59 protein-coding genes and 1 riboswitch (2 of these 60 running past the window's edge) are annotated in these 56,313 nt (G+C 52.1%); of the genes, 18 read left to right on the forward strand and 41 right to left on the reverse strand.

The features are described from left to right. Window positions 1–405, forward strand: the 3' portion of a protein-coding gene (locus tag J4377_RS12895; protein WP_038477213.1) for a class I SAM-dependent methyltransferase. 363 nt of this gene lie to the left of the window's left edge; 405 of the gene's 768 nt are visible here — the last part of the coding sequence; its start codon lies beyond the left edge, outside the window; it ends in the stop codon at window positions 403–405. Between the two features lie 74 nt (window positions 406–479). Here J4377_RS12895 and J4377_RS12900 read toward each other — a convergent pair whose 3' ends face one another. Then, a complete protein-coding gene (locus J4377_RS12900) occupies window positions 480–1,541 on the reverse strand; it encodes an NAD(P)-dependent alcohol dehydrogenase (RefSeq protein ID WP_038477217.1) in 1,062 nt (353 codons plus the stop codon). Between the two features lie 194 nt (window positions 1,542–1,735). Here J4377_RS12900 and J4377_RS12905 point away from each other — a divergent pair, with 194 nt between their 5' ends. After that, window positions 1,736–2,632 (forward strand): AraC family transcriptional regulator, encoded by an 897-nt coding sequence (locus tag J4377_RS12905; RefSeq protein ID WP_038477221.1) that lies wholly within the window; start codon window positions 1,736–1,738, stop codon window positions 2,630–2,632. Between the two features lie 49 nt (window positions 2,633–2,681). Here the strand turns inward: J4377_RS12905 and J4377_RS12910 are convergent, their stop codons facing one another. Continuing rightward, on the reverse strand, window positions 2,682–3,107 hold the full coding sequence (locus J4377_RS12910; RefSeq protein ID WP_095603891.1) for a VOC family protein: 426 nt from the start codon (window positions 3,105–3,107) through the stop codon (window positions 2,682–2,684). 194 nt (window positions 3,108–3,301) lie between these two features. Between J4377_RS12910 and J4377_RS12915 the strand changes: the two genes are divergently transcribed. Beyond that, the gene (locus J4377_RS12915; protein ID WP_120386547.1) at window positions 3,302–4,174 is read left to right on the forward strand and encodes a LysR substrate-binding domain-containing protein; all 873 of its coding nucleotides are present in this window, start codon (window positions 3,302–3,304) and stop codon (window positions 4,172–4,174) included. 41 nt (window positions 4,175–4,215) lie between these two features. Further along, window positions 4,216–4,428, forward strand: coding sequence for a DUF3820 family protein (locus J4377_RS12920; protein WP_038477229.1), 213 nt, complete (start codon window positions 4,216–4,218; stop codon window positions 4,426–4,428). A 46-nt stretch (window positions 4,429–4,474) separates the two neighbouring features. Here J4377_RS12920 and J4377_RS12925 read toward each other — a convergent pair whose 3' ends face one another. Continuing rightward, a complete protein-coding gene (locus J4377_RS12925) occupies window positions 4,475–4,825 on the reverse strand; it encodes a hypothetical protein (protein ID WP_120386546.1) in 351 nt (116 codons plus the stop codon). A 210-nt stretch (window positions 4,826–5,035) separates the two neighbouring features. On the opposite strand from J4377_RS12925, the gene J4377_RS12930 reads away from it, so the two are divergent. Then, a complete protein-coding gene (locus J4377_RS12930; RefSeq protein ID WP_120386545.1) occupies window positions 5,036–5,803 on the forward strand; it encodes a DUF1499 domain-containing protein in 768 nt (255 codons plus the stop codon). An 85-nt stretch (window positions 5,804–5,888) separates the two neighbouring features. On the opposite strand, the gene J4377_RS12935 is transcribed toward J4377_RS12930, so the two are convergent. Beyond that, window positions 5,889–6,251, reverse strand: coding sequence for a ribbon-helix-helix domain-containing protein (locus tag J4377_RS12935; protein ID WP_038477238.1), 363 nt, complete (start codon window positions 6,249–6,251; stop codon window positions 5,889–5,891). Between the two features lie 146 nt (window positions 6,252–6,397). Then, window positions 6,398–6,967 (reverse strand): DJ-1/PfpI family protein, encoded by a 570-nt coding sequence (locus tag J4377_RS12940; protein ID WP_120386544.1) that lies wholly within the window; start codon window positions 6,965–6,967, stop codon window positions 6,398–6,400. Window positions 6,968–7,177: 210 nt separating this feature from the next. Between J4377_RS12940 and arfB the strand changes: the two genes are divergently transcribed. Together arfB and J4377_RS12950 are read left to right on the forward strand one after the other, a co-directional pair. Next, window positions 7,178–7,594, forward strand: coding sequence for an alternative ribosome rescue aminoacyl-tRNA hydrolase ArfB (gene arfB, locus J4377_RS12945; RefSeq protein ID WP_038477244.1), 417 nt, complete (start codon window positions 7,178–7,180; stop codon window positions 7,592–7,594). A gap of 103 nt (window positions 7,595–7,697) precedes the next feature. Then, a complete protein-coding gene (locus J4377_RS12950; protein WP_089039485.1) occupies window positions 7,698–7,919 on the forward strand; it encodes a DUF1289 domain-containing protein in 222 nt (73 codons plus the stop codon). Here the strand turns inward: J4377_RS12950 and J4377_RS12955 are convergent. From J4377_RS12955 to J4377_RS12980, 6 genes are all read right to left on the reverse strand, one after another. Continuing rightward, window positions 7,916–8,965 (reverse strand): proline racemase family protein, encoded by a 1,050-nt coding sequence (locus tag J4377_RS12955; protein WP_253485841.1) that lies wholly within the window; start codon window positions 8,963–8,965, stop codon window positions 7,916–7,918. The two genes, J4377_RS12950 and J4377_RS12955, sit on opposite strands and share 4 nt — an antisense overlap. An 11-nt stretch (window positions 8,966–8,976) precedes the next feature. Then, window positions 8,977–10,143: a zinc-binding dehydrogenase gene (locus J4377_RS12960; protein WP_038477250.1), complete on the reverse strand. Its 1,167-nt coding sequence runs from the start codon at window positions 10,141–10,143 to the stop codon at window positions 8,977–8,979. A gap of 133 nt (window positions 10,144–10,276) precedes the next feature. After that, window positions 10,277–10,855, reverse strand: coding sequence for an NnrU family protein (locus J4377_RS12965; RefSeq protein ID WP_095603899.1), 579 nt, complete (start codon window positions 10,853–10,855; stop codon window positions 10,277–10,279). A gap of 132 nt (window positions 10,856–10,987) precedes the next feature. After that, window positions 10,988–11,956, reverse strand: coding sequence for a magnesium/cobalt transporter CorA (gene corA / locus J4377_RS12970; RefSeq protein WP_038477255.1), 969 nt, complete (start codon window positions 11,954–11,956; stop codon window positions 10,988–10,990). A gap of 34 nt (window positions 11,957–11,990) precedes the next feature. Next, a complete protein-coding gene (locus tag J4377_RS12975; RefSeq protein ID WP_120386541.1) occupies window positions 11,991–13,379 on the reverse strand; it encodes a sodium:solute symporter in 1,389 nt (462 codons plus the stop codon). Then, a riboswitch (TPP riboswitch) is annotated at window positions 13,369–13,476 on the reverse strand. Its footprint overlaps the gene before it by 11 nt. A 99-nt stretch (window positions 13,477–13,575) precedes the next feature. Then, window positions 13,576–14,157, reverse strand: a complete 582-nt coding sequence (locus J4377_RS12980; protein ID WP_253485842.1) for a peroxidase-related enzyme — start codon at window positions 14,155–14,157, stop codon at window positions 13,576–13,578. Between the two features lie 199 nt (window positions 14,158–14,356). On the opposite strand from J4377_RS12980, the gene J4377_RS12985 reads away from it, so the two are divergent. Continuing rightward, entirely contained in the window at window positions 14,357–15,064 is a 708-nt protein-coding gene (locus J4377_RS12985; protein WP_253485843.1) for a hypothetical protein, read from the forward strand. A gap of 49 nt (window positions 15,065–15,113) precedes the next feature. Here the strand turns inward: J4377_RS12985 and J4377_RS12990 are convergent, their stop codons facing one another. From J4377_RS12990 to J4377_RS13010, 5 genes are all read right to left on the reverse strand, one after another. After that, window positions 15,114–16,613, reverse strand: a complete 1,500-nt coding sequence (locus J4377_RS12990; protein ID WP_193060479.1) for a CoA-acylating methylmalonate-semialdehyde dehydrogenase — start codon at window positions 16,611–16,613, stop codon at window positions 15,114–15,116. A gap of 213 nt (window positions 16,614–16,826) precedes the next feature. Further along, entirely contained in the window at window positions 16,827–18,092 is a 1,266-nt protein-coding gene (locus J4377_RS12995) for a TRAP transporter large permease (RefSeq protein WP_038477270.1), read from the reverse strand. Window positions 18,093–18,120: 28 nt separating this feature from the next. Continuing rightward, on the reverse strand, window positions 18,121–18,684 hold the full coding sequence (locus tag J4377_RS13000) for a TRAP transporter small permease (protein ID WP_038477273.1): 564 nt from the start codon (window positions 18,682–18,684) through the stop codon (window positions 18,121–18,123). A 1-nt stretch (window position 18,685) separates the two neighbouring features. Then, window positions 18,686–19,672 (reverse strand): TRAP transporter substrate-binding protein, encoded by a 987-nt coding sequence (locus tag J4377_RS13005; protein ID WP_038477276.1) that lies wholly within the window; start codon window positions 19,670–19,672, stop codon window positions 18,686–18,688. A gap of 127 nt (window positions 19,673–19,799) precedes the next feature. Further along, window positions 19,800–20,507, reverse strand: coding sequence for a DUF3581 family protein (locus tag J4377_RS13010; RefSeq protein WP_038477280.1), 708 nt, complete (start codon window positions 20,505–20,507; stop codon window positions 19,800–19,802). A gap of 107 nt (window positions 20,508–20,614) precedes the next feature. Here J4377_RS13010 and J4377_RS13015 point away from each other — a divergent pair, with 107 nt between their 5' ends. Next, window positions 20,615–23,578 (forward strand): hypothetical protein, encoded by a 2,964-nt coding sequence (locus tag J4377_RS13015; RefSeq protein WP_253485844.1) that lies wholly within the window; start codon window positions 20,615–20,617, stop codon window positions 23,576–23,578. Between the two features lie 74 nt (window positions 23,579–23,652). On the opposite strand, the gene J4377_RS13020 is transcribed toward J4377_RS13015, so the two are convergent. Then, window positions 23,653–24,369 carry a trimeric intracellular cation channel family protein gene (locus J4377_RS13020; RefSeq protein WP_084183582.1) on the reverse strand — a complete coding sequence of 239 codons (717 nt, stop codon included), beginning with the start codon at window positions 24,367–24,369 and terminating at the stop codon, window positions 23,653–23,655. 179 nt (window positions 24,370–24,548) lie between these two features. On the opposite strand from J4377_RS13020, the gene J4377_RS13025 reads away from it, so the two are divergent. The 3 genes from J4377_RS13025 (at window position 24,549) to J4377_RS13035 (ending at window position 28,203) form a co-directional block, all read left to right on the forward strand. Next, window positions 24,549–25,043 (forward strand): NfeD family protein, encoded by a 495-nt coding sequence (locus J4377_RS13025; protein ID WP_193060215.1) that lies wholly within the window; start codon window positions 24,549–24,551, stop codon window positions 25,041–25,043. Window positions 25,044–25,057: 14 nt separating this feature from the next. Beyond that, the gene (locus J4377_RS13030) at window positions 25,058–26,107 is read left to right on the forward strand and encodes an SPFH domain-containing protein (RefSeq protein ID WP_120387345.1); all 1,050 of its coding nucleotides are present in this window, start codon (window positions 25,058–25,060) and stop codon (window positions 26,105–26,107) included. Window positions 26,108–26,403: 296 nt separating this feature from the next. Then, window positions 26,404–28,203, forward strand: coding sequence for a GGDEF domain-containing protein (locus J4377_RS13035; RefSeq protein ID WP_253485845.1), 1,800 nt, complete (start codon window positions 26,404–26,406; stop codon window positions 28,201–28,203). 19 nt (window positions 28,204–28,222) lie between these two features. On the opposite strand, the gene J4377_RS13040 is transcribed toward J4377_RS13035, so the two are convergent. The 5 genes from J4377_RS13040 to J4377_RS13060 all read right to left on the reverse strand — a co-directional run bounded on the left by J4377_RS13040 (window position 28,223) and on the right by J4377_RS13060 (window position 32,086). Continuing rightward, complete coding sequence (locus tag J4377_RS13040; RefSeq protein ID WP_231657549.1) at window positions 28,223–29,575, reverse strand: DUF2252 domain-containing protein; 1,353 nt, start codon at window positions 29,573–29,575, stop codon at window positions 28,223–28,225. Between the two features lie 81 nt (window positions 29,576–29,656). Next, the gene (locus J4377_RS13045) at window positions 29,657–30,037 is read right to left on the reverse strand and encodes a DUF1294 domain-containing protein (protein ID WP_253485846.1); all 381 of its coding nucleotides are present in this window, start codon (window positions 30,035–30,037) and stop codon (window positions 29,657–29,659) included. A gap of 111 nt (window positions 30,038–30,148) precedes the next feature. Next, entirely contained in the window at window positions 30,149–30,853 is a 705-nt protein-coding gene (gene bluB, locus J4377_RS13050; protein ID WP_038477298.1) for a 5,6-dimethylbenzimidazole synthase, read from the reverse strand. A gap of 149 nt (window positions 30,854–31,002) precedes the next feature. After that, complete coding sequence (locus tag J4377_RS13055) at window positions 31,003–31,530, reverse strand: class I SAM-dependent methyltransferase (protein ID WP_253485847.1); 528 nt, start codon at window positions 31,528–31,530, stop codon at window positions 31,003–31,005. Window positions 31,531–31,600: 70 nt separating this feature from the next. Then, complete coding sequence (locus J4377_RS13060; protein ID WP_253485848.1) at window positions 31,601–32,086, reverse strand: MarR family winged helix-turn-helix transcriptional regulator; 486 nt, start codon at window positions 32,084–32,086, stop codon at window positions 31,601–31,603. Window positions 32,087–32,186: 100 nt separating this feature from the next. Between J4377_RS13060 and J4377_RS13065 the strand changes: the two genes are divergently transcribed. Then, entirely contained in the window at window positions 32,187–33,122 is a 936-nt protein-coding gene (locus tag J4377_RS13065; RefSeq protein WP_253485850.1) for a DMT family transporter, read from the forward strand. A gap of 43 nt (window positions 33,123–33,165) precedes the next feature. Then, entirely contained in the window at window positions 33,166–33,804 is a 639-nt protein-coding gene (locus J4377_RS13070; RefSeq protein ID WP_253485851.1) for an NAD(P)-dependent oxidoreductase, read from the forward strand. A 56-nt stretch (window positions 33,805–33,860) separates the two neighbouring features. Here the strand turns inward: J4377_RS13070 and J4377_RS13075 are convergent, their stop codons facing one another. The 9 genes from J4377_RS13075 to fabV all read right to left on the reverse strand — a co-directional run bounded on the left by J4377_RS13075 (window position 33,861) and on the right by fabV (window position 43,663). Further along, complete coding sequence (locus tag J4377_RS13075) at window positions 33,861–34,355, reverse strand: DUF523 domain-containing protein (protein ID WP_231657554.1); 495 nt, start codon at window positions 34,353–34,355, stop codon at window positions 33,861–33,863. A gap of 205 nt (window positions 34,356–34,560) precedes the next feature. Then, window positions 34,561–35,943: an N-succinylarginine dihydrolase gene (gene astB / locus J4377_RS13080; protein WP_253485852.1), complete on the reverse strand. Its 1,383-nt coding sequence runs from the start codon at window positions 35,941–35,943 to the stop codon at window positions 34,561–34,563. Further along, window positions 35,940–37,415 (reverse strand): succinylglutamate-semialdehyde dehydrogenase, encoded by a 1,476-nt coding sequence (gene astD / locus J4377_RS13085; protein ID WP_120386522.1) that lies wholly within the window; start codon window positions 37,413–37,415, stop codon window positions 35,940–35,942. The genes astB and astD overlap by 4 nt, the downstream gene beginning before the upstream one ends. A 158-nt stretch (window positions 37,416–37,573) precedes the next feature. Next, entirely contained in the window at window positions 37,574–38,605 is a 1,032-nt protein-coding gene (gene astA, locus J4377_RS13090) for an arginine N-succinyltransferase (RefSeq protein ID WP_038477330.1), read from the reverse strand. After that, window positions 38,605–39,669: an arginine N-succinyltransferase gene (locus tag J4377_RS13095; protein ID WP_038477333.1), complete on the reverse strand. Its 1,065-nt coding sequence runs from the start codon at window positions 39,667–39,669 to the stop codon at window positions 38,605–38,607. The genes astA and J4377_RS13095 overlap by 1 nt, the downstream gene beginning before the upstream one ends. 35 nt (window positions 39,670–39,704) lie before the next feature. Further along, a complete protein-coding gene (locus tag J4377_RS13100) occupies window positions 39,705–40,919 on the reverse strand; it encodes an aspartate aminotransferase family protein (protein ID WP_095603918.1) in 1,215 nt (404 codons plus the stop codon). A 100-nt stretch (window positions 40,920–41,019) separates the two neighbouring features. Beyond that, window positions 41,020–41,994, reverse strand: coding sequence for a GlxA family transcriptional regulator (locus J4377_RS13105; RefSeq protein WP_174412707.1), 975 nt, complete (start codon window positions 41,992–41,994; stop codon window positions 41,020–41,022). Window positions 41,995–42,172: 178 nt separating this feature from the next. Further along, complete coding sequence (locus J4377_RS13110; protein ID WP_038477338.1) at window positions 42,173–42,388, reverse strand: hypothetical protein; 216 nt, start codon at window positions 42,386–42,388, stop codon at window positions 42,173–42,175. A gap of 69 nt (window positions 42,389–42,457) precedes the next feature. Then, on the reverse strand, window positions 42,458–43,663 hold the full coding sequence (gene fabV, locus J4377_RS13115; RefSeq protein WP_038477340.1) for an enoyl-ACP reductase FabV: 1,206 nt from the start codon (window positions 43,661–43,663) through the stop codon (window positions 42,458–42,460). Between the two features lie 158 nt (window positions 43,664–43,821). Between fabV and J4377_RS13120 the strand changes: the two genes are divergently transcribed. Continuing rightward, entirely contained in the window at window positions 43,822–44,205 is a 384-nt protein-coding gene (locus tag J4377_RS13120) for a hypothetical protein (protein ID WP_253485853.1), read from the forward strand. Between the two features lie 16 nt (window positions 44,206–44,221). Here the strand turns inward: J4377_RS13120 and J4377_RS13125 are convergent, their stop codons facing one another. Continuing rightward, window positions 44,222–44,707: a glutathione peroxidase gene (locus tag J4377_RS13125; protein WP_231657558.1), complete on the reverse strand. Its 486-nt coding sequence runs from the start codon at window positions 44,705–44,707 to the stop codon at window positions 44,222–44,224. Between the two features lie 77 nt (window positions 44,708–44,784). Further along, on the reverse strand, window positions 44,785–45,402 hold the full coding sequence (locus tag J4377_RS13130; protein ID WP_051626348.1) for a LysE family translocator: 618 nt from the start codon (window positions 45,400–45,402) through the stop codon (window positions 44,785–44,787). A 188-nt stretch (window positions 45,403–45,590) separates the two neighbouring features. Between J4377_RS13130 and J4377_RS13135 the strand changes: the two genes are divergently transcribed. Next, window positions 45,591–46,322, forward strand: coding sequence for a YebC/PmpR family DNA-binding transcriptional regulator (locus tag J4377_RS13135; protein WP_038477348.1), 732 nt, complete (start codon window positions 45,591–45,593; stop codon window positions 46,320–46,322). Window positions 46,323–46,391: 69 nt separating this feature from the next. On the opposite strand, the gene J4377_RS13140 is transcribed toward J4377_RS13135, so the two are convergent. Both J4377_RS13140 and J4377_RS13145 read right to left on the reverse strand, forming a co-directional pair. Then, window positions 46,392–47,219: a mechanosensitive ion channel family protein gene (locus J4377_RS13140; RefSeq protein WP_038477351.1), complete on the reverse strand. Its 828-nt coding sequence runs from the start codon at window positions 47,217–47,219 to the stop codon at window positions 46,392–46,394. A gap of 8 nt (window positions 47,220–47,227) precedes the next feature. Further along, complete coding sequence (locus J4377_RS13145) at window positions 47,228–48,442, reverse strand: hypothetical protein (protein WP_253485854.1); 1,215 nt, start codon at window positions 48,440–48,442, stop codon at window positions 47,228–47,230. A 139-nt stretch (window positions 48,443–48,581) separates the two neighbouring features. Here J4377_RS13145 and J4377_RS13150 point away from each other — a divergent pair, with 139 nt between their 5' ends. Beyond that, entirely contained in the window at window positions 48,582–48,848 is a 267-nt protein-coding gene (locus tag J4377_RS13150; protein ID WP_038477356.1) for a hypothetical protein, read from the forward strand. Window positions 48,849–48,940: 92 nt separating this feature from the next. On the opposite strand, the gene J4377_RS13155 is transcribed toward J4377_RS13150, so the two are convergent. From J4377_RS13155 to ybaK, 6 genes are all read right to left on the reverse strand, one after another. Next, window positions 48,941–49,948, reverse strand: a complete 1,008-nt coding sequence (locus J4377_RS13155; RefSeq protein ID WP_198349004.1) for an NAD(P)-dependent alcohol dehydrogenase — start codon at window positions 49,946–49,948, stop codon at window positions 48,941–48,943. Between the two features lie 79 nt (window positions 49,949–50,027). Next, window positions 50,028–51,938 (reverse strand): ABC transporter ATP-binding protein, encoded by a 1,911-nt coding sequence (locus J4377_RS13160; protein ID WP_269438820.1) that lies wholly within the window; start codon window positions 51,936–51,938, stop codon window positions 50,028–50,030. 36 nt (window positions 51,939–51,974) lie between these two features. Then, entirely contained in the window at window positions 51,975–53,015 is a 1,041-nt protein-coding gene (locus tag J4377_RS13165; protein WP_120386515.1) for an AbrB family transcriptional regulator, read from the reverse strand. Window positions 53,016–53,200: 185 nt separating this feature from the next. Continuing rightward, entirely contained in the window at window positions 53,201–54,058 is an 858-nt protein-coding gene (locus J4377_RS13170) for a PA4780 family RIO1-like protein kinase (RefSeq protein ID WP_095603924.1), read from the reverse strand. Between the two features lie 50 nt (window positions 54,059–54,108). Beyond that, window positions 54,109–55,506, reverse strand: a complete 1,398-nt coding sequence (gene dbpA, locus J4377_RS13175) for an ATP-dependent RNA helicase DbpA (protein ID WP_038477372.1) — start codon at window positions 55,504–55,506, stop codon at window positions 54,109–54,111. A gap of 166 nt (window positions 55,507–55,672) precedes the next feature. Then, complete coding sequence (gene ybaK, locus J4377_RS13180; protein ID WP_253485855.1) at window positions 55,673–56,149, reverse strand: Cys-tRNA(Pro) deacylase; 477 nt, start codon at window positions 56,147–56,149, stop codon at window positions 55,673–55,675. A gap of 107 nt (window positions 56,150–56,256) precedes the next feature. Between ybaK and J4377_RS13185 the strand changes: the two genes are divergently transcribed. Continuing rightward, a protein-coding gene (locus tag J4377_RS13185; protein ID WP_038477378.1) for a DUF3008 family protein crosses the window boundary here: on the forward strand, window positions 56,257–56,313 show its 5' portion. 132 nt of this gene lie beyond the right edge of the window; 57 of the gene's 189 nt are visible here — the first part of the coding sequence; its start codon is at window positions 56,257–56,259; the stop codon falls past the right edge of the window.

A 56,313-nucleotide genomic window follows, 5' to 3' on the forward strand; every position in this document is an offset into this window, starting at 1 on the left:
AAACGCGCACTAAAACCCGGCGGACGTTTTGTTGCAGAGTTTGGGGGGCATGGCAACGTGGCCGCTATTTGTACTGCGCTTATTGCCTCGCTGCAGTTTCGCGGTATTAGCTCACGTGGCCGTCATCCTTGGTACTTTCCCACCCCGGAAGAGTACACAAACCTACTTCAAACGGCGGGCTTTCATGTCGATTCAATTGAGCTAATCCCTCGCCCCACACCACTACCCACGGGTATTGCTGGCTGGCTCGAAACCTTTGCAAGCCCGTTTTTGCACGGATTAGATGAGGACCTGCAGGTAGCCATTATTGATAATACGATTAACCTACTCTCTCACAGTCTAAGTGATGGGCAAGGCAACTGGACCGCCGACTACGTCAGACTGCGGGTCTCTGCCCACGTGTGATAGCCTCGACACCCAGTGGTTCTCACTCGGAAACCCCACCGTTAGTCAACGGTGGGGTTATTGATAACAACTCGCTACGCAGCAGTATCTTTCAGCGTTGCCATATCAATCACAAAGCGATAGCGCACGTCACCTTTCTCCATACGCTCAAAGCCCTCATTGATGTTGTTAATATCCAGCATCTCAATATCGCAAGTGATGTTCTGCTCTGCACAAAGCTTGAGCAGCTCTTCCGTTTCAGCGATACCACCAATCAGCGAACCAGCTACCACGCGACGCTTAAACACCAAATTGAATGCTTCAATAGCAGGCTCAATCGGTTCTAACAGGCCAACAATAATATGCGTACCGTCATATTTCAGAGAAGTAAGGTAGGGGTTTAGGTCGTGCTGAACAGGAACGGTATCCAGCATGAAATCGAACGTTTCTGCAACAGCCTCCATTTGCGCCTGGTCACTGGATACCACTACGTGATCCGCACCATTGCGCTTTGCTTCTGCTACCTTGGCATCCGAGCGAGTAAAGACGGTGACTTCCGCACCCAGTGCTTTGGCCAATTTCACGCCCATATGACCGAGGCCGCCCATGCCTATCACGCCTACTTTGTGACCTTTACCAACGCCATGATGTTTGAGCGGTGAATACGTCGTAATTCCCGCACAGAGAATAGGTGCCGCGGAGGCTAAATCAATGCCCTCTGGCATTTGCAGCACAAAATGCTCACTCACCACGATGGCATCTGAATAGCCGCCTTGGGTTAGCGTGCCGTCTTGGCGGTCAGGGCTGCCGTAGGTCATCGTAAACCCTTCCAGGCAGTATTGTTCCACGCCATCTTTACAAGCAGAACATGTGCGGCAAGAGTCGACCATGCAACCTACGCCGACTAAATCACCCGCCTTAAAACGTGTCACCTCATCACCAACAGCGGTTACACGGCCGACAATCTCATGGCCAGGTACCACAGGGTATTGACTCATGCCCCAGTCATCTCGGGCAAAGTGTAGGTCACTGTGACAAACACCACAGTAAAGGATTTCAATAGCAACATCATCTGGACGGGGCTCACGTCGATCAAAGGTGAATGGCGCGAGTGGTTTATCAGCAGAAAAGGCAGCATAAGATTTTGCTTGGCTCATGGAAACTCCTTAACAAGTATTCTGCAAAACGAGAAAGTGTTCCCATTATTCGCTGCTAAGCACTAGATAGCGATGAACGAAGCTACGTATTTTTTGCTCATTCCTCCGCCAGTACGCAACAAAATAACAAAAAACCTCAAAAAAACATCATAATTGTCGTTTAGCTCTAATATACACTCAGATTCGGAGTTTCTATGGTGGCCAACACCGAACTCGTCGGCAACGCACTCGCTGATTTGATCTCACCGCTAGTAACGGGGGATGGGCTAAGCGTGTCCCGGTTGCCCAGAGTGGGGCTACTTTGCCTTGGGCGACGTCAAGAACGAACCCCGTTGATGTACGAACCTAGTCTGATCATCATCGCCCAAGGCCGCAAAATAGGCTATTTAGGCGATCGTGAGATTCATTACAATCCTGGCCACTATCTCGTACAAACCCTGCCGCTACCCTTTGAGTGTGAAACTCACGGCTCGCCGGAGGCACCTTTGCTAGGTATATCGGTGAAGCTAGACCCAGCGTTACTGAGTGAGATGGTCACCGCTATGGGCGATATGAGCCATTCACACCTGGCTCCTAAGCCGATGGCGTCAGTGGCGATGAATGACGGCATGCAAGCCGCGGTGTTGCGCTTGGCAAATGCATTACACGACGAAGTCGAGTGCATTGCCATGGGCGAAGCTAGGATACGAGAGGTGGTGTTTGAAGCGTTAAAAGGCGAGCAAGGCCGCGCCTTACGCGCACTGGTTAAAGGCCACGGTCACTATTCACGTATTGTGCAGGTACTATCGCAGTTGCATGCCCATTTTGCTGAGGACTTTACTGTCGACCAGTTAGCCCAGCAGGCCAATATGAGCATATCGACGTTTCACCAGCACTTTAAGCAGATTACACGTTCGTCACCCGCACAGTATTTAAAAAGACTGCGCCTACTTAAGGCGCAGCAACTGTTGTTGCAAGATAGCCACAATGTGAACCAAGCGGCACAAGCGGTCGGTTATCGCAGCGTGCCTCAATTTAGCAGAGACTATAAGCGCTACTTTGGCGCATCACCGCTGCAGCATAGGCGCCAGGAACAGGCCCTACGTGCTTAACCATACCCACTACCTCCTCCACCTCGCTTGGATATTTTTCAGGACAGGTTTACTTGGCAAAAATTTGGCCCTGATCTTTAAACGCTTTAAATTCCAAGGCATTACCACAGGGGTCGAGTAAGAACATAGTGGCTTGCTCCCCTACTTCGCCTTTAAAGCGAACGTATGGCTCAATCACGAAATCGGTATTCCGCGCTTTTAAGCGCTCGGCTAAGGCTTCCCACTCATCCCATTCTAAAATCACGCCAAAGTGCGGCACCGGTACATTATGGCCATCGACCGGGTTAGTGTGCGCACTCTGCTGGCCGGGTGTTTTCGGATGTTCGTGAATCACCAACTGATGACCGAAAAAGTTAAAGTCGACCCAGTGATCGCTAGAGCGCCCTTCTTCCAGGCCAAAAACGTCGTTATAGAATGCTCTGGCTAGGGCGACATCGTAAACAGGGATGGCGAGATGAAAAGGGGAAAGACTCATGGTTATCTCCTGTTGCAGCGCTTTCGTTCGTTGCGTTATTTGCAATGGCCAGCCGCATTACACGGCCACTGTGTAGCCATCCTAGATCGCGCTATGCAAAAATAAAATCAATTGTTTTTTGACCCATTCACAAATATTTTTTATGAGTTTTCTTATGACAGTTCTTATGACAGTTCTTATGACAGAAACAACGAATGATACGAGAACTTAAAACGCTAGTAGCCGTGGCACAGCACGGTACTTTTGCGGCGGCAGGTCTCCAGGTTGGCCTCACCCAAGCCGCGGTAAGTGCTCAAATGAAGCGTCTGGAAGAGGCCCTGGGCATTGCGCTATTTGAACGCAGCGGTCGAACTGCGGTGCTTACTCAGCGGGGCGAAGAGACGTTACTTCAGGCCCAAACACTACTAGGGTTATATGCCACGCTAGGCGCTTCACCGTCAGGCCAAGGGCTTGGCAGCCGTGTCATTATTGGTGCTATTGCCTCTATTCAGCGTACTGTATTGCCAGACATTGTAGCGCGCTTTCATCAGCAATTTTCTGGGTGTCGCACCCGTATCGTGCCAGGTCTTTCCATGGACTTAATGAACCAGGTAGATGCGGGCGAGCTGGATATGGCTGTTATTATTCGGCCGCCTTTTTCACTGCATAGCGATCTACGCTGGACGCCCATTGCCCACGAGCCGTTTCGCTTGCTTGTCCCGCAGGAGTTACCTGGTGATTGCTGGCGGGAGCTGCTAACCCACTCCCCTTTTGTTCGCTACGACCGCGCTTCTTTCGGTGGACGCCAAGTAGACCGCTTTTTAAGGGACAACCACTGCCAAGTTCGCGACCTGTGTGAGCTGGACGAGCTTGAAGCCATTGTGAAGCTGGTGGGTAACGCCGTGGGCGTTGCTTTAGTACCGCAGCCAATAGCGCTAAAACGCTGGCCCCAAACAGTTCGAGCCATCTCGTTAGAAGAGCATACGTTTCATCGAGATATTGGGTTAGTGCATCGCGCTGTTGGCCATCTAAGCGAACCTGCCCGTGCGTTTGCCCAGCTTCTAGCTGAATCATCACAGCAACTCTAAACTGCCAACGTGCAGCTGCCATTGATAAGGAGATATAGCCCATGAACCCCGAAGACCTTGAGAAGCTGGTAACGCGTACCATGCCCTTTGGCAAATACGAAGGCTGGCTTATTGCCGATTTGCCTGGTCCCTATTTGAACTGGTTTGCTCGGGAAGGGTTTCCAAAAGGAGAAATTGGTCAACTCCTGCATTTAATGCATGAAATTGACCACAATGGTTTGAGCGACTTGCTCAACCCGCTACGCAAAAACTGAATTTTCTCAAAACTGATTTCTCCTCAAAACTGATTTCTTTTCAAAACTAAGAACGACACCATTCGTTAATGGCTTGCTCACGTTCGGCATAGTAAAACGCTTCTTGCTGGGATGGCGCTGCAGGAAAACGTCCTAATTCCACGGCAAGCTCAAAAAAGCCTGCCGCTGGAAGCCCTTTGCCACTCCGGCTAATCACAAGCGTTGCAATAAAAGGCTTTCCTGCGGCGGCGTCTTCTTTCATTAGCTGTTCAAGTGCTTGTGCGATACGTTGAATAGTCTTAGGTGGCGAAAGGCCTAGCGCATTCGCCGCTTGCTGATAGGTTATCGGTAAAGCACTGCTCGGGGTCGTCGCCAGTAACTCTCGCAAGGGTGGTGCTAATGCAGTCGCTAATGTCATGCTTGCTCTAATCTCTCAAATTGTAAAAGGCTCAAGTTGTAAAAACTCATGTCGTAAAAACTGACGTCCATTTGCGTTACAGCGAATACTTGCGTTACTGCTAACAGCAGCATAGTAGGGTGTCTTAGACAACTCGTCTAACGAAGACAGATGGTCTAGCGCAACCTATGCTAAGTAAGTCAACATCGTATTCAAAATGAGGGAAGATCTATGGCAAAGGAGCGCTCAGCACGTTCGCGTAGAGGAGGAGTTTGGCCAACGCTGCTGGCCTGGCTCAGTGTCATTGCACTGATAGCATCAGCCCTGCTAATGGCTGGAGCAGGGCCAGCCTATCGCTGGGAGTTGATTAGCCTGGGCGACGCCTTCAGCCTGATGCGCAATGGTGTCTATGCAGCAACCGCAGCCGTGGCAATCAGCATCTTGCTACTGCTCATCAGCGCCTTTACCCGCCGCATGGGCGCTGGCGTAGCGGCTATCTTCGTCATTGTTGCAACCGCTGCCTTATTATATTTGCCTTGGCAACAATGGCAGCGTGCACAGCAGGCACCGGCCATTCATGACATAACCACCGACACCCAAAACCCACCGGACTTTGTCGCGTTAAGAGACGCCCGAGAGGCGGCGCCTAATGCAGTTGATTACCCTGGAGAAGCCACCGCGCGTCAGCAACAAATGGCTTATCCTAATGTGCAGCCTTTACAAGTAACTGCGCCTAAAGCGACCGTTCTAGCAGCAGCTCAGGCAGAAGTAGAAGCGTCCGGCTGGCAGATCGCCGCGATAACAGAGAGTACTATCGAAGCGACCGCCACAACCCGCTGGTTTGGCTTTGAAGATGACGTCATCATTCGTCTTACTGAGCAACAAAACGACGTGCAGGTGGACATGCGCTCAGCCTCCCGGCTGGGAACCAGCGATGTCGGCACCAACGCACTGCGTATCGAAACCTTCCTGGATAATCTAGGTAAGCGACTAGAATAACGGTCTTATCTGATGCGGCTTTCAGCTATTGACCGCTTTAACGATAGAGAGCCAGTTTCAGTGCACTTCTTTCAACACATTTCTTTCAGTGCATTTGGTTAGTACGCGCGGCAGCTTCTCTGCTCAGAATTTGCTGCGCATCTAGCGAGCCAATCGCCACCTCTACATTTTTCGGAATATCACCGCTAAGCTGAAGCGCCTGGTAGCGCAGCGCGCAGACACGCAAAAATGAGGTGAAATTGCCAAGATCGTGGCCAGCATCAATCGACTCATGATAAAGCCGCGTAATCAGTTGAGCCGTGTTCATCCCATCCCGTTGAGCCATCTCTTCCAGAAGGTGCCAGAAGTAGTTTTCCATACGAACACTAGTCACCATGCCATCAATGCGCAGCGAGTGTGTGGCGCTGCGCCATAGCTCGGGGTCGGCATCAATAAACAGCTTGCACATCGTTATGCTCTCTCTGCTATCAAGCTCTCTGCTACAAGCTCTGCTATAGAGTAAATTGCCTGCTCTTCAGCATAGCGGCTAACAGAAAACGCGCCCAACCGCGTTGAACTCAATATAGCTGGGCGCGAAGGGGTAGCCTATCAGTGCTACTTATCCAATAGCGCCATAAACTGGGCAAGCCAAGCAGGGTGAGCGGGCCATGCAGGTGCAGTTACCAAGTTGCCATCCGTCACTGCTTCCGTGACTTCCAGGTTTGCGAAGTGGCCACCGGCAAGTTCCACTTCTGGCTGGCAAGCCGGATAAGCAGAACACTGCTTGCCTTCAAGCACCTTAGCGGCAGCCAGTAGCTGGGCGCCATGACAGATAGCAGCGACCGGCTTCTGGGTTTCAAAAAAGTGCTTCACCATCGCCAGTACGTCCTGGTTTAAGCGCAGGTATTCCGGTGCACGGCCACCAGGAACCACCAAGGCGTCGTAGTCTGCGGGGTTAACTTTGGCAAAATCGGCATTCAGAGCGAAACGATGGCCGGGCTTTTCAGTGTACGTTTGGTCACCTTCAAAATCGTGAATAGCCGTTGCCACGGTATCACCGGCTACTTTATCGGGACACACCGCGTCGACTTGATGGCCAACCGCCATTAGCGCCTGGAAAGGCACCATCGTTTCGTAATCTTCAGTGAAATCACCGGTAATCATTAAAATTCGTTTGTTGCTCATCTCACTTCTCCTTGTCGTTATTGGTCGAGGCACAGAGCACACGAATGGTGTGTTAGGTGAGAGTAGCAAGCGCGGCTACGCAGCGGGTAGTAAGCCGCTACTACATGTAAATTCGGCGACGACGAAAGATAATAGGTCGCCCGCCTCTAATCGGCTCTTTTGGGTGAAGTATGCTAGCCTTACGAGCCACACGCGACATAAAGGAACTGAATGCTCACTATCTCAAATAACGTGACGATAGCGGACTGGGAAATCGATATTAGTCAGATCAGAGCTCAAGGCTCGGGTGGCCAAAACGTCAATAAAGTTGCCTCTGCGGTGCATTTACGTTTCGATATTCAAAGCTCTACACTACCGCCGATTTATAAAGAGCGTTTAATGGCACTGTCTGATCAGCGTATTAGTAAAGAGGGCGTGGTGATTATCAAAGCGCAAAGCTATCGCACCCTGGAATTGAACAAAGAGGATGCCCTTGCACGCTTAAAAGCATTGATTCAAAGTGCTGGCAAGCAGCAGAAAACGCGGCGGCCAACGAAGCCCACCAAAGGCTCACAGCGACGCCGTGTGGACCACAAAACGCGTAAAGGCAAAACGAAGTCGCTGCGTGGTAAAGTGCCACTCTCATAAGACGTGAACTGAATTTATGGCATGCACTGACCATAAGAAGTGAACAGAGTAAGTAATTCTCGCCTAGCGACGTTTTCTCACCACTGCATTGAGCTTAGCCATCATGTCCAGCGACTCATCCACTACACTCTGCGCTGCTCGTCCGCTGTCGCCCTGCATTCAGGTATGCAACATTGATCCAGCCTCTTCATTGTGCCAAGGCTGCGGTCGGACGCTAGATGAAATTGCCTGTTGGGGAAGTATGACCGAGGCCGAGAAGACCCCGGTATGGGAGCGACTTGAGCAAACAGGCTATGTCGACGCATTACGCAGAGAAGAGCGCTAGCCCTCTGCTGTATGCCGATCACTCAGAATGTGATGCAGTTCGCCACACGTCACCATTGGATCATCGCAGTTAATCACGATGTTTGATTCTGCCAATACATAGCTACGGCCAGTCGTGGTGTTCTCCACCACTTGATAAGCGCCTTCTTGATGCGTGCCGGTGAAGGTACCAATAAACCCCGTTTCACGTAGTGATACGGTTTCTAACTTATCACCGATTGTCAGCCGACCTTCATAATTCATCAGCGCCAACCGCGCAGAGGTGCCCGTGCCGGTGGTGCTACGACAAATAACACCAGGATGTACATACGTTGTTGAACGCGAGCGAATATAGCCTTCAGCTACTTTCTCTTCCGGCCCCATAAAATGTAAAAACGGCAATGGCCCTACATCTCCCAGGGTGTAGTGGGAAAAGCCGCGCTGCGCTTGGATCGCCTCAACAATTTTATAAGCACAAGCGGCAAGCGCCTGCTCCTCACTGCGTACTAGCTTGAAGCCTAACTCTTCAGCATCTACCAAGGCATAAAAGCCACCGCTGTAAGCGACTGAGTAGGTAATTGCTCCAAGTTCCGGAACTTGAATCGTGTCGCGATAGGTGTCGATATAGCTTGGCAGGCCTTCACAGGTAACAGACTCCACTACCCCATTGCTCACCTTTGCTTCAATTTGCACCAAGCCTGCGGGTGCCTCCAGTTTAAAGCGTTGAATCCCCTCTTGCTTGGGGACAAGACCGCTTTCCAACACAGCAGTGGCTGTACACAGCGTGTTAGAACCCGAATAAATCGGGTAGCCCATGACTTCCATAATGATATAGCCCGCGACGGCGTCCGGATGCGAGGAAGGCACCAATAGGTCTACCGACATCTCCGGAATACCATACGGCTCTCCTAGCAGCAGCCGCCGCAAACCATCGGCATCATCACGCAGAAATTCCATTTGTTGGCGTACCGTGGCACCAGGAAGCACGTCGATACCTCCGGTAACAATACGGCTAACATCACCACCGGCATGAGTATCCATCAGTTGAATCGTATGCAGATTCTTCATTAACATTGCTCCTAGGCGGTGGTGAGGGCAAACGGTGCACCATGGGTTTCCCACTGCGCATCAGGAACAATAACTATTTTTCCCAGGTAGTTACTGCCACGGTTTACAAAGTAACGCTCAGCGTTATGTAGATCTGATAGTTTAAAGGCCGCATGCAGTACTGGTTTTAGCGCCCCACTACGAATCCACTCGATCAGTTGTTCAGCCTCTTCGCGAGTGCCATGGGAAACACCAAAAATCTGCACTTGGTACAAGTAGACGCGAGTCCACATAATCTCGCTGATATTGCCACCACTTGCACCTGCAATGGAAAGCCGCGGATAACTGCTACGGCCTTGCATATCAACAATCATGGTATCGATAAACAGATCGGTCATCTGGCCACCGACCAAGTCCATCACTGCATCAATCGGCTTACCATCGGTGGTCGCCAATACACGCTCAACAAATGTCGATAAATCACCCCGATCGATGACTACTTCTGCACCCAACGCCAGAAGCGCATCGGCTTTATCCGGCTGGCTGACAGCGTAAGGAATAGCGCCCACGATCCGACAAAGCTGAATTAACGCCGTTCCAACACCGCCACTGGCGCCTGTCACTAGCACACGTTCACCCGCGCTAATGTTGGCAGACGTCATCATGTGATAAGCCGTCTGATACGAGCACATCCCCATCGCAGCAAGCTCTGCATCGTGCAGTTCAGGGTTGGGAACATGATGAAACTGATCGGCTGGTACTACGACAAAGTCAGCATAGCCACCATCAGCCCCGTGGCCATAATAATCTGGCGTCAGATTGATATCGCGACGCTCATCAGCATAAATATTAAAATCGAGCAGGCCTCGTTCTCCAACACGAGCAGCATCCACGCCCTCGCCTACTGCCACCACGCGTCCAGCAATATCAGCCCCTTGAATACGAGGAAACGTCAGTGTGGGCGAGCCTCCCATCGCAAACGATGTGACCTCCTCTTTCCCTTTCGTAGGGTAAAGTCCTTCACGCGCTTTTCGGTCAGTATTATTTTTGGCCGTTGCCGTTACCTGAACCAGCACTTGCCCCGCCCCTGGTTTAGGGGTAATAACATCCTGCCGATACTGCAATTTATCTACATCACCATGGCCTGTTAACAACATGGCAGACATCGTTTTCGGTACTTGAGGTACAGCTTCGGCCATAAATTTCTCCCCTGTGAAACGTTGGATGAACCTAGCTGACAATAACAAACTTTTGCTATTACTAAAGAGTTAAAAACAAAAACGGCGTCAACGGATATAAACCATTGACGCCGTTAATGTTTATTAATAGTTACTAGCTAAAAACAGGCACACCAATAACTAATGTATGCAGATAAAGTGCGAATAAAACATACGCTATCAAGCCAATAACGACGGTGGCTATTGTTGCGGGAGCCGAGGTTGGCACTGGGTTAACGGGCTGCAGGCGATCACGCTTTTTGGCTGCCTTAAAGGCCAGAATAGCCCACACCAAAAATGCTGCGAAAAAGATGATATCGCCAAGTCGTCCATTAGCCAATAAGTGTGAAAATGCCCAAATTTTTACGGCCAACATCATCGGATGACCAAGCTTCGCTTTGATAGCATTACGCGGCACATAGGCTGCCACCAGCATAATAAAGGCAGGCACCATCAGTAGTGCTACCGCATGGCGTAAGCCCATGGGGGGAAACCAAACGTAGATAGGGTCTAGGCGCATTTGGCCAAAACCGTAAATAGCAATTGCCAGTCCAATCACAGACACTACGGAGTACGCTATCTTCCAGGTGTTTTCGCCGTGTTTAACAATCTGTCGCTGACGCCAGTCTTCAGCAAAGATACGCACAGAATGGCTGCCAAGAAAAATCAGCAGGCCAATAATCATGATGGTCATAAAAGTGGCTCTCAGGTTATTTGCAGGTCATTGGTCGACTGCGAGGATGCCACACTAGCGCTCAAATCACATGGCGAACTATCAACTTTTCGCCGATGGCGACCATCTGGCTCAGTTTAAAACCAGCTCGGTTTAAAACCAGTTTTTGCGTTTAAATAGCCAGATTAAACTACCACCGATACCCAGCATGGCTCCCCAAACAAAAAAGTACCCATACTGATAGCGCAGCTCTGGCATATACTCAAAGTTCATGCCGTAAATACCGGCAATAAACGTCAGCGGCACAAATATGGCAGTAATCACCGTTAATACCCGCATGGTGATATTTAGCTGGTGAGAGGAAATCGAGATGTAACCATCAATGAGATCACCGCAAATGTCGTAATACATTTGTGTCAGTGTATATAGGCGCTCAAAGCGCTCCTCTACATCCGTGATGGCATGCAGCGTTTCACTTTCTCCGCGAGGCAGATGGGCATAGTCATAGGCTGTAAGCTCTTGGGTAATGCCTTTGTGGTAGCTAAAAACACGGCGCATCTTTACTAATCGTGAACGATAGGCGGTGATTTTCCGCATCAGCACATCGTTACCATCTTCCAAAAGCTCATCTTCTATATCGCTTAGCTCGCTCTCAAACTCCAGTAAGCTATCGATATAGAAGCCTGCCGAAGTGTACATAATTTTCAGTGCGACACGCTCGGGAGATAGCGCCAGCAGCGTTTTCCCGTGCTCATTAAAGAGTCGTTCAATACTAAGCGCCTCACCGGCGTGCAGCGTGATTAGAAAACGCTCTCCAATAAAGAGGCACACCTGCTGAGGCACAAAGTTTAGCTGAGCATCAAACGACGAAATACCTCGGTAAATAATCAGGGTATGGTGCTCAAACTCTTCAATTTTCGGCGGATGGCGCTCTTTGTGGGCATCTTGAATTGCCATTGGATGACAATCAAAACGCTCCAATAGCTGGCGTTCGCGCTCCTCAGGCTCACCTTTCATGTCTATCCATAGGTGGCTGCCGGGCATTGCTTGCCAGTCATCGATTAGGCGTTCATCGCCTTCGCGCACATCGCCTTCTGACGTCGTTAGTAGGCTGCGAATCATGATCGTCCCTGTTAAGTTGGCTCACGGCTTAACGTTACGGCCTAACGCTTCGTCGATTAGGCAGATATGCCATTGTAACGCTGACGACAATAGACGCCAGCAACGCCCCTAGAAAAGGCCCCAACGTTGGGATACTGCCTGGAAAGGTAGCCGCCATGATGCCAGCTGCGATGCTTCCCTGGCTTAGCCATCCCGGTAGTATTGCCCCTACTAACCCAGCCATGCCGCCACCAATCGCCGCCATTGGCGTCATACGTTGCCATAGGCCGAGCAGCACAGGCACCACGATGGCAGCGCAAAGTAGGTCTGCTATCAAAAAGAGTCGCAGCACTGACAGTCCTTGCAGGGCAATAAATACCACCGGCACCATCATTGCGACCGTTATCCAACGTGCGGTCGTTAAAGATGCTGCATGTTGTTCACCGCCACGCCCAACTATCAGAGACGCTATACCGTTTTGCAGCGTATCGACACTTGAGGTCACTAGCGTGACTGCCAACACCAATGCAGGTAATGCCACCCAGGCAGGCGCATCTGTTAACAGCGCAAAGAAAGGAATAGGTGGTTCTCCCAAAGCAACACCGCTCATGGCGGCCATGATGCCGACACCGCCGATCACCATCACAACCAGTACGGTCAGACCGCCGCCTAGCCAAGCGCCACGACCTAAGCTCTGGTCATCCTGGGCAGCCCATACACGCTGCCAATAGCCCTGGTGAAAAAGATTGGCGGCGGTCACCGCAATCACGAGCGTCAGGGCAACACTGAGCGCACTTGCAATAGGAATAGAGGGCATGACTGCGTCATTCGGCATGGTTGGTAGCCGCCAAATCGCAACGCTACCTACGGCTAATAACAGGGCTAGTAAAAGCCATGCCTGCCAGCGATCCGTTGCGAGACTTGCGCGCAACCCACCAATCACCGTATACACCAAGGTAGTGAGCGCAACGCCAATAATCACTAGTGCAGGTGGTACATCGGAAAGCAGCGCGGTAATAGCACCTATCGCCGTCAGTTCCGCTGCTAAAAAACAGCCCATGTAGGCTACGGATACCAGTAGCACCCAATGACGCACCCCCTTGCCGTAACAAGCGTGGGCGAATTCGGCGATGCTTCTGCCTTCTGGCAATGCACGACGAATTTTTGGTCCGTACAACCCCAACACGATAAACGGCAGCGCAGAGCCAATGGCATAGCCTGCCAACGCTAAAGGACCAACAAAGGCACCAATTTCAGGCGGCGCAAACAGAATCCAGGCGCCCATTCCCGAGGCTAAAAAGGAGAATCCAAGTGTGGAAGCGGTTTGCGAGTTTCGTGCTGTGACATAGTCATCAAGCGACCCCTGCACATGACGTGCACGCAGGCCCAGAAAAGCAAAACAGAATAGCGCCGCACCAAGTACGGCTGACGTTAGGTAAGGCATGTCGCACTTCCTCCGCCGGTATGAACCGGATCAGGTTCCAGGGTCTGCGCAGTGCGCATTCTCAGCCCAACAGCTGCGGGCTCCCCTGGCGACAGTGAATGGAGACGCTATCCTCGGCGAAAGCGGCTCGTTAGTAAAGGCTGGGCGTTAGTAAAATTTATCCGCGAGTCACGCCTAGATGTGCGTCTTTATCCTACTAACGCGGTAGGCGTCCCATCAAATAAAACTCCTCATTGGGGGGCGTACCCGTCATGGTCACTAACCGATTCGACATGCCGAAAAAAGCAGCAATGGCGCCAATATCCCAACAGTCCTCTAGCGTAAAACCTACTTTCTCTAATGTTGTTTGCCACGCGGCAGAGAACTCCCCAACCTCAATCCCGCAGTGCAATGCAAAGTCCAGCATTACTCGATGGCGTTCGCTTAGCCCTGCCGCCAGATGATTGATAGCGACATTGTCAGCGACTAAAGGGTTTTTACTATAAATTCTCAATAGCGCGCCATGGGCAACAACACAATAGAGGCAACGATTGCGAGCACTGGTAGCCACAACAATCATCTCTTTCTCAGCTTTAGTCAGCGTGTCGGATTCACGCTCCATCAAAGCATCGTGATAAGCAAAAAAAGCGCGGAACTCCTCAGGGCGATGCGCCAGCATTAAGAATACATTGGGCACAAATCCCGCCTTGCTTTGCACTTTTAATATTGCATCACGAATATCGTCAGGCAGTTCATCCAGCGTTTCTGGTACACGGAAACGGCTAAGTCGATTAGTCATCGTTACACCTCACTTCCTGATTGAGCTTTAAATTTTTGTTTTGATTAAACAATTATGTTGTTGGATAACGCGATTCGGTAACAAAACACTAAACAAAGTGACTTTCAATCGCGGCTAACGCTGTCCATACTCTCAACTATTCAATGACCTATAAGCCGTGCAGTAAATACATCAAACGGCAATTAACAGGGACACCAAAATGCATTATTCCGAAGCCAAAGAGCATACGCCTGGGCGCTTGCATACTCTTTTTGCCGACCCTTATTGCGCATTTAAAAACGACACCGATGAGCGTCAGCTTCATATCCGGGTAATGCTGCACACCCTTCTTGCCCTGCCTATGCATCACGCGCGTGCCACCCTCCGAGTTATCCATGGCTGGGAAAACGGCGGCTTCGAGCCAAGTGATCTAAAGCACAAGGACTTCCCGCTTGCCTCTTTAGATGATTTCCACCGAGTGGTTAACGAGGTCTCCTCGAACCCTCAAGAACACGAGACGTCGTTAAGCGCTAGCACGTCGCTCCTCTCAGCACCACTAGCTAGCGTATTCGCCAGCGCAGAAGCCGATGGCATCATCGTTTCTGACAAGCTGCGCAGCACACCTGCCCGCTGGCCTGCTTTGAAAGGCGGTTTAGCCATTTATACGCTCTTCAAAATGTATCATCGCTTAGTTTATGGCGAAGATGATAACTACCGCTGCTCTCAGTGCGAAACACCCGATGGCTTGCGTGAGCTGCATGAATTTCATCTCGAAGAAGGTGAATTTGCGCTGCTAGTTCCTCACATAGTTCCTCACAACGCAAAAACGCCAACTGCCGCTCCCACCATTCTCGTTATGCACGCCAGTCAGCTTGGCCCTATCGGCCAGCTCCTAAAAAGAAGTCTGCCGTTATTTCAGGATACTTGATCCGAAACGTTAAAAGCCCCGCTTATCGCGGGGCTTTTTCATGGTGCAATTAACTCAACGAAATAGTGCTATTAATACCGCTAGATACATTTTCTGGCTCAAACCAGCGGGCAGTGACCGTTTTGGTCTGCGTCCAGAAGGTAATTGCCTGCTTGCCATTCGGCCCCAAGTCGCCAAGCTTGGAAGCTCGCGAACCCGTAAAACTGAAGTACGCGACGGGTACAGGGATCGGCACGTTGATACCAATCTGGCCTACGTCGATATCGGTTTCAAAGCGCCGTGCTACCCAGCCTGAGTTGGTAAAGATCGACGTACCGTTGCCGTTAGGGTTAGCGTTGATAAACGCAATGGCGTCATCCAGCGTTTCCACACTGACCACACACAGCACTGGACCAAAAATCTCTTCCCGGTACACCGTCATATCAGCGGTCACATCGGCAAACAGAGTTGGGCCAACAAAGTTGCCGTTTGGATAGCCATCTACCGTGCAACCACGGCCGTCCACCAGCAGCTTAGCCCCCTCTTTCTCACCCGCTGAAATAAGGCGTTCAACGCGCTCTTTCGCTTGTGGTGAGACAAGCGGCCCTAGGTCTGCATCGCGCTGAGTGCCAGGGCCAACTTTCATGCTGCGCGCGCCTTCCTCAATATCTTTCAGCCACTCTCGCGCTTCACCGACTAGCACGACAACCGAGTTAGCCATGCAGCGCTGGCCAGCAGCACCAAACGCCGAGCCGAGTAGGCTATCAATCGCCTGACTGCGGTTGGCATCCGGCATAACAACGCAGTGGTTTTTAGCCCCCATCATCGACTGCATACGCTTTCCAGCGGCGGCGGCACGGTTGTAAAGCAAGGAGCCCACATGGGTCGAGCCAATAAACGAAAGTGCTTTAATATCCTGATGGTCGGCGATTTGGTTGGCAACATCAGGACCGCCGTGAACCACGTTTAGAACGCCGGCTGGGACACCCGCCTCATGGGCAAGTTCAACCAGTCGCATGGTGGAACTGGGGTCTTGCTCAGACGGCTTCAGGACAAAGGTATTTCCCGTTGCGATGGCAAGCGGAAACATAAAACAGGGCAGCATAATCGGGAAGTTGAAGGCGGTAATACCTGCGCCAACGCCCAACGGCTGGTGCATAGTGTAAACATCGACTTCATTCGCGGCATTTTCCGCCAGTTCACCCAGCTGCAGCGACGTAATTGAACAAGCGTGCTCAACGACTTCTAAACCGCGCCCTACTTCACCTTCAGCGTCAGGCAGGGTTTTACCGTGCTCTTCGGTAATTAGCGCGGCTAATTCAGCAGTATTTTCGCGTATCAGTGCCTGAAGTTTCAGCATGATGCGCATGCGCTTGCCAAGCGGCACTTTACGCCACCCTTTAAAAGCTGTTTTAGCGCTGGCAATCGCGCGTTCCACCTCTTCGGCGGTACAAAATGGTACGCGGGCAACCACTTCCTGAGTAGCCGGATTTACCACATCACGCCAATCCTGGCTTTGTGACATGACTGGCTGGCCATCGATATACATAGGGATTTCACGAACGGACATGACTTCCTTCCTCAACGTTGTGTTTGTTATGAGACGCAAAGATGAACTCTAGGGTATATCAGTAAGTTGACGTAAACGTCAATTAGCCACTTGATAAAGAGTTAGCCAACTCAGCGCTGAGTAAGCAGCCTAGGACTGATGTTCCGCCATTAAAAGGCATCATAAACGCCGTGGAGAACATCAGTTTAGAGATTGGAATGGATGTGATGCCGATTAACGCTGGATAAGCCCGTTGGTTAACCACGGCAACCAGGCGAGAAGAACAAGGGTCACTAACGTTGCTAGCAAAAACGGCAGCAGCGAGCGAAATATTTTAAGCGGCGGCGCACCCGTCATTGAGGAAGCGATAAACAGCCCTGCCCCTACGGGAGGCGTTAACAACCCCATCACCAGGGTTAAACACACCACCACACCAAACTGATAGGGGCTAATAGCGAACTGGCTTTGGGCAATGGGCATTAAAATCGGCACCACTAAGATTAGCGCCGCAATGCCATCAATCACCATTCCCACTAACAGCAGTGCGCCAATCACCAGTAGCAAGAACACGAAGGGGTCGCTGGTCAACGCGGCAATCCATGCGGCGGCCATCTGCGGAAGCTGCTCATAAATCACCACCCAGCCAAACACACCAGCGGCGGCAATCAGCATGATGACCAACCCCGCATTAATCGCCGTGCGCGTTAGCACCTGGGGTAGCTGGCTTAAACGCAGGTCACCGTATACAAAGCGGCCCATGATTAAAGCCGCTAGGGAGGCCAGCGCAGCCGACTCGGTTGGCGTGGCAACTCCCCATAGGATGCCACCAATAATGATCACTGGAATGAACAGTGCTGGTAGCCCCCAAAGCAGGTCATGAAGCGCCTGAGAGCGAGTAGGCCACTGGCCTTTAGGGTATTGCTGAACCAAGCCTACCAAGGCAATCACTATAAAAAAGCTGGTTCCCAGGAGCAGCCCCGGCAGCAACCCAGCAATAAACATTTCCGCAATAGGCACTTGAGCCATGACGCCAAACAACACAAACAGCATGGAAGGTGGAATAATCGGCGACAGTAGCCCACCCGCGGCGGTAATCGCTGCGCTGTAGGATTTGTCGTAACCTTCCTGCTCCATTGCTGGCACCATCGCACGGGACATAATGGCAATTTGCGAGGCTGCTGAACCAATAATCGCCGCCATCATCATGTTGGCCACTAAATTGATATAGGCGAGACCACCGCGAAACCCTCCCACTAAAATACGCGCTAAAGCGATTAAACGGCGGGTTAAACCGCCTTCATTCATTAATTCGCCCGCCAACATAAATAACGGAATCGCCAGCAACCCATAGCTTTCAATGGCGCTAAACAGCTGTTGTGGATACGAATCAAATAACACCGTATTACCTGACATCTGGATATACCACATGGCAGTCAATGCCAGTACTAGCGCAATGGGCACAGCGCCGAGCAACAGCAGCAAGAAAACAGCAATCGTCATAAACGGACCGTCAATAGGGTAAGCAGGATTAGCGTAGCGTTTTGGCAGTGGGTGCTTGGGTCGGGGTTCGCCACTGTTTGAGTGACTGGATAAGATTTGTCCAGCCATGCAGGCTAAGGGAAAATGCAAACCACGGCACAATTAACCACGCCCAGAATTTTTTAACGCCAAGAGTGGAGGTGTTTTCAGCGTAAATAAAATTGAATGTTTGCCCTTGAAAAGCACGGGTATCAAACCCCGCTTGCACCAGTGCAAGTGGCTGATACCAACGCCAACAGAGCCACGCTAACAGCAGAGCAAATAACAGCACCATGGCATCTACCCAGATACCTATCAGTTTCCGGCCGGTTTGCGGTAGCAGATCACTCAGCAACGTGACCGCTATCCCCTGGCGGCGTTTAAACACCGTGGCGGCTATCAAAAAGGTCATCCAGATCATGGCATAAATTGCCAGCTCGCTAATCCAGTAAAGCGGACTACCTAGCGCGCGAAACGCAATATTGGTGAGAATCAGACAGGTAACCGCCGCTGCTAAAGCAGCGGCGGCAATCTCTTCACAGCGTGCAAGCCCTGATGAAAAACGTTGCAGCATATTACTCGTCACGTAAGCGGTCAGCTTCGGCGCGTAACGTTTCTAACATAGGTGCCTTAGGCGCCCAGATGTTTTCCCACTGTGCAATGGCGTCAGAGAAAAACTCAGCATCCGCTTCAACGATGTTGATATCCAAGGCGCGAATTTCCTCTTCCTGAGCGGCATCCTTCTCTTCAAAACCCACCAGCACGTTCTCTAGATGCTCAGCCATCGCAGTATCAATCAGCTCACGATCTTCTTCAGAAAGATCGCGCCATACTCTCCCAGACACGACGCCCACCATAGGGAACATCATATGGTTAGAAATCAGCAGGTTTTCTGCCTGCTCGTAGAATTTCAAAATCAAAATAGAGTCGAAATCCATATCAATGGCATCGACCTGACCGTTAGCCAGCGCGTCATATACTTCTAATAGCGGCATGGGTGCAGGGGCAGCACCAGTAGCCGTATAGAAATCACGAATCGGCTCGAAAGGGGTAATACGTAAACGCTGCCCCTGCAGATCGTCGGCGCTTTCAATAGGGTCACGACTGAGCACTTGGCGCATGCCTACCATGCCGTAGCCAACGCCAATTAAGCCGACTTCTTGTGGCATTAATTCGAGTAGTTCCCCAGCCGCGTCAGAACGCAACAGCCGTGCCGCGTGATTAACGTCATCGACCAAGTAAGGTGCGTATAGTGCGCCAAAATCGGGAATACGGTTGGAAATTTCGGCAATCGTCAAGAAAGCCATATCTAACGCGCCGGTTTGCAGCTGCTGAACCATTTGCGCTTCATTGCCAAGCTGCTGAGCTGGAAAAACACTAACGCTATGCTCGCCATCAGAGCGCTCGTTAAGTGTTTGGGCAAAGGCTTCCGCCTCGGTAGACCATAGATGCTGTGCAGGCGTGATAAGGCCGAGACGAAAATCCCGCGCTTGAGCACTCATGGCTGAAACGGCGAGCGTGGCTGTTGCGCAGGCAAGCGTAAGCGTTTTGATGCGATTCATGCAAAGCCTCTTGTATCCAGCGGAAGCGCCTAGAACGCTTCGCGTGTTTTTTTAATTGATAGGCTTTGAGAATACCTTAGCGTTAGCGTTAATGGCACCCGCCATTACGCTAACGCAACGGAGCTACTTACGCCGCTTCGTAAGCCGCTTTTAAGCGGTAGAACTCATCAACAATCGCTGCCATTTCAGTCGCGTCATACTCACATAAGCCGCTGACCACTAATTTCTTCGAGCCTACTCCAACCGCTTCTCCTGCAGACTCAATCGAGAACTCAAGCAAAGCATCAGCACGCTTACCCTGAACCTCTAACGATGAACTCGTCAGGGCTAAGTTTGGCGAGAAACCGTCTAAGCGCTCTAAGGAAAAACCCATGCTGTCGTAAATAACCAAGGGGCGCTTGGGGTTAAACATTACCCCGTGCTGCTCCATCAAAGGCTTTAAATAGTGAGGAAAGTTCTTCCCTGAGAACGCCACATAGCAGCGGGCAAACGCCTCAATAGCCGCTTCATCGTGAGTAATCTCCCCCCCACGAGTCACCTGCAGGTAGCATTTGCCTCCTTCATCGCAGACAAGTAGATCACCATTCGCTTCTTCACTAAACTTGAGTGGTGTATCAGCTCCCACCATATTGGTGAAGCGAAATTCCATTTGTCGCGACAACCCAAACTTCACCAGCACCAGCGTAAATAGCAGGTCTCCAGGTACGCAAAAACGGCGCGCATCTGGATTGTGAATCGGGTTGTAATCGCCGGCCACGCCCTTAGCGAAACGGCTGGCCTGCTCAGCAGAGATCACAACATACTCTCCGCGTTGCGCGTAAAAATCCTTGAACATGGCTTTGCTGCCTGCCTAGCGTTGAAATCGAAAACCCATTACGGCCCCACGACGCGCATAATGCCATAAAACACGCGCCGACAGGAGTCATCTGCAAGGAAGCCCGTATGCCGAACAAGTACCTTAGGTCAAAACGTCTACCCCGCATCCTACTACTCACGCTATTAAGCGCTTTGATAGCTGCATTGGTATGGGTATTTGGCAGCTCTTGGCTGCTGAATAGCCAATGGCTACCCAAACGGCTGTCTCAAATTGAGGGGGTCGAAGTACGCTGGACGAATGCAAACAGCCTTCACCCAGGGCGCTGGGAAGTAGAGAACCTCTACTTAGCACGGGAAGACGACAGCTTGCCGATATCCGTTGAAGCCCAACGTGCAACGCTTTCGCTGTCGTTACTAGCACTTCTGCGCGGCGAACTACACATACAGACACTCGATGCCAACGGGCTTCGCCGCTTGACAGTAGGCGATATTGCTCTCGAGGCACAAGGCCAGCTGCAGGTGGCGGATACCCAGCTAAGTCGCGCTGCGTTAGCCGTTCCAAGTGTGTCGTTGGATATCAGCCAAGGTCACCTAATACGCCTTAGCGACCAAGCCTCGTTAGTACAAAATATCCAGTTGCGCGCAGATGCCTCTCTGGACAGTGTTACTACCGCGCAAATTCCCCGCGCAGAGCTCACCGCTGAACTGCTCAGCGCCCTCTCCGCACAACTGACCCTCGCGGCGCAGGCAGATGCTTGGGATGTATTTATGCCCTATTTAGAAGCGCTGCCCTGGCTGACACTTGATGGTCACGGCAACTTAGCGGGTGAACTTAATCTAAGCGATGGCAAGCTACAGCATGGCAGCGAGCTAACCTTAAATGCCCCCGAATTACGCTTAGCAGTGAACGAACAGCGCCTGCAACCCCGCGAAACAGACGACCTGCGCTGGTTGGTTGCAGAAACACCGCTTCCGCTCCACACCGCCGTTGGTGAAGGCGCCGTGCGCTTGGCGGTAGAAGACAACATGCTCAACTTTTCAACGCAACTCATCAATGTCGTCTTGGCGGATACCCACCCTTATGCCACTAATACGCAACTTCACCTAGCGACCAGTATGCCCAATCAACGCTTAGACCAGTTAGATCTGCCCACTGGCGCCTTGTTGGAACTACAAGGCGACGTCACTCGCCTGGACATGCTTGATCGCTATCTGGCACACACTTTTGATGGCCAAGGGGTTCGGCTTGAAGGTAACGGCCAAATTGAAGCCAGCGTGACGCTACGTGACGCCAAGCCTCATGACGCCTTCTTAGCGATTCAAGCACCAACACTTGCGGCTAATTTAGTTGATTTCACGGCTCAAGGAAGTGGCTCGTTGGCCGCACAACTGTCCAGCGAAGAGACGATAGACGCGACACTCACCTTCACTGACGCCACCCTTAGCCACCATCAGCGAACGTTGATGGCGGACGCGGCCATTACGTTGAATGCGCTTAGCCCACTGAACCCCGCGCTAGCGCGAGAAAACGCCACTGCCCGCCTAACCTGGCAGTCCGCGCGCTTACCTGACATTAGCGTGTTACAAACTTATCTTAAAGCCGCCCTGCCCGACCCGGCTCCATTACAATTGCTTAGCGGCCAAGCGACTAGCCGTGGACAGCTCGACTTCACCGCCGATCAAATGCGCGGTGAGATCTTTTTAACAGGAGAGCAACTAGCAACCCGCTGGCAACACACTGAACAGAACGGCGTACTGGAAAGCGACGCACAGCTTAGGTTAGCCATTCGCCGAGCGGCTCTTGATGGCACAAGGCTTGATATCAGCGGATCACGTCTGCGCTGGCAAGTGGCGGATACGCAGTCTACCAATGAGCGTTTAGAGAGTATTTTAGTGCTCAATGACGGCCGTTTTCAGCGCATCGACAGTAACGGTGATGAAGATAAACCGCTCAGTGGTGAGTTTTCACTCGAAGGTAGCATTCAGCAGCTGGGATTCTTAAATACCTTTTTACCCGACGCCCATGGCTTGGCAATTGCGGGTAACGGCCAACTGTTCGCTCAAGGGGCTTTTCGTAATGACCATTTACTTGCCCCCACCCGCCTACGAGTGAATGCCAATCAGCTTGAGGTGGCATTTTTAGATTACGTCGCCACTGGGCGTGGCGAATTGACTGCCCAGCTCGACACGTCTGAGCAGGCCCAGCTTTCACTAGGCATTCCACACTTTGCGCTTATGCGCCAGGACGATGACCGCCCCCATTTGGAAGGCCGCCACTTTGCCCTCACAACCGAAACTGAACGTTTCAGTGACGTGCTGGATTCGCCAGAGCCAGATTTCTTCACTACTCGCATCGCACTGCCTATTACGGAGGTGCCCGACTTCACTCGCTATAACCGTTACCTACCTGAAAATGCTGGGGTTACCTTATTGGGCGGCCAAGCTAGCCTAACCAGCGAATGGCTGCTGGATGGGCTTACCGCCCAGGGCGACATGACACTGCGTGCGTTTGGTGCCGAGCTAGCGCTACTTGATCAACAGCTTAAGGGCGATGTTGAATTACATCTGCAACTCACCGAAGGTGATTTAGAAACACGGCGCTTCAATGCCAATGACTCATTTCTGCGCCTGGAAAACGTCTTTCGGCAAAGCTCGGAAGGTGCACAAGATGCTGGCTGGTGGGTACAACTCACGATGGAAGAAGCACAGCTTGAGTGGGACGACCCTATTCGTCTAACCAGCCAACTGCGTCTTGGCATGCGCGACACCGGGCTACTGGCCCGGCTCTTTCTCGCCCGCGCCAGACAAAGTGATTGGCTGGGGCGGTTATTAAACGTGCATGACATTAACGGTAGCGCGCAGCTTCAGATCAACGGCGAACGCATACGCCTACATGATCTCACGCTTAGCGGCGGCCCCCTTTTACTGCTTTCCGATGTCACCTTAGCTGAAAAAAGCGCCAATGGTGCGCTCTATGCACACCTTGGCGCTCTAGGGATAGGTGTAGAGCTGATCGACAGCGAACCCACGTTAAAGGTACTGCAACCAAGACGCTGGTTTGATCGCTGGCGAGAAGCAAATGCGTTTTGAAAGACAAAGAAAAAGAAGGAAGCAGAGGCAAACACGCCTTCCTTTCGCGGCATCACCAAAGGAAGGCCACCCGGCTAACGTTTTTTACGCTCTCGCCGGATCATCCGTACCCGCTCTTTAGCTTTCTGAGGGGTTGATAGCGGTGCCGAAGCCTCATCTTGCGTTTTCGGTGGTAGCGTAACCCAGGCAAATACCGGTAGCGCCAGATGCCAGTGAATCGCCGCTAGGCGCAACCCAAGTGTCACCGTTAATGCAGCTGCAATCGCAAAGGTTAGCGGCGCCTCTAACGCATCGAACACCACATACACCATGCCACCCGCCAAGGCTGCCGTTGCGTAGATCTCTTCACGGAGCACCATGGGCACCCGCTGGGCTAGCACATCACGAATCATACCACCCGCTACTCCTGTCATCATGCCCATTAACACCGCCACAACGCCTGATGTGCCCAGTAGCAGTGCTTTATGGGTGCCTATGACAGTAAATAGCGCCAGCCCAAACGCATCCGCAACGGGCAAAAAGCCCCGAGAGAGGCGATGAATATAGTGAAATCCCACCAAAGACACGCCCACTGTGGCTAATATCACCCACAAATAGGTCGGATCCGTCACCCAGAATACTGGGCGAACGCCAAGTACCAAATCCCTGAGTGTGCCGCCGCCAATGCCGGTCACCGCCGCCAGCACCAGCATACCGAAAGGATCCATTCGCGAACGACAGGCTAAAATCACACCTGACAAGGCAAATACGATGACACCCGCCATATCCAACCAGTAAATCACACCCGACACGCGACTCTCCTTGGAGACATGCTTAATGAGGCGAGCAGGATAGCACTCCTGTGAATACTCGGGTCATAGCAAAGAAGATGAGATCACTAATCAGTGGCTGTCATGCAGTACGCAGGCCAATATACGCTGAGTAGGTTAGGCTAGTGGACAGCTTCATCCATAAACAGCAAGGAGCACACATGGACTGGAACCCTGCTTATACTTGGCTGGTGATTGCTCTGCTGCTAAGTCTCGCAGAATTGACGTCTGGCGCAATGTTACTGCTTGCGCTGGGAATTGCTGCGGCGCTGACCGCTGCGGTAACTGCACTAGGGTTATCGCTGCCGTGGCAGTTACTTAGTATGGGGATTTTCGCGGGTGTCTTAGTGCCTTTAGGCGTTATGGTTATTCGTCCGCGCTTTTCGCCAAAAGGTGTGGCCTACGGCACGACCGGCACGGGCGTTGAAAAAGGTAATCATTACAAAACACTGGTTCGCGACTTTGACAACGCCACTGGCATTAAAGTGAACGGTGATTTCTACCGTTTGCGTGTCATTGAGAGCGGTGATACCAACTTGCCGCCAGGAACTCGAGTCATCTTTAAGCGCTTTGAAGGTACGACGGCCTTAGTGACGCTGACACCTCCAGATAACGCTAGCCCCCAGGATGCAATTTCCCCACGCAAGGAGCCATAAGCATGAATAACCTCATGGATTTATCAATTAGCCCAGGCCTGCTTATCAGCCTGATTATTGTCGTTATTGGCGTGCTCATCATCTCGAAAGGATTGGTCATTGTTCGCCAGTCAGAAGTGATGGTGATTGAGCGATTAGGTTCGTTTCATCGCGTACTTGAAAGCGGCATCAACATCATTATTCCGTTTATTGAGCAGCCACGCGCGATCACAATGCTGCGCTATCGCAAAATGGGCGAAGACTACACAGCCATTACCAGCGATGAAATCCGCATTGACCGCCGTGAAACGGTCATGGACTTCCCGGGCCAGCCAGTCGTCACCACGGATAACGTCACCGTGAGGATCAACGGCGCGCTTTACTATCAAATTATCGACCCTAAACGAGCTGTCTATGAAGTAGAGAATATGAGCCAAGCAGTCGAGGTTTTGGCTAAAACCACGCTTCGCTCAGTGGTCGGTAAGATGGAGCTAGATAAACTGTTTGAGTCTCGTGCCGAAGTTAACAATGAAATCCAGGCAGCGATGGAAGAGCCCGCTTCCAAATGGGGTGTCAAAATCTCCCGGGTAGAGGTGCAGGATATCGCCATGCCAGAAGAGGTAGAGTCTGCGATGCGCCTGCAGATGGCTGCTGAACGTAAACGCCGCGCCACAGTGACAGAAGCAGAAGGTGAAAAGTCTGCAGCCATTGCAATGGCTCAAGGACAGCGTGAGTCGGCCATTCTTAACGCCCAGGGGGATAAAGAGTCGGCGATTTTACGCGCTCAAGGTGAGCAGGAATCCATCAAACTCGTGCTTAGTGCCATCGGCGATAGCGAAGAGAACAAGCGCACCGTAGTTGGCTATCTACTTGGCCAAAGCTATATCAAAGGGCTGCCCAACATGGCGAAAGATGGTGAGCGGGTATTCGTGCCTTACGAGTCCTCTGCTCTACTGGGCTCAATGGGTATGTTCCGCGAAATGGCAGGATCACCTGAAGATACTGTCACCAACCATCTCAAAAATCGCAACAGCAGCGAGAGCGGCTTCCGCAGCGGCATCGTAGGCGGCGCCGCATCCACTTAAAAAGTATGCTTTTAATAATACTGCGCTAGTTACTATTTCTACCAATTACTTCTATCAGCTATTTCTATCAGCGACGCAAAACCTGCCCAGGCTGGGCCAGCAGAGGCCCAGCTCACTTCGCCACTCCCTAGAAACATTTATTAACGTTGACGAAACAACCATCGCCTTAGGCATATTTTTAGTTAAACTGGGAAGAATCTTTGCTGTTTGCCTCATGTGCGCCTCAATCAACTCGTAAGCTTTGATTGAAGTACTTACAAGAAGAAGGATCATAATCAGAGGATTAGACGTTCATCATGCTGCCTCGTTGGCTTGCCATACGTCATTACACTCAGCTGCTCCTAATACTGACCACGCTTGTGATGCTTCCAAGCGGGCTTTTCGCTGCTTCCCCGCCACAACCACTGCAAAGTTGGGAATATCGCTGGGGCGATTCTCCGCAGGATTCAAATAACCGCCTTCTATGGCTGCACAGCAACGCAAGCGAGTGGCAGGCGATTGATTCTCCACTTAACCCGCCTGGCCGCGAGGGGCACGAACATCTCTGGTTACGCACGACGCTACCCGCCGGAGACTGGAACGATCCAGTTCTCTTCATCACTAGCATGAATCTTATCGGACAGGTTTATCTAGGTGACAAACTTATTTACCAATACGGCGAGTTTGACGCCCAGGGTAAGGGGAGCTTTGCAGGTTGGCCCTGGCATATGATCGACTTACCCGACGATGCTGCCGGGCAATTGCTCACTTTTCGCTTCTACTCTTACTACACCAGCATTGGTCTATGGGGCCAAATACAAGTGATGGAACGTAGTGATGTACTAAATCAGGTTATTCACGACTCCGCTCAGGATCTTGGCGTGAGTGCGCTGGTGTTGGTGCTGGCAATTCTGGCAACTATTTTCGCGTTGATAGGGCCACAACGCCAAGGCTTTGGTGCCATTGCGCTGTTTGCCTATGCTTCAGGGTTGATGTTGCTTGCTGAAACTCCTGCTCGCCAGCTAATTTCAGATGACGCTCTGGGTTGGGACATGTTGCGAGCGGGCAGCTACTATACACTGCCAGTGGCATTGGGCTTATTACTCAGCAACTGGCTGGAAGGCACGGCCAAACGCTGGATCACACGGCTATGGGTTACCCATCTGCTATACCTCGTTTTCGCTATGGGTTTAGTTTTGTTGGGCGTGATCAGTCTTTCGCTTACTTTTCCCATCTTTGACGTCATGCTAGCCATCTCGCTCCCTGTCATGTTGGTGCTAGCACTCATGCGCTTTCAATGGCTGAATGTGGAGCAGCGACTACTAGTAGTGAGTTTTACTTTCTTCGCCCCACTGCTGTTAGCCGACATGGCCGTCGCCCATGGTTTTGTAGCCTGGCGCAGCGTTCCTTTAAGCTATGGAACATTAGCTTTCACTGTCGCCAACGCTGCTATTTTTCTGTGGCACTATCGCCATACTCAACAACAACTTGCCCTTGCAAATGAAACTCTTGAGCAACAAGTAGCGTCCCGTACCGCTGATCTTGACCGACTCGTTCAGGAGTTAGATAGCCTATCCCGCAAAGATCCATTGACGGGTCTGCATAATCGTCGCCACTTCGACTCAGCATTTGAGCACCAGTGCCAGCGAGTACGACAGCCTACCAGCCAACTCTCTGTACTGATGCTGGATGTGGACTATTTCAAACAGATCAACGACGATTTTGGTCATGATGCAGGAGACGCCGTTCTGGTGGATATTGCACAGTTGCTGCGACAACATCTACGTGATCTCGACGTCATCTGTCGTTTTGGTGGGGAGGAATTTGTTGCCTTGCTGCCTGCCACATCGCGAACTGTTGCCGAATCCAGAGCAAAAGCACTGCTAATATCCATCTCGAAAGCGGCATTTGCTCATCAGGGTATACCGCTTCGGCAGATCACGCTTTCCTGCGGTATCGCCACTTACCCTGATCACACCCAAGACCCCAAGACATTGCTACGACTTGCCGACGAGGCACTTTATCAAGCAAAACACAGCGGGCGAAACCGCTGTGTTGTTTGGGAAGACTCTCTTGAAGATAAAGGCTTTTTATTCAGTAAACAGCAAACACTATGAACGTTAACGGCGTGGATTGTTAAGCAGAATCTGTCTTCAAAAAGTGCTCCACAAACACCTTATAGTCTTGAGATACACAGTCGGCATAGGCAATTGCCAGGGTCGTCACTACCTCAATAAACTGCGCTTCGCGACCTTCTAAACGTTGGCATACCGCGTTAGCAAATGGTGCTGACTGACCACGGTGAAGCGCCTGAGCACCGCGCACATGTTCACGTGCGAGAATTTCACCCCATTGGCGCGCTAATTTACGGTAAGACTTTCCCCCTGAAAGCTTATGAGTAGGCACATCTTTTTTAAACGGAGAGCGCTCCCGCACCGAAAAAACTTTTCCATTCATGGTCAGCCAACCCAAGTAGGCATCGGGGTGTTCGGCAATGGCATGAAATGCCGCTGCATGGCGAATGCCTTCATTAGGAAATAACTTTCGCCACGCCTGTTGCTGGGCTTTATTCATTAAGCCATAAGCTTCCGGTGCTACTTGTTCTTTAACATCTAATATAACGTCGTCGTGTTCATGATCCGCGCCACCCTCAATCAAAACATAATAACGCTCTACGCCTAACGACCCCGTTCCCGCATCAAGGCGGCGAACGGTGTCTTTGACACGAAAATGTTTTGGGTCACTCTCTTTGATCGGGTGCTGTAACGTCTGTTGATATTCTTGCTCAATCAAACGACGCAGCTGGCTGGCGACATCTGCTGGTAAGTTCGCAAGCTTCCCAGAACGTTCAGCGAACATGCGCCCTTTCTGACTATCGAGGGTTGTCCATTTTTCCAGCATACGCGCCCGACTCTGCTTATCTGCGACGTTGCCCATGAAGGCCTTCAATGGTCCCTTGGCGCTATCCAGAGTCACCGCTTCAATGGGTTGCTCGTTTGTCAGCTTATCTTTTTCATAAGCTTCTTGGTTATAAACAGCTAGCGTATGGATATACCCCTCTAACAGCTTTTTCAGCGCTTTATTCGTCGCTTTAGAACTTAACGCGGCGTTTTCACGGCTATCCAGTACCACGCTGATCGCCAACCGCCATACATCGTATTGATAGTCACCTATCAACGCGTCATCGAAGTCATCCATACCGTAGCGCACTTGGTCATCGTGATGACCATAAGCGCCGAAGTTATAAACGTGCGCATCGCCCTGAAGCCACGTTTGGGTATTAGGCCATCCACCGAATAGCGCAAAGCGCCAGTCGTGCCAAACGTCTTGCCAATACAAGTGATTAGTTCCACGAAAGAATCGGTAGGGAGACACGGCCATTTTGGCGTACTTTGCTTGGCGGTGCGCTGCATTGAGCGGCGCATTCACCTGCTGAATTGCCTCAATCACTTGTTGTGGGCGGTTATGCCCGGTTAATGCATGGCTCATCGCGGTGCCTTTATCGGTGCGTAAAAAGCAGTCTGCTATTAGCGTAGGCGATAAACGTTAACAGAATAAGTCATTAGCAGATTATGCCCATGTCCAGCTAACTAGCACCGCCAGATTGACCAAAACAGTCATCCAGAATATACGCCTGAAGGCGCGCTTTTGTGTTTTGTGGCGAAGCCATTGCTGTGCAACCATTGCCCCAGGCCAGCCGCCCAATAGTGACAACACATGCAAGGTATTTTCGGAAATCCGCTGCGCGTTTTTTTGTGCGGCGGATTTATCTACCACATAAGTAAGACATGTCACCACGCTGACCGCTAGGTAGATGAACAGCAACCACATAGGTAGCTTTCCGCTGACGACCACGGCGGCCAGTAGCGCAAAAAATGTCAGCGTTATGACCAGTGACCGCCCCACTGTGCCTTTCACGTGCCGAGGTGCGCTAGCCTTTCGATTCAACATGAGTGTTTTGCTCCTTTCCTTGAGCCTCGATTATTCTGTTGATGAGCCCCCATCACAACGACAGCAAATCAACGCAGACACTCACGAACGCCCCACCGCTCAAAAGCTCGGCTATTCGTGTTCTTGCAAAGCAGCTAAAAGCGGGCTTTCTGCCAACGAACCGCCCCAGCCATCGCTGTGCACCAACTCATTTAATGAAAGCCGGGAGCGCCACCCTTTTGCCTCCAGCTCGGGCTGATCTAAAAACGTGCTGACGTAGCCAAGGCAAAGATAAGCCAACGGATAAACATGTTCAGGCAACTTCAACGCCGTGCCTAGCTGATCTTGGTCAAGAATACTTACCCAGCCAACACCAATGCCCTCTGCCCGCGCTGCCAGCCAGAGGTTTTGCACGGCTAAACACGTACTAAATAGGTCGGTATCCACAATGCTATTGCGCCCTAGCACATGGGGGCCTCCCCGGCTGCGGTCACAAGTAATGCAGAGGTTAATCGGACTTTCTAATATGCCTTGGAGCTTCAATCCTTTGTAGCGCTCCTTGCGTTCTCCCTCAAACCGCTCAGCGGCTTTTTGGTTTTCTCGCTCGAACATCGCCACTATCGCCGCTCTAACCTCGCGGCTTTCGATCACAATGAAATCCCAGGGCTGCATAAAGCCTACCGAGGGAGCATGGTGGGCTGCCTTTAAAAGCTTGGCCAGAATTTCCGGGGCAATCGGGTCGGGCAAGAACTGTGAACGCACATCGCGCCGTTCATAAATGGCGCGGTATAACCCGCGCTTCTCAGCATCTGAAAAGTGGTGACTCGGGGTACTCATTGGGTGTAAGGCCTTTGATAATACAAATATAGGTGCAGCCTACCCCAGAACTTCGCTGCGTTCATGAATAGAGCAATACAGAGTTAGATTCCAAGCAGCGGTGAGTCGTATGATCTGGAATACACGCTCTATCAACTGCCATATACCTGCTAACGCCCCAGCCCGCCAACATCACCGGCCAGGGCGAACGCATCCTTAAAAAGCGCTTGGATGTCAGAATAGGTGTGTATCGATAAATCTCCTCGCCCCATTTTTGCCCAGCTGTCATCAGGCCCCATGAAATGGCCACAAAATACACCGCCCTTCAGTAGTGAACGCGTAAGGTTTTGCCAAGCGCTGGCAAATAGCCCAGGGTCACAAAAAAACAGGCTTGAGCATGCATTAATGAGCGCAGTTCTGGGATACACAAACTGTTCAAAGCAGGACACGTTAGGAAATAGAGTTTGATGAATATAACGCCCTCCATCCTCCTCCAGACGCGCTATCGCTGCATCGCTTTTATCATAGGCATGCACTGTATAGCCGTGTTCTACCATGAATAGTGCATCGCGCCCTGCTCCGCAGCCTGCATCAACGGCGACCATAGGCAAGGTAGTGTCCACAACACCAAGCGCCCGCTTTAATGGCGGATAAACCGCAACGCTGAGTGACTTTTCGAGATATATCTGCTCGCTCATTCCAACACCTCAACGCTTTAACAAATGGGCGCAGCATATATCGATGTGTAAGCGGTTATGGCACACATCACTACTGATCCAATCCCGCTAGGAACTGCTTCAGCAGAGCATCTAATTGCGCCAGTTGTTCTTCACTCAGGCCACTCACCAGTTGCGCCTGCGCTTCCACATGAGCGGTAACCGCCTCATCAATCAATTCAAATCCACGCTGTGAAAGAGAGATCAAAAAACCGCGCCCATCCTCTGGGTTTTTGACCCGCTCAATCAAACCAGCCTTTTCCAACAGGTTGATACGGTGAGTCATGGTGCCAGAGGTCACCATCGTGGAAGCCATTAACCCCCCTGGCGATAACGCAAAAGGGGGGCCTTCTCGACGCAGGGTCGCCAAAACGTCAAAACTTGCACCGTTCAGCCCGTACTTTGTCCAGGTCTTTTCCAGTTCACGGGTTAAGCAGTAGCTCAGTCGCTTAATCCGCCCAAGGGTGGCCATCGGTGCAACATTAAGGTCAGGTCTTTCCTGTCGCCACTGATTAAGAATTCTATCCACATGATCCATAGAAATACTGCGCTCCTAATTATCATTCAGCCCACTTATCTTGACGTCAAGAGAACCTGTATATATCTTGATATCAAGATATTAATTGAGAGCATATCTAATGGCATTATCAAACACAATTGCAACACACCCACCAAAGAGGGTCTGGCTTGCACCACTGATTTACCTACTGTCAGGCGGCGCCCTACTCGGCCTGTCAACAAACCTGGCTAAATTTGCCGGGGAAATGCAGCTATCTGCACTCGCATTTCTGTTTTGGTCAATCACTGGGGCAGCGTTAATTCTGTTGGCCGTCTCAGCACTGCGTGGTCATTTACCGCCTATTAGCTTGCGTTCGGTTGAGTACTACTCCGTATCTGCACTGCTTGGCGTGGCTGGCTCTAACTTGATCTTTTTCTCCGCTATCCCACATGTGGGTGCTGGGTTCGTTGCCTTGATCATTACGCTACCGCCGCTGCTCACCTACATTGGTGCGCTGTTATTGAAAATAGAAAAATTTCAATTTATTCGAGCGGCTGGTGTTATGTCTGCGCTGTTGGGTGCCATCACCTTAGCAGCCAATAAGCTATCGTCACCTGATGCCAATCACCTCTGGATTCTGACTGCCCTGGCTGGCCCAGTACTCTTAGCCACCGGCAACATCTACCGGACTCTGCGCTGGCCTGCAGGTGTGTCGAGCGGTGCTCTGGCCCCCGGCATGCTGATTGCCGCCGTTGTAATCCTGCTAGGAATAGGCTTCTTACCAGGCTTTTCGTTGCGTGTTCCAACTCAACACCACTTGCCCATCATGCTGATTGCACTCCAAGCGCTAGTATTCGCTGGCCAGTTCTTTCTACTGTTCCTGCTACAGAAAAGCGGTGGCCCCGTATTCCTGAGCTTATTGGGTTCCGTCGGCGCTGTCGTGGGGGTGCCTGTTGCTATCTTCCTGCAGGGAGAAGCCGCCCCGGAGGGCTTACTCCTAGGCATTGTCTTAATTGGCACAGGTATTTTCCTGCTCAATATTGGCAAAGCCAAACAGCTTTCTCGTACTAACTGAATATCTACTCAATCAAGACCCACTAAACCAAGGAATAACTATCATGAAAATCGCTATACTCGGTGCCGCAGGCGACGTCGGAACACGCATGTTGAGTGAGGCGTTAGCGCGGGGACATCACGTCACAGGCGTAGTAAGAGCTGAAAGTCAGCGTCATAAGCTGCCTGCTGAGGCAAACTGCTGTGTTGCCGATATATCAGACCCGCGCCAGCTAGCGCAGGTGGTCGAAGGCCAGGATTTATTGATCAGCGCTGTTCGCCCACCAGAGGGGCAGGAAGCGCTGCTGGTGACACTCACGGATGTGGTTCTCAACAGCGCCCTCGCCGAACAACGTGTGCTATTAGTGGGCGGAGCCGCTCGATTGCTAATTCCCGGACGCAACGGAGAAACGGTGTTAACCGCCCCCGACTTTTTACCGGCAACGGCACTAGAAATTGCCAAGGCTTGCCAAGCACAGTATCAACGGTGCCTTGCCGAAACTCGCACAGCATGGACCTACTTCTCTCCTGCCGCCATGCTCGTCCCTGGAAAACGGACAGGCACCTTTCGTCTTGGCTCGGACACTCTTGTCATGGATAAGAACGGGGAATCGCGTATTTCAATGGAGGATTTTGCAGTGGCGATGCTTGATGAAGCAGAAACGCCAACACATATTCAACAGGCATTTACCGTAGGATATTAAGCCGATAAGACGCGGTACACCGAGTGCTAGGGAGCCTCTGGTTAGCTCTCGACGCTTTAATCATCATGTTTAGCGAGAAGCGCTTGATTGGCTTCCGCTATTTCATACTGATTAAACACCCGTATACCATGCTGGCGGAGCAGTGCGGCGGTTACTCCCATGCCTGGCACTTTTTTACCGGAAAAACTGCCATCATAGATAGCGGAACTTCCGCATGATGGGCTAGATTCAGCGAGTACCGCGACGTTTATATTAAATTTAAGGCATAAATCTAGAGCAACGGAAGCCCCCGCCAAAAACTCGGCAGTGACATTGGCTCCCTCTTTTTCAATCACATCGGCTTCGCCATTTATTACGCTTTGACCACTGCCTTCAAAAATCTCTGCAGGCTGTCTGGGAATACTCATCCCCGCCTCAACCTCAGGGCAGACAGAAACGATTCGCCTTTCAGAATGCCACTGCTCAATAATCTGGTCAGCCACGGGAAGAGCTCCACCATCATAGCGAACCTTTTTCCCTAAGAGGCAGGCACTCATTAATACTTTTTTCAAAATATCGATCTCTAGTTTTGGTGGTTAGTCGTTAGAGCACTTAGCGAATACTACCACTCCCCTCCTAACCACTCTCCCTGAGCCGAGAACATTGCAGGTGCGCCATAGGCTTACCACGCAATAAAAAACCTGCAAGACCAATAAGTTGTAGTAATATACGATTAACGCCAAGGCTGTGCCTTGGCGTTTTTGCTGGGTGTACTTCTTACCCCAACTGAAACGGGTAAACTGATCCCACTTTTAGCAATTGCGTCAGCTCATCTAACGCCGTGAGCACTTCTGTAGCGAGCTTAGGGTCGGCTAGATCATCTGCCGCAAGGCGATCACGGTAGTGACGGTTGACCCAAGCAGTCAGATCACCGTACAGCGCATCATTCATTAATACGCGGCCGGTCAACGCTGCCCGTTCGGCTTCGGATAGGGCAACCCGCAGGCGCAAGCAAGCGGGGCCACCGCCGTTGCGCATGCTCTGTTTAACATCTTTAACGACCACATCACTAATCGGATTATTGCCCGCCAGAATAAAGTCCTGGATCGTGCGCCAAACCGCGTCACGCTCTTGGCATTCGCTGGGCACGACCAGCGTCATGGTGCCATCCGGATTGGAAAGGAGCTGGGAGTTAAACAGGTACGACGCTACCGCATCTTCCATACTCACCGCATCTAGCGACACCCGCACAGGAATCAGTGGTGTGGACATTTTGCTACGCAGCTCATCTAAGGTGCGCGCTTCATCCAAAAAGGCCATTTCGTGATAGAGCAATACGGGGCCATTACCCACGGCAATGACATCGTTGTGGAAGACACCCGCATCGATAGCATCCGGATGCTGCTGAGCAAACACCGTTTGTGCATTCGTTAGCCCGTGCTGGCGGGCCACTGCTTGACTGGCTTCCAGGGTTTGCCGAGCAGGGAAGCGTTTTGGCTCACGTTCGCCGCTACGCACGTCACCAAATGCTTGACGACCATACACAAAAAGGTGAACGCCTGGTTCGCCATGTTCCCCGCATAGCCGGGTGTGATTGGCCGCGCCTTCATCAGAAAAAGCAGGCGTTGCTGGCAGTACCGGGTGATGAGCAAAGTGCTGCTCATCATGGAAAATAGCCTGCAGCACACGGCCGGTGGTTTGCGGCTCGAGGTAGCGATGAAAACTGGACTGCAGGTTAGCCGGCGTAAAATGCACTCGGCGGTCAGGCGCATCAACACTCGGGGTAACGGTGCCTGCGTTGGCCGTCCACATACTGGAAGCTGAGCAGACCGCCCTCAGCAGTTGGGGTGCCTCTTTGGCGGCACGGTTCAGCACGTCGCTATTGCTACCGCTGAAGCCTAAATCCCGTAATGCGCCCACATCAGGGCGCTGTTGAGGGGGTAATACGCCCTGAGCGTAGCCAGCATCCATCAGTGACTTCATTTTCAGAAGCCCTTGCAGTGCGCCCTCTTTAGGGTTGGACACCAGGCCACCATGACTCATCGACGCCACGTTGCCATGAGCCAGCCCTGAGTAGTTGTGGGTGGGCCCGACCAAGCCGTCAAAATTGACTTCTCTGACACTGTTACTAACCACATTGTTATTAACCACGTCGCTCATAGGTTGACTCCTGGCGGCAGCGTTTCCGGCATTTCCAAGCTATCGGCCTCCATTGACGCCACTGGGTAAGCGCAGTAGTCCGCCGCATAGTAAGCGCTGGGGCGGTGGTTACCGCTGTCACCTACGCCACCAAAGGGAGCGTCGCCAGAAGCCCCAGTGGTTTGGCGGTTCCAGTTCACGATGCCCGCACGAATGCGCAGCAGGAAGTCGTCCCAGTCAGCTTTATCACCACCGATGAGTCCTGCAGACAAGCCGTAGCGTGTATCGTTGGCAAGGGCTAACGCTTCATCCCAATCGCTGTAACGATGGATTTTCAGCAGTGGGCCGAAATGTTCTTCATCGGGCACGTCCAACCCTGTGACATCAATCAGCGCCGGGCTTAACAGGCTGGTGTTCTCTTTAAGGCGCTGCATCCGGTTAATCACCGTACCGCCCAGGGCTTCCAACTCGTCTTGCGCCTTAAGCAAGCCATCGGCAGCCGCCACGCTGACCAAGCCGCCATAGAACGGCGCCGCCGGTGCTTCTTCAAATTGCCCTGCCACGTGTAGCTTGGCGATAGCGTCGGAAAGCGCGTCGATCAGGCGATCGCCAACGCCCCCTTGCGGCACCATCAAACGGCGGGCGCAGGTGCAGCGCTGACCACCGGATAAAAACGCCGACTGCAGAATAGTCAGTACAGCAGCACGCTCGTCATCGACATCTTTCACCACCAGCGGGTTGTTGCCGCCCAATTCCAGCGCCAGGATTTTATCCAACTGCCCGGCGAACTGCTGCTGCAACATGCCACCCACTTTAGCGCTGCCAGTAAACAGCAGGCCGTCAATGCCGGGGTGCGCTGCCAAGGCTTGGCCTACAGCGACACCACCCTGCACTAAGTTAATCACCCCTGCAGGCAGCCCCGCTTCCACCCAGCACTGCAGGGTTAAATCGGCGGTCAGCGGGGTTTGGTCGCTAGGCTTAAACACCACGGTATTACCGGCGAGCAACGCGGGTACCATATGGCCATTGGGCAGGTGGCCAGGGAAATTGTAGGGGCCAAAGACCACCATGACACCGTGGGGGCGATGGCGCAGTACGGCTTTCGCACTCCCCACTTCTTTTTCCCGCTCACCAGTGCGCTCATGATAAGCCTTGATAGACAACGCCACCTTTCCGACCATCGCGCCAGCTTCAGTGCGTGCTTCCCAAAGCGGCTTGCCGGTCTCAGAGGCAATCGCTACCGCTAACTCTTCACGACGGGCGGTAAGTACATCAACAAAACGCTCAACAAGTGCTTGGCGCTCAGCAAACGTAGTGCGCGCCCATTCAGGAAAAGCCACACGCGCGGCATCAATAGCGGCGCCAACCTGTGCGTTTGAGGCCGAAGCACCTTGCCAAAGCAGTGTTCCTGAAACCGGGTCGTGCTTTGTGAAGGTATCGGCATCGCCCGTTACCCAGGCGCCGTTAATCAGTTGCTGCTGTTGGGCGTGCATGTTTATCTCCTTCCCGTATGCGTGCTTGTTGTGCGAGCTTGTTATGTATATTTATTCTGAAAGACTGTTTAAAACCGTTCTTGAAAAGCTGTTCTCGAAAAGCTGTTCTTGAAAGGCTATTTTTGAAAAACGGTTCTTGAAAAACGGTTCTTGAAAAACTAGGTTTCCAATAAGCGTACGTGGTCACCCGTCGTCACACCCAGGCGGTCCGCTTCTTGCGGGTTAAGCACGATGGTGTTTTCCTCGCTGGGTCCTCGGCCTATCCAACTGGCGGTGAAGTTAAGCATCTCAGTAGAGGCTGCCAGCCAGCGGCTGACGCTTTCGTCGGGAGCGTTTTGAGAAACTTCCACTTGGCAGAGCTGCGAATTGCGAATCGCTCGCACGTCGTCAATATAGGCTTCCACCGTGGGGCCACCATCGAAAATATCGATATAGCCTTCCCAGCGCAGTCCCTCTTTCTTAAGCATTTCAAGGGCTGGCCGAGTATGGCGGTGCACTTGGCCAATACAGGCACGTGCCTCTTCAGACATAAAGGTGGTGTAGATCGGGAACTTAGGCATCAGCTCACCGATAAAGCTTTTCTGGCCTAGCCCGGTTAACCGATCAGCCTCACTAAAGTCCATGGGAAAAAAGTGTTTACCCAGGCTTTCCCAAAAGGGGCTGGTGTTATTCTCATCAAACACACCGCGCATTTCCGCCAGCACTTTTTGCGGAAAACGGTCACGAAACTGAGCAATAAACAGCCAGCGAGCTTTGGAAAGCAGCGCGCCATTACGTAGGTGCTTATTTGCTTCGCCGCGATATTCAGGGCGTAAGAACAGCGAGCATACTTCCGCATCGCCGGTATGATCAGAGCTTAAAAATAGCGTGTCGATTGTACGGTGTAAGTCTAACTGCACCGAGGAGTGCGCCAATGTACCTAACCGGTAATTATAAAACGGCACTTCACGACCTACCTGGCCTTCAATAGCACAGCAGCCCGCTAATTCTCCGCTCTGTTCATCTTCCAGTACAAAGAAATAGAGTCGATCATCGGCTGGCGTGCGCTCTTCAAAGGCACGGGCAGCGGCTTCAATTTTTCCAGCCAAAAACTCACGGTTATCCGGCAGTGAGGTAAAGCCAACGCCTGCCTGTTGCGCAAGCGCCTGGAGCCCATCCAAATCGTCTCGGGCAATGGGTCGAATGCGCATTACATTTCTCCTTCATCAAGCGCATCTACCGCGCCTGGCAGGCTTAACGGCGCTACCAGCACCGCGCGCCCCTCTTCAACAGCCAACCGTTTAGCGTGCTGTGGTGAAAGCATTAATTGCCCAGTAGGCGAAAGCGCATAACGCGCCACAATACAGCGGAAATCACCTAAGGTTTGGTTGGCAATCATCGCTGGCTCTGCATCGGGCAGTGCGTGTTCAGGGCGTACCCTGACAGGATGCCAGGCAGCACGACGGAAGGTTTCCAATCGCTCACGCTCGGCTTTTACAATCGGCCCTGCGTCGAAAATATCGACATGGCGAGAGCGCACAAAGCCTTCTGCCAGCATTTCTGCTAGTGCATCTTCATGGGCGGGATGCTCTCGGCCAATGGCAGCGCGTGCCTGAGGCGTTAGCAGCGGTAGATAAAGCGGAAATTGCGGCATCACTTCAGCAATAAAGCTTTTCGAGCGAACGCCTGCAATGTGATTCATTTCTTGGAAGCTGCGCGCAAAAAAGTGGCGACCGACGCTTTCCCAAAAAGGCGATTCGTTTTTACCATCCAGATAGCCCGGAAAGGCGACCGCCAGAATGCGTGAAAAACGCTCGGGGTATTGAGCAATGAACATTAGTCGCGCACGGCGTAACAGGCTTTCAGCACTGGTGCCTTTGTAGCGCGGATTAAGCGATAGCGCGCAGAGCAGTGTGGCATCAGAGGCTTCATGAGAAAGCGCCAAAGTTTGCACTTCCCGGCGCACATTCAGCTGTTGAGAAGCATGAATCAGCGTTTCCTGCCGGTAAGTGTAATAGGCTTCTGCTGCACCGGCTTGGGCACGGATAGTTGCTGTGCCTAGCACTTCCTCGCGGTCATCATCCGCCAGTACGAACATGTAGTGCTCGTTACCAGGGAACTCTATTTCACTATTAAAGGCTTCCTGGGAGCGCACGATGCGCTCCTCAAGCCGATCACGGTTGGCGGGCAGGTTGGTGAGCCGCGGCACCGCGTGCTCAGCCAACTGCTCCAGGGCTGGAAGATCAGCCATTGTTACCGGTCGAATTACCAGCATCCTTAACGCCCCCTCTTGTGTGGCTTCTTGCCTACTCATGCGCTGGCAACTAGCCGCTCAATAGCACGCTCTAAACGCGCCATACCCTCAGCAATATCTTCTTCCGGAATGACTAAAGATGGCGCCATACGCAGTACGTTGGGACCTGCAATCAGGGCCATCACGCCCTCTTCAATAGCCAGCGGCAGAATGTCTTTAGCGCGGCCTTCGAAGGCATCCGACATTTGTGCGCCCATCAGCATTCCCATACCGCGAATTTCTTTAAATACACCATATTTGCGGTTGATGGTTTCTAAATGCTCGCGAAACAGGTCGTGACGATGCTTAACGCCGTTAAGTACTTCAGGAGTATCAATGAATTCCACAGCCGCCAGAGCAACCGCAGATGCCAACGCATTGCCACCATAGGTAGAGCCATGAGTGCCAATTGCCAGAGATTTCGCAATCGCATCCGTGGTTAAGGTGGCACCAATCGGGAAGCCGCCGCCCAATGACTTGGCACTGGTGAGAATATCCGGAGTGATACCGAAATTTTTGTAGGCGTAAAGTTCACCGCTGCGGCCAACGCCCGTTTGTACTTCGTCAAAAATCAGTAGCGCGTTGTGTTCGTCACACAGATCACGCAGGCCCTGAAGGAACTCTTGGGTAGCGGGAACAATGCCGCCTTCGCCCTGCATCGGCTCAACCATAATGGCACAGGTATCGTCGCCCACTAGCTTGCGTACGCTTTCCAGGTCATTGAAGTTGGCATGCAGAATGCCGCCTGGCACTGGGCCAAAGCCTTGAGAATACTTGGGTTGACCACCCACACTCACGGTGAAGAAAGTGCGGCCATGGAAAGACTGATAAAACGAGATAATTTTATCTTTCTGCTCGCCATGGTGGTCTACCGCCCAACGGCGAGCTAGCTTCAGCGCCGCTTCGTTAGCTTCGCCACCGGATGAGCACAAGAACACTTTATCGGCAAAAGTACGCTCAGTGAGTGTTTTGGCAAGCGCCAGTGCTGGCTCGTTGGTAAATACGTTAGACAGGTGCCAAAGCTTTTCGCCCTGCTCTTTAAGCGCATTCACTAGCACCGGGTGACAGTGGCCAAGCGAGTTCACTGCAATACCACCAGCAAAGTCGATATATTCACGCCCCTGCTGATCCCACAAGCGGCTGCCTTTGCCACGCACTGGAATAATCTGTTGTGGCGAGTAGTTTGGCGCCATGTAGTTATCGAAATCCTGACGGCTTGGGGTGTAGCTCATGGGACGATACCTCCGGTGGAGTAAAGGATTGATTCAGTATACGGGGGGCAATAGACGCCGTGCTTTCAGTATTGGGACGGTAAATTATGAAAAGCCGCGCTTATCCAAGCCGTTCTTCCCGCGGTGTAATGCCAAAGTGATTACGATAGGCAGTAGAAAAGTGCGCACCAGAAGAGAATCCGGTCATCAGCGCGATATCACCTACCGGCCGATCACTCTCTCTTAATTGCTTACGCGCATCTTGTAGGCGCAAGTCCAAGTAATAGCGGCTAGGCACTGCCTGCAGATACTTTTTGAACAGTCGCTCTAGCTGGCGTCGAGAAATACCCAAATGCTCGGCCAGCTCTAGCGTAGAAAGCGGCTCTTCAATATTAGCTTCCATCAACGTGACGGCATCTACCAGGCTTTGTGGCGCATGGCCAAGGCGATTACGCAGTGGTACATGCTGGCGTTCATCGGCTAAGCGAATGCGATCACAAACGAACTGCTCTGAAACCTGCTCGGCAAGGCGCTGGCCGTGATGCTTGCCAATCAGCGTTAGCATCATATCCATTGCCGCAGTGCCACCGGCACAAGTTATCCGATCGCGGTCAATTTCAAACAGTTGCTGAGAAAGCGTGACCTGAGGATAAGCCTGTGCAAACGCATCGAAGCGCTGCCAGGGCAATGTGGCGCGGTAGCCTTCTAATAGCCCGCAACGGGCAAGCACTTCCGTGCCTCCCGCAAGGCCACCAATAGCCACACCTCTGCCCTGATGACTGCGCAGCCACTCATTTAGCTTGGCGGGCAGTGCATAGGGTAGTGGTGTAGGGGCACATACCAACAGCATATCAAGCGGACCAAGCGGCGCGCCTAAGACATGTTGAGCGAGTAAGGAAAGTTGTGCGCCACTGCGCACAGGCTCATCGGTTAAGCTTAACGTAACGGTGTGGTAAAGCATCTGCCCGCTTAGCTGATTGGCCATCTGCAGCGGCTCGATAGCGCTCGCATGGGCCAACAGCGAAAAACCAGGCAGCAACACAAAGGCCACCCGCCGACGTTCACTGGCGGATGACATCAACGTACTTGAGGACATAACAAGTTGCTTTGCTGCATAGAAATCGCCGCCAACTTAGATAAATTGCTAGAGAAAAAGCCATCTTACCCAATTGCGCAAGTGAAGGCAGCGCTATGGCTCTTAAAACTAAAATAGGAGGCATAAATACAAAATTGCCGGGCACTAGGCCCGGCAACAGAAGGAGTATGTGTCTTGGTTAACCGCCGCTATTGCCAAGCCCCAGGATGACAATGCCCGCAACGATAATGCCCATCACGATAATGACTAAAGGAAGCACCTTATGTAGCCCGTTAGGGGACTTTTTCGCTTCTGGCTGCCGTTGCGGCTGAGATGTTTCATAGTCCTCAGGCAGACGTTCATTCATTACGTGCTCTATCTCTTCTTCCCGGGTTTTGCTTTCCTTGGTATCCATACAACACCTCTCGCTTTCCGGTTAGATGATCAACAGCGCGGCGATTAACTCTCCTCGTCACGCTTAGCGCTATAGTGTAACGACATCAAAGTGAACATCAGGGTTCACATCTGCGTCGTAATCTACGTCATCACGCTCGAAGCCAAACAGCTTCAAAAATTCGTGCTTATATCCAGCATAGTCGGTAATTTCGAATAGGTTCTCTGTCGTGACGGCTGGCCATAGGTCCTGGCAGGCTTTTTGTACGTCGTCACGCAGCTCCCAGTCATCAAGACGTAGGCGGCCTTGGTCGTCAGTAGCCATATCGTCATGCTGACCAGAATAGAGACGCTCACCAAACAAACGGTTTAATTGGTCAATCGTACCTTCATGCAGGCCCTGCTCTTTCATGATGCGGTAGACCATGGCGATATACAGCGGCATGACTGGAATCGCGGCACTCGCCTGGGTAACGACCGACTTAAGTACGGCAACATTGGCACCACCGCCTGTCTCTTTCAGCTTGGCATCAATCGCAGCCGCGGCGCGATCAAGATCTTCTTTCGCTTTACCCAACGCACCGTGCCAGTAAATCGGCCAGGTAATTTCAGTACCGATATAGCTAAACGCTACGCTACGCGCGCCTTTCGCCAGCACACCCGCGTCGTCCAGGGCGCTCATCCATAGCTCCCAGTCCTCACCGCCCATTACTGTGATGGTATCGTCGATCTCTTGCTGAGTGGCAGGCTCGACTTCTGCCTCGATGATGGCGTCTTTATTCGTATCAATCGCGGTAGCGCGATACGTTTCACCAATCGGCTTCAGGCTCGAGCGCTTTACTTCCCCAGTATCTGGCAACTTGCGCACTGGTGAAGCTAGGGAGTACACCACCAGGTCAACTTCACCCATGTCCTGTTTGATCAACTCGATGGCTTTTTCACGCGCTTCGTTAGAGAACGCATCACCATTGATTGATTTACTGTACAGGCCTTCTTGCTTGGCAAACTTGTCAAATGCGGCACTGTTGTACCAACCAGCCGTACCGGTTTTTTTCTCACTACTAGGCTTTTCAAAGAAAACACCTAGGGTATCAGCGCCATAACCAAAGGCAGCCGTGATACGCGCTGCCAAGCCGTAGCCGCTAGAAGCACCAATCACCAACACCTTTTTTGGGCCTTGGCTTCTATCTAAACCACGCGCACGGGTCGCTTCGATCTGTTCCAGAACGTTTTGCTCGCAGCCTTTAGGGTGAGTGGTGGTGCAGATAAAGCCACGCACTTTTGGTTTAATGATCACATTGGACCCCTTTATCAGATTGATGTCGCTATCAGCATGGCAGTGCCATTACCGTGTGGGGGTATTCTAGCGGTCTAGACGCGCCCTGTCCGCTCTTGAGCTTCTTCGCCATTCACGGCAGGATAGCGACCAGACAACTCCTTGCCGACGAGACCCTGATGAACGCACAGCAGCTAGTCGATGAACGCGGCGACCTATGGCTTGCTCTTGCGCCGCTATGGCTGGACCGTGAGCCGAGCGAGCGTGACTACGCCCATATGATTGAGATGATCGAACAGCATGATATGTCGCTGAAAGAGCTAGAGTGGATGTTCCGCTTGGAGCTTGCTCCAGTGATGGCGAGGCACCAGCTGTCTATTGCCAGTGAATGGCGAAAATTCGATGACTATGCGCTGATGAAGCAGTTGGTAAGCCACAACTTGCGCCTGAAAGGCTGGCGGCGCAAAAGTTGGGCGCTGTTTTCTGGATTAACCACGATGATGGTTCGTCATCGCTGGGTAGAGTTAATGCAGCGACTAATGGTTAACCGTGGCGAGCTCTAACCGTTTAGCTTGCTCTTTACTCTTTATCAAGGGCGGCTTCCAGCGCAAGCCGCAGTGACAGACCATGATCCTTGGGAGCAAACCGCGCGATCACCCTGCCATCGCGTCCCACCAAGAACTTGGTAAAATTCCACTTGATCGCTTTGGTGCCTAACACGCCCGGTGCTTGTTGTTTAAGCACCACAAACAGTGGGTGGGCGTTTGGACCATTCACTGACACTTTTTCCATTAGTGGAAAGCTGACGCCAAACTGCTGTTCGCCGAAGATACAGAAAGCCTCTGCACTCTCCGGCGACTGCTTACCAAACTGGTTACAGGGGAAGCCAAGCACCGTAAAGCCACGGTCTCGGTAGCGCTGGTACAAACTTTCCAGCTCTTTTAACTGCGGGGTAAAGCCACACTTACTGGCCACATTAACGACCAACAACACTTGCCCGCGCAGCGCCCGCAAGTTAAATGGCTTGCCTTGATGGGTATAACAATCCTGCTCATAAATCATCATCGCAAGGCCCCCTAAATGACTCCACCAGCATAGGCTTTACCATGCCACGGCATTGGCAGTTACACCAGTGCGGCTTATCAACTAATCGGCCCTGCAACAACGCGCAGCGCCAGTGCAATAAGCAGCACCCCAGTGATTCGATTGATCCAGTGGGCATGGCGCTGGAGCCAAGGCAATACACGAGAGTGTGAAAGCCCTACTGCTACTAAAACATACCAGCCCCCATCAATAATAATCGCAGTTGCGACGATAATTGCCTTGGCAAGGACACTCATTTCAGGCGTCACGAACTGACTTAATAGCGCCACAAAAAAAATGATCAACTTGGGATTACCCAGCGCCACCAGCACCCCTTCCTTGGCAGCTTGTCGCGGCGTCGTCACTGCGGCATCGGGGGATAGCGCTCCACCTCTGCCCGCCCGTAGTGCTTTTATTCCAAGCCAGGCTAAATAGGCCGCCCCACACCATGTCACTAGTTGAAATAAATCTGGATGGCGCACAATAAGCGCACCTAAGCCCCATACGGTGAGCAACGCATAGAACCCAACGCCCAGCGCATGAAAGATCGCAGCCGTCATGCCGGGTAAGCGACCACCTCCTAACGTATGGCGCAGTACCAGTGCCAGGCTAGGTCCTGGTGACATCGCCCCCATGGCACAGATAGCGGCCAGCGATAGCCAGAGTGACAACGGCATTTTTCTCTCCTTGAAAGACAACAATGTAGGTTGGCTGAGTATACGACAGTCGCACAAGCGTTTAGCGAATAAATCCATCCCCTTAAATAACGCTGTTAGCATGGTACGCTGTTGGGTAAAATTTTCCCCTTTTTGAAAACGATGACGCCTGCTATGCAGGCGGTTCATGGCTAATAAAGGACTTCAATATGGGTAGGGCGTTTCAAAACCGTAAGGAATCCATGGCCAAAACGGCCGCTGCGAAAACCAAGGTTTACAGCAAGTATGGACGTGAAATTTACGTCTGCGCTAAAGCAGGCGGCACAGATCCAAACGGTAACCTTGCGCTACGCGGTTTAATGGAGCGTGCTAAGAAAGATCAGGTGCCGTCTCACGTTATCGATAAAGCTTTGGATAAAGCGAGCGGCGCAGGCGGCGAAGACTTTTCACCAGCGCGCTATGAAGGCTTTGGTCCCGGTAACGTGATGGTGATCGTCGACTGTTTGACCGACAACCCCAACCGCACCTTTGGTGATGTGCGCGGCTGCTTTACCAAAACGAAAAGCAAAATTGGCACTCCCGGTAGCGTTAGTCACATGTTTGATCACTGCGCGATTTTTTCGTTTGCGGGCAGTGATGAAGAAGCTGTGCTTGAAGCCCTCATGGAAGCCGATGTCGACGTTACCGACATTGAGCAGGAAGAGGAACGTATCACGGTGTTTGCGCCGCATACCGATTACGCTAAAGCCAAACAAGCGCTGTTGGATGCTTTCGGTGAAATTGATTTCGAAGTAGACGAAATCCAATTCTTACCACAAACCCCCACGCCCATCGACGGCGATGACGTGGTGATGTTTGAGAAACTGCTGGGCATGCTCGAAGAGCTGGACGATGTTCAGAATGTCTTCCACAGTGCCGAACTACCGGAAGCAACTGCTTAAACCGTCATTCGGTTAGCCCCCTTGTGGTCGTCGGCACCTATATCGTCGGCGACCACAGGTCGCCTGTCATTAACTAGCGGCGCCCTGTGAGTCCAAGGCTGCATCAGGCGGTAACAACGCCGGAGTAACGCCCGCTGCGCTTAGCACTTGTTTACCGCGCACGGTCAAATCGGTGATAAATAAAAACTGCTGCCGAGGATCCACCGGATAAGCGCGAATACGGTAATGCGTGCCCCAAGGTTTCTCCTCCGCTACGACAATAATCGGCTTATCAAACTTAAGGTAAGCACTGGTTAACGCGACGTCTCGTAATGCTTTACGCACCCAGCCAGCTTCGTGCTCCGGGTGAAGATAAAAACTTGCCACGCACTGAAGACTAACGTCGCCATTGTTAGCGTTATAAATAGCGGAATCCCAAAGTTTAAGATGAGGCACCGCCACCAAATCATCGTCGGGCGTTACTATTTCTACTGTGCGCATACCAACGTGCTTTACTTCGCCGTAAGTCCCTTCAATGTTGACCCAATCCCCTGGCCGATAGGGCAATTCAACGGCAGATACTACTCCGGCAATCAAGCTACTTACGTAATCTTTTAGGGCAAAGCCAATCGCTAGGCCAATGGCCCCCAGCAGCGTTACCATATTGCGCAATGAAGGCTCAATAACGATAGGTACAGCCACAGCCAGTGCGGTAATTAAAATCAATAACCGGGTGAGTGGCACCAGCGCAAATACTCTAAAACGTACTTGGCCATGCAAGCGATTGGCTAACCAGTTCAATCCTCTCTGGCTGACAATAATCAATAGCACCGTACTCGCTAGAATGACTCCTAAGGTAATCAGCGCTTGACTATCAATATCATTAAACAGCTTGGCGTACTGCTCTTGATCGTCCATATAAGCTCCTAAAGCGGGTCAACTAGATAGTTTCGCGATTCCAGCAGTTGCCGCACGCTTGCGTAGCTTAATGGGGCGACTTGCCAACGCCCTTGATGGCAACGGAGAATTCCCTGGCGAGCAAGTGCTAACCGTGCGTTTAGCGCTTCATGACTTGAGAATGGCAGCACATCCCCTAACGCTTGATCCTCTAGTCCCCCATGAATGAGCAGTGTATGCAGCAACAGCGTTGCCACATCCCCCGTATCCGACGCTAATTCCGCTTCCGCCAACGCATCCAATAGCCATAGCTCTTTTGAAGACTCTTTTGACGGCTCTTTTGGCTGCCCTTCAGACTGCTCTTGTGAACGGCCACTATCCCCATTTCCCGCCGATTCGCGCAGTCGCTCTCGCCAGTAGTGCCAAGCAATACCTAAATGCCCTCGACAGTGGGCTGCTAGGCGTTGCAACTCTTTATAGGAGCGCTCACCGCCAGCGCTATCTTTACTAACGCCAGAAAGAATCGGCTGTCCCGTACGGGAGCTATACACCGTCGGGCGGACGCCACCATCATCCGCCAACTGAGCAAAATAGTGTGCCAGTTGCTCGCCTTCTAGCGCTTGCAGGGTAACCACAGGTACGCCTTCCAAACCCACCGCATGCTGCAGATAGGCATACGTCCAGCTATCACAACCAATCACGCCCTGCCCCAAACGACCGCTTAACGCCCGCTCTAACAATTCACGGACGCCTTGCAGTCCTTGGGTATGGCGTAAAAAATGCCGCTCTAAGGCGGGGATTACCCACTTATGTTGGGAACCACAGCGCTCGACCCACTTTAGGCAACCCTCTGTGAGCTCGTTGAGGGTGGGTGCAGATATGCAATTAACGCCCTGCTGCTGCGCCCAATGGCTAACGACAGCTTCGTGACCACCATGAGGTGGTGAAATAAACAGCACGACTGGCGCATCAACATACCCTTCCGTTACTTGGCTGAGAGCACGAGCCGCCGACGTCCAATCAATAGCGGGCACCCAGTGCGAAAGTGCGACTTCAGATAACTTACGCAGCTCACTCTCTTCTTTTGCTTGGCGTTCCGAGGCTTCTCTACCTACTATCCATGTAGTTGCTGCTCGCCAACTACGCCGCCACTGGCTGGCTTGGGTCTGCTCTGGTGTTTGAAACGACTCAAGTGCCACCATTTCCCATGGCGAAAAAGCAGTCTTCGTTGAGCGCTGCGTCATATGCCGCCTCGAACATAAATAAGTGGATTAAGGTTAGCATGCCTCATATTGTCATTGAGGGGTTAGCCGAACTTATCGACTAGAATAAAGTCGTTATACAGTAGCTAACTAATATGAGAGCAAAGCGCAGGAGGCGACAATGAGCGTAGTGAACGTCACTATGGCAGAACTGCATGAGAAGCTTTCAAAGTGCATTGCAGGCGAGCGGGTGCTGATCGACCACGAGGGAAATCGATTTAGCGCACGTATTCAACACGTAGGCTTCACGGGGTTAAAGGTCATTCCTGAAACGCAGATCAAAAACAGCACGGGTGACCCAGGCGATATCGACGGAGTAACCGTTCCTTATGATGATATTTGGGAACTTGAAGTCAAAGGCGTCGTGTATAGCCGCTTAGAAACGTGACCTTTTTTGCACACCCACTACTCAGTGGGCGTGCAATGGTAACATTCCAAAACTAAAAAAGTTAACTAAATCAAGTGATAAGCGCCGCCTAGCTAGAAAGTCAGACAAATCTTGCCGAAGTGTTTCCCGGACTCCTGGTGCCGGAAGGCATCGGCAATGTCGCTCAGTGCAAACTCACGGTCAATAATCGGCTTCAAATTAGCCGCTTCGATAGCACGAATCATCTCGATTTGATGACGACGACTACCCACAATAAGACCTTGCAGCTTAGCTTGCTTAGCCATCAGCTTGGCGGTTGGTATTTCACCTTCCCGACCGGTTAGCACACCAATCAGCGCGATATGCCCACCAACTTTCACCGCATCAATCGATTGCGGCAGTGTGCCAGGGCCACCTACTTCAACAACATGATCGACGCCTTCACCATTCGTTAACGCCTTAACGGCCTTGCCCCAGTCAGGCGTTTCTTTATAGTTAATGGTGTGTTCAGCGCCCAGTTCGCGCAGGCGGGTCAGTTTTTCATTAGAAGACGATGTAGCAATTACCCGCGCGCCCATCATCTTGGCAAACTGTAGCGCAAAAATGGAAACACCCCCAGTGCCCAACACCAGCACGGTGTCTCCTGCTTTTAACCCACCATCAACGACTAATGCCCGCCAAGCGGTCAAGCCTGCGGTCGTTAGCGTCGCAGACTCCGCATGACTATAACCTTGCGGCTGATGGGTGAACGAGGTAGCGGCGGCCACTACTTGCTCGCGAGCATAGCCATCAATGCCATCCCCTGGCGTGGTGGTGAAGTCGCCTACTCGCGCGGTCCCTTCCAGCCAATCAGGGAAAAACGTCGACACAACTGCATCACCGACTGCGAACTCGCTAACGCCTTCCCCAACCGCTTCGACCACACCGGCACCATCCGACATGGGAATACGGCCATCTGCGGTGGGAATCATCCCCACCACCACGGCATAGTCATGAAAGTTAAGTGAGCTGGCGCGCAGCCGTACTTTAATTTCACCGGGACCAGGCTCACCTGGCGCCGTTAGTTCAACCACGTCCAGTTTAGCTAAACCGCCGGGCTCTCGAAGCTGAATGGCTTGCATCACTACCTCCTATTGAACACATGTCGTTTAAAACGCCTAGTACTTAAAAGAGTACTAAAAAGCCTAGTAAACGACTGGTCTAATATGAAATGAGGGCACTGGGGTCAGTATCAAGGCCAAGATCAAGATCGTGCCCTAAAAAGCCCCCGGACTGGCGCTGCCACAGGCTGGCGTAAATGCCGTTCTGTGCCAGCAACTCCTGGTGTGTGCCGCTTTCCACTATACGACCTTCATCGACCACAATTAACCGATCAAGCATCGCAATGGTAGAGAGTCGGTGCGCAATGGCGATCACCGTTTTGCCTTCCATCAGCGAATCGAGCTGCTCTTGAATCGCGGCTTCCACTTCGGAATCCAACGCTGAGGTGGCCTCGTCCAACACCAGAATCGGGGCGTTTTTAAGCAACACGCGAGCAATGGCAATACGCTGGCGCTGTCCACCGGAGAGTTTAACGCCGCGCTCGCCGACATGGGCGTCTAAACCGCGCCGCCCTTTAGGGTCAACCAACTCGTTAATAAACGTATCTGCATGGGCGCGACACACCGCTTGCCACACATCATCATCGTTGGCATGAGGGCTACCGTAGCGAATATTATCTCGCAGCGAACGGTGCAGCAGCGAGGTATCCTGAGTCACCATGCCAATCTGATGACGCAATGAAGTCTGGGTGACGTCAGCAATATTCTGTCCATCAATCAGGATACGCCCGCCCTGTAAGTCATAAAAGCGCAGCAACAGATTGGCCAGGGTGGATTTACCCGCTCCGGATCGGCCAATCAAGCCAATTTTTTCGCCAGGTTTAATCGTCAGGCTCAGCCCGTCAAAGACGTTTTTACTTTCACCTTTAGCCTGGGCGTACTGAAAACGCAGCGCATCAAACACAATTTCGCCATAGGGCACCGCAAGCGCTTTGGCATTCGACGCATCTTTGATCGTGGGCTCCTGGGCGATGGTATTCATACCATCCTGCACCGTACCAATATTTTCAAACAGGCCGGCCACTTCCCATAAAATCCAATCCGACATAAAGCGGATACGCATGACCAGGGCTATCGCAATCGCTAACACGCCCAGAGAAATAGCGTCAAAATACCAAGCGCTAATCGCCATACCCGCCGTTCCCACCAGTAGCAGCGTATTGAGCAGCGTCAGGCAAACACTCATGATGGTGACTAGCCGCATTTGACGATGCACCGTGTCCATAAAACCTTGCATCGCATCCTTGGCGTAGCCCTGTTCACGTTCGGTATCAGCAAACAGCTTAATCGTTTGGATATTGCTGTAACTATCAACCACGCGCCCCGTCATCTGGGCACGAGCATCGGCCTGAGCCATCGAAACGTCGCGCAGGCGCGGGACAAAAAAGCGCATAATGCCTAAATAACCGATCAACCAAAGCCCCAGCGGCAGCAACAGCCACGGGTCTGCACGGCCTAATAAAATTGCCGCCCCGGTGAAGTACACAATGGCGTAAACCATTAGATCCATAACTTTGGTGACAGTCTCACGGATAGCCAACGCTGTTTGCATGACTTTTTGCGACACTCGCCCTGCAAACTCATCCTGATAAAAGGCCAAGCTTTGGCTAAGCATATGGCGGTGAGAAAGCCAGCGGCCGATCATCGGGTAGTTACCGAAGATGCTTTGGTGGGTCACCAGAGACTGCGCCAGTACCAGTAGCGGCAGGCCGATAATCACTAACAAGCCCACGCCTGCCAGCCAAAGCCCGTGATCCGACCAGAAATTCGCGCGTTCTACGTTACCCAGCCAATCGACCAAGTCGCCCATATAACTAAAAAACACCACCTCCGCCGCGGAAACCAAGGCAGTCGCGACCGACATCAGTAATAGCCACGGCCATACAGGGCGCGAAAAATGCCAAATAAACGGCAGCAGACCTTTTGGTGGCGTGGCAACCTCACCTTCGGGATAGGGGTTCACCCGCCTTTCAAAGTAACGGAACAGCGGCGCTAGCGTACGTGACAACATAGAAAGTCCTTTCGTTACCTTAATAGACAGATGTAGTTAAGAAGATTGGCGACGCAATAGCCAACGAGCCCAAAAAGGGGCCAAGATCATCAGTGTGACCATACGCAGTAAGTGGTGAAATGCTACAAACACAGGATCGATATTAAGCGCGACAGCAAGAATAGCCATTTCACCGATGCCACCGGGAGCCAGCGCTAATAGGGCTACGTCACGGCGCACGCCCAACAGCTGATGGATAAGTTCAGCAAACAGTGCTAACACCACCAGTGCAAGCAGCGTCGCCACCCCCGACTGCCATAAATAACGCCCGAGCAGGCGTCGTGTCATGCCTTGAAAACGCGAGCCAATCGCGCTGCCTAGCACCCATAACATGAGGTTCATTCCCCAACTAGGCAACGTAAGGCTTGCCAGCCCAAACCCAGATAGCAAGGCCGCCATAATAAGCGGCGCAAGTAACGCCGAACTTGGAATGCGCAGCCACCGGCCCACGGGTAATAAGAAAGGAATCGTGAGCAGCATCCAGCCGTGCTCAAGGATAGCCTGGGCTGGCCCAATGTCACCAGCACCGCCTTCAAATGCCCAAAACAGGGGAGGAAGAAATAGGATGACGAGAATAATTCGTAGCGACTGGGCAATGGCGATGCGTTGCGGGTCACCGCCACATTGATCGCCGAGCATGATCATTGCCGTCATTGCCCCTGGCGATGCACCAAACCAAGCACTGACCGGGTCGAAGCCACAGCGACGATACCACGCCGCAGCAACAGCGGTGGATGCCGCAACACCTGCCAGCAAGAGTGCTGCTGAGATTGGCCAGTCCAGTACTCGATGGGCAAGTTGAGGGGTTACTTGGCTGCCCAGCACCAATCCCATAACCGCTAAAAACACGTTGCGCAGCGGCTCCGGTACGCCAACGTTAATTCCTTTTGCCGATACCAGCAGGTTGGCGATCAGTGGGCCTAGCATCCAGGCAAGCGGTAAACCGGTGAGATGAAAAACGACGCCGCCCACAGCGCCTACGGCAAGCGATGTTACAAGTCCCTTTGCACTTTCTGCGCTGACACGGATGCCTTTCACGCTCTTCTCCACCCTAACCTTTAACGTTAAAACGCAATTGTTAACCTGCTAAGCGTAAACGTTAGCTTACCACTGCTAAGGGCTTTAGGGTGTTAAGAGCTAGGTGTAAAGAGCCTCTTGTTAAGTACTGATTGTTAAACGCTAGGCGTTAAGTACCCGATGTTAGGCGCTAAGTACCTCTATTTTTAATCTTCGTCATCATCACCGCGCATGCGCGCCTGACGATCAGCCTCTTCCTCAATGGCATCATCAATTACTTCCAATAGCTCATCGACATTGGCTATGTGGCTATCAAGTTCAAAATGGCCAGTCAGCTTGCTATCAGGATGTAGCTTACCTGCTTCATACAAGGCCCACATTTCTTTACCGTAGTGGGTAGTCAGTAGTTCGGGGGCGAAACGACCGAAGTAGGCGCGCATATTATCAACATCGCGCTCTAGCATTGCCGCCGCGCTATTGTTACCCGCCGCATCCACCGCCTGGGGCAAATCGATAATCACCGGCCCTTCGGCGTCAACCAGCACGTTGAATTCAGATAAGTCGCCATGGATCAAACCTGCGCAAAGCATTCGCACTACGTCTTGAATCACTTTGGCGTGATAGCGCAGCGCTTGCTCCTCGGTTAGGGTCACTTCGTCCAAACGTGGCGCTACGTTTCCCTCGGCATCGCTGATCATTTCCATGAGCAGTACGCCATCAACAAAACCATGTGGCTCAGGCACACGTACATCAGCGGCAGCAAGACGATATAGCGCATCGACTTCCGCATTCAGCCACGCCTGCTCCTGCTCTTTTTGACCGTAGCGGGTCTTTTTGGCCATGGCGCGCGAACGACGACTATTGCGCTCTTTGCGCCCTTCCTGGTATTGCACGGCCTGTTTAAAGCTGCGCTGTTTAGCTTCTTTAAAGACCTTGGCGCAACGTACTTCTTCACCGCAGCGCACGACATACACCTGCGCCTCTTTACCACTCATTAACTGCACCAGCACCTCGTCGATCATTCCATCATCGACCAGAGGCTGTAATCGCTTAGGGATTTTCATGGTTAGCTGCGTCGGCTCCTCTTTACTATCTGTGCACAATCATTAATCGATCAATAGCGAATACGGCGAACGCGGAAAGCGCGCCCTTTAAGTTTGTCACGTTCAAGTTTAGCCTGGGCTTTTTGAACAGCCCCATGCTCCACTGCCACATAGGCACTGCGGGCCAGCACTTTAATCTTGCCTACCTGATCACCACGCAGGCCACCTTCGCTGGTTAGTGCCCCCAGGATATCCCCCGGGCGCAGCTTGTCTTTCTTACCACCCGCTAACTGTAGTGTTGCCATAGGCGGTTCAAATGGCACTGAATGCTTGGGTTTGGGCAAGGGTTCAGTGGTAATCGGTTGTTCTAGCAAACCTTCCAACCGCTCCAGCCGATAGTGCTCTTTAGGTGTTACCAGCGTACAGGCAATGCCGCTAGCCCCTGCGCGCCCGGTTCGCCCTACTCGATGCACGTGAACATCAAGCTCACGGGCAATCTGATAATTAAACACCGCATCTAATTGAGCAATATCTAAACCGCGCGCAGCAACATCCGTTGCTACTAGAATAGACGCACTTTGGTTAGCAAACAGAATTAGGCGACGATCACGATCTTTCTGCTCTAAGTCGCCGTTGAGCGCCACGGCACTAAAACCAGCATCCACCAGTTGCTCAGCCACCGCCTGAGTTTCGCGTTTAGTGTTGCAGAACACCACGCTGGTCGCTGGCCGATAAACCAGTAGCAGCTGTTGAAGGGCCGCGAAACGCGCCTCTTCATTAGCAACGTCATAGAAGTGTTGATCAATAGTAGTGGCATCGTGAACCTCGGCCACTTTGACCATCACTGGCTCACGCATAATGCCGCGAGTCATAGCAGTCAGGCCACCTGAAGCCTGATCGTCTGGGAATGTCGCACTAAACAGCAGCGTTTGTCGATCAGCTGGGGTCTCATCAATGATCGCATCAATGGTGTCTTGAAAACCCATATCGAGCATACGATCGGCTTCATCAAGTACCAAGGTGGTAAGCGACCCCAGTGTCAACGAGCCTTTGCGCAAATGCTCGTCGATACGTCCCGGCGTACCCACGACAATATGCGCACCATGTTCCAAGGAGCCTAGCTGCGGCCCAAACGGCGCTCCGCCGCATAGGGTAAGCACTTTAACGTTGGGCAACCCACGCGCCAAACGACGTAGCTCTTCGGCCACCTGGTCGGCGAGCTCTCGGGTGGGGCACAGCACAAGGCCCTGTACAGCAAATGCTTCTACGCGCAACTCAGCCAGCAGTGCCAAGCCAAAGGCAGCGGTTTTTCCCGACCCCGTTTTGGCCTGAGCCAACACATCACGCCCCGCCAACATCGGTGGCAGGCTTTGCGCCTGTACAGGCGTCATTGCGTGATAGCCAAGGGAATCTAAGTTGCTTAAAAGCGCAGGAGAGAGCGCAAGCGATGCAAAAGAAGTGTCAGACACAAAATTATCCTGAAGGGGCTATATTGCCCAGCAAACCTATAATGTGAAGCACCATACCAGAAAGCGCCAACCTATGCCTTGGCAAGGATAGGCGAACGGTACAGCATGGGTGGTTGCTAGGCTCATAGATGTGTGGTTGCTAGCCCCATAGATAGTAAATCAGATATTAGGAAAGCGTAGTTGCTAGCGCCGCAAAATGCCCCTGGCATAACGCTGCTAAGTCGTTCGGAGCAAGCTCAATCTCCAGCCCACGTCGCCCCGCGCTTACATAAAGTGTCGAAAATGTCTGCGCCGAGTCGTCGATAAACGTAGGCAGACGCTTTTTCTGGCCCAGCGGGCTAACACCACCAAGCACATACCCCGTGGTCCTCTCCACGTCACCTGGCGCCGCCATTGACGCTTTTTTCGCCCCTGCCGCTTTAGCAATTTGCTTTAACCCCAGCTGGCTGGTGACCGGTACAATACCAACTGCCAACTGCTTACCATCCAGGGTAACTACCAAGGTTTTAAACACTTGCTGAGCGGCAACACCCAGTTTTTCAGCTGCCTCCAGCCCGTAAGATTGCGCAGCAGCATCGTGTTGATACTCATGGATCTGAAACGCAATTCCCGCGTGTTTCGCGCTATTAATCGCCGGTGTCATGGAATTCTCTTAAGTTAACATCGCCAGCTCGTCTGGAAAGGACACTTCTCTCTGCTAAGCTTAATATCGTGATTGGTTTAAGGAAGTCAACTGACAGGAGTCGACCTATGAAAGCAACTTCCAAAGCACAGCAGAAAGCTGCGGGGGCGGCGCTTTCTGCCAAG

The sequence above is a fragment of the Halomonas sp. XH26 genome, from assembly GCF_024138895.1.
In the GTDB taxonomy this organism is placed as follows: Bacteria; Pseudomonadota; Gammaproteobacteria; order Pseudomonadales; family Halomonadaceae; genus Vreelandella; species Vreelandella alkaliphila.

Excerpts from the sequence above, each read along its gene's own strand:
- J4377_RS12900 (WP_038477217.1), bottom strand. The coding sequence starts at position 1,541 with ATGAGCCAAGCAAAATCTTATGCTGCCTTTTCTGCTGATAAACCACTC.
- J4377_RS12905 (WP_038477221.1), top strand. The coding sequence starts at position 1,736 with ATGGTGGCCAACACCGAACTCGTCGGCAACGCACTCGCTGATTTGATC.
- J4377_RS12910 (WP_095603891.1), bottom strand. The coding sequence starts at position 3,107 with ATGAGTCTTTCCCCTTTTCATCTCGCCATCCCTGTTTACGATGTCGCC.
- J4377_RS12915 (WP_120386547.1), top strand. The coding sequence starts at position 3,302 with ATGATACGAGAACTTAAAACGCTAGTAGCCGTGGCACAGCACGGTACT.
- J4377_RS12920 (WP_038477229.1), top strand. The coding sequence starts at position 4,216 with ATGAACCCCGAAGACCTTGAGAAGCTGGTAACGCGTACCATGCCCTTT.
- J4377_RS12925 (WP_120386546.1), bottom strand. The coding sequence starts at position 4,825 with ATGACATTAGCGACTGCATTAGCACCACCCTTGCGAGAGTTACTGGCG.
- J4377_RS12930 (WP_120386545.1), top strand. The coding sequence starts at position 5,036 with ATGGCAAAGGAGCGCTCAGCACGTTCGCGTAGAGGAGGAGTTTGGCCA.
- J4377_RS12935 (WP_038477238.1), bottom strand. The coding sequence starts at position 6,251 with ATGTGCAAGCTGTTTATTGATGCCGACCCCGAGCTATGGCGCAGCGCC.
- J4377_RS12940 (WP_120386544.1), bottom strand. The coding sequence starts at position 6,967 with ATGAGCAACAAACGAATTTTAATGATTACCGGTGATTTCACTGAAGAT.
- arfB (WP_038477244.1), top strand. The coding sequence starts at position 7,178 with ATGCTCACTATCTCAAATAACGTGACGATAGCGGACTGGGAAATCGAT.
- J4377_RS12950 (WP_089039485.1), top strand. The coding sequence starts at position 7,698 with ATGTCCAGCGACTCATCCACTACACTCTGCGCTGCTCGTCCGCTGTCG.
- J4377_RS12955 (WP_253485841.1), bottom strand. The coding sequence starts at position 8,965 with ATGAAGAATCTGCATACGATTCAACTGATGGATACTCATGCCGGTGGT.
- J4377_RS12960 (WP_038477250.1), bottom strand. The coding sequence starts at position 10,143 with ATGGCCGAAGCTGTACCTCAAGTACCGAAAACGATGTCTGCCATGTTG.
- J4377_RS12965 (WP_095603899.1), bottom strand. The coding sequence starts at position 10,855 with ATGACCATCATGATTATTGGCCTGCTGATTTTTCTTGGCAGCCATTCT.
- corA (WP_038477255.1), bottom strand. The coding sequence starts at position 11,956 with ATGATTCGCAGCCTACTAACGACGTCAGAAGGCGATGTGCGCGAAGGC.
- J4377_RS12975 (WP_120386541.1), bottom strand. The coding sequence starts at position 13,379 with ATGCCTTACCTAACGTCAGCCGTACTTGGTGCGGCGCTATTCTGTTTT.
- J4377_RS12980 (WP_253485842.1), bottom strand. The coding sequence starts at position 14,157 with ATGACTAATCGACTTAGCCGTTTCCGTGTACCAGAAACGCTGGATGAA.
- J4377_RS12985 (WP_253485843.1), top strand. The coding sequence starts at position 14,357 with ATGCATTATTCCGAAGCCAAAGAGCATACGCCTGGGCGCTTGCATACT.
- J4377_RS12990 (WP_193060479.1), bottom strand. The coding sequence starts at position 16,613 with ATGTCCGTTCGTGAAATCCCTATGTATATCGATGGCCAGCCAGTCATG.
- J4377_RS12995 (WP_038477270.1), bottom strand. The coding sequence starts at position 18,092 with ATGACGATTGCTGTTTTCTTGCTGCTGTTGCTCGGCGCTGTGCCCATT.
- J4377_RS13000 (WP_038477273.1), bottom strand. The coding sequence starts at position 18,684 with ATGCTGCAACGTTTTTCATCAGGGCTTGCACGCTGTGAAGAGATTGCC.
- J4377_RS13005 (WP_038477276.1), bottom strand. The coding sequence starts at position 19,672 with ATGAATCGCATCAAAACGCTTACGCTTGCCTGCGCAACAGCCACGCTC.
- J4377_RS13010 (WP_038477280.1), bottom strand. The coding sequence starts at position 20,507 with ATGTTCAAGGATTTTTACGCGCAACGCGGAGAGTATGTTGTGATCTCT.
- J4377_RS13015 (WP_253485844.1), top strand. The coding sequence starts at position 20,615 with ATGCCGAACAAGTACCTTAGGTCAAAACGTCTACCCCGCATCCTACTA.
- J4377_RS13025 (WP_193060215.1), top strand. The coding sequence starts at position 24,549 with ATGGACTGGAACCCTGCTTATACTTGGCTGGTGATTGCTCTGCTGCTA.
- J4377_RS13030 (WP_120387345.1), top strand. The coding sequence starts at position 25,058 with ATGGATTTATCAATTAGCCCAGGCCTGCTTATCAGCCTGATTATTGTC.
- J4377_RS13035 (WP_253485845.1), top strand. The coding sequence starts at position 26,404 with ATGCTGCCTCGTTGGCTTGCCATACGTCATTACACTCAGCTGCTCCTA.
- J4377_RS13040 (WP_231657549.1), bottom strand. The coding sequence starts at position 29,575 with ATGAGCCATGCATTAACCGGGCATAACCGCCCACAACAAGTGATTGAG.
- J4377_RS13045 (WP_253485846.1), bottom strand. The coding sequence starts at position 30,037 with ATGTTGAATCGAAAGGCTAGCGCACCTCGGCACGTGAAAGGCACAGTG.
- bluB (WP_038477298.1), bottom strand. The coding sequence starts at position 30,853 with ATGAGTACCCCGAGTCACCACTTTTCAGATGCTGAGAAGCGCGGGTTA.
- J4377_RS13055 (WP_253485847.1), bottom strand. The coding sequence starts at position 31,530 with ATGAGCGAGCAGATATATCTCGAAAAGTCACTCAGCGTTGCGGTTTAT.
- J4377_RS13060 (WP_253485848.1), bottom strand. The coding sequence starts at position 32,086 with ATGGATCATGTGGATAGAATTCTTAATCAGTGGCGACAGGAAAGACCT.
- J4377_RS13065 (WP_253485850.1), top strand. The coding sequence starts at position 32,187 with ATGGCATTATCAAACACAATTGCAACACACCCACCAAAGAGGGTCTGG.
- J4377_RS13070 (WP_253485851.1), top strand. The coding sequence starts at position 33,166 with ATGAAAATCGCTATACTCGGTGCCGCAGGCGACGTCGGAACACGCATG.
- astB (WP_253485852.1), bottom strand. The coding sequence starts at position 35,943 with ATGAGCGACGTGGTTAATAACAATGTGGTTAGTAACAGTGTCAGAGAA.
- astD (WP_120386522.1), bottom strand. The coding sequence starts at position 37,415 with ATGCACGCCCAACAGCAGCAACTGATTAACGGCGCCTGGGTAACGGGC.
- astA (WP_038477330.1), bottom strand. The coding sequence starts at position 38,605 with ATGCGCATTCGACCCATTGCCCGAGACGATTTGGATGGGCTCCAGGCG.
- J4377_RS13095 (WP_038477333.1), bottom strand. The coding sequence starts at position 39,669 with ATGCTGGTAATTCGACCGGTAACAATGGCTGATCTTCCAGCCCTGGAG.
- J4377_RS13100 (WP_095603918.1), bottom strand. The coding sequence starts at position 40,919 with ATGAGCTACACCCCAAGCCGTCAGGATTTCGATAACTACATGGCGCCA.
- J4377_RS13105 (WP_174412707.1), bottom strand. The coding sequence starts at position 41,994 with ATGTCCTCAAGTACGTTGATGTCATCCGCCAGTGAACGTCGGCGGGTG.
- J4377_RS13110 (WP_038477338.1), bottom strand. The coding sequence starts at position 42,388 with ATGGATACCAAGGAAAGCAAAACCCGGGAAGAAGAGATAGAGCACGTA.
- J4377_RS13120 (WP_253485853.1), top strand. The coding sequence starts at position 43,822 with ATGAACGCACAGCAGCTAGTCGATGAACGCGGCGACCTATGGCTTGCT.
- J4377_RS13125 (WP_231657558.1), bottom strand. The coding sequence starts at position 44,707 with ATGATGATTTATGAGCAGGATTGTTATACCCATCAAGGCAAGCCATTT.
- J4377_RS13130 (WP_051626348.1), bottom strand. The coding sequence starts at position 45,402 with ATGCCGTTGTCACTCTGGCTATCGCTGGCCGCTATCTGTGCCATGGGG.
- J4377_RS13135 (WP_038477348.1), top strand. The coding sequence starts at position 45,591 with ATGGGTAGGGCGTTTCAAAACCGTAAGGAATCCATGGCCAAAACGGCC.
- J4377_RS13140 (WP_038477351.1), bottom strand. The coding sequence starts at position 47,219 with ATGGACGATCAAGAGCAGTACGCCAAGCTGTTTAATGATATTGATAGT.
- J4377_RS13145 (WP_253485854.1), bottom strand. The coding sequence starts at position 48,442 with ATGACGCAGCGCTCAACGAAGACTGCTTTTTCGCCATGGGAAATGGTG.
- J4377_RS13150 (WP_038477356.1), top strand. The coding sequence starts at position 48,582 with ATGAGCGTAGTGAACGTCACTATGGCAGAACTGCATGAGAAGCTTTCA.
- J4377_RS13155 (WP_198349004.1), bottom strand. The coding sequence starts at position 49,948 with ATGCAAGCCATTCAGCTTCGAGAGCCCGGCGGTTTAGCTAAACTGGAC.
- J4377_RS13160 (WP_269438820.1), bottom strand. The coding sequence starts at position 51,938 with ATGTTGTCACGTACGCTAGCGCCGCTGTTCCGTTACTTTGAAAGGCGG.
- J4377_RS13170 (WP_095603924.1), bottom strand. The coding sequence starts at position 54,058 with ATGAAAATCCCTAAGCGATTACAGCCTCTGGTCGATGATGGAATGATC.
- ybaK (WP_253485855.1), bottom strand. The coding sequence starts at position 56,149 with ATGACACCGGCGATTAATAGCGCGAAACACGCGGGAATTGCGTTTCAG.